Source organism: Paraburkholderia sp. BGA-UO-ETr-F21 (assembly GCF_059567925.1).
In genome coordinates this window covers 744,637-801,538 of the sequence record NZ_JCAQOY010000037.1, presented here as the reverse complement: position 1 = coordinate 801,538, position 56,902 = coordinate 744,637, and the positions used below count along the sequence as shown (strand labels likewise).

The window sequence follows — 56,902 nt, the reverse complement described above, 5'->3', positions numbered from 1 at the left end:
ATTCGATGCATTCGCGTGGCCCGCTTCGGCCAGCAGCTGCTGGATCACCTTTTCCGATTCCGCGTAATCGCCTTCGCCGAAGTGGTGATAGCGAATCTGCCCTTTCGCGTCGACGAAATAGTGCGCGGGCCAGTACTGATTATTCAGCGCGCGCCAGATCGCATAGTTGTTGTCGATCGCAACGGGGTAGTCGACCCCCAGGTCATGCGTGGCCTTCTTCACGTTGTCGATATTACGCTCGAAGGCGAATTCCGGCGCATGCACACCGATCACGACGAGCCCCTGATCCTTGTACTTCTGCGCCCACGCTTTGACATACGGCAGCGAACGCAGGCAGTTGATACAGGAGTATGTCCAGAAATCGATCAGCACGACCTTGCCGCGCAAGTCCTGCAGTGTAAGCGGCGGCGAATTGAGCCATTGGACCGCGCCGTTCAGCGGAGGCAGCACACCCTCGACCGGCAGTGGCGCCGCAGCGGCGGCGGTGCGCATCATCGCGCCGCCCGACATCGCGGCGGAGACCGGTTCGACCACCGCGCCGCCTTGCGTCGCCGGGTTGGCGCTCCTCATCGCGCCGCCGGCGGAGACGTGCGCCGGATTCTCGCCGACCGGCGACTTGCCCGGCGCCGCGTTCGGTGAAAGCGTGTCGACGAGCTTCTGTTCGAGACCGCCGGTGGCGACCGTCGAGACACGAGCGAGTACGCCGGTGTCGAATCCAAGCGAGATCGCGGCAACACCGAACAACATCGCGGCACCAATTCCACGGCGGACCCATTCGCCCGCGCCCAATGACCGTTTCATCGCCGTGAACACCTTGCCGCCGATCAGGAGCGCCACCGCCAGCGACGTCGCCGCGCCCGCCGCATAAGCCGCCAGCAGCAACGTAGTACCCACGCTCGCGCCGCGCAGTGCCGCGCCAGTCAGCACGAGGCCGAGAATCGGCCCGGCGCACGGCGCCCATAGCAGACCGGTGGCAATGCCGAGCAGAAACGACGACCCCGCGTGGACCTGGTGGCCATCCGCCTGCGCGAAATCGGACAGACGATTGCCGGCGCTGACGAGCGGCCGCATCAAATGATCGGCGAAGCGCGGGAACAGCAACGTCAGCCCGAAGATCGCCAGCAGCGCGATAGCCAGCCAGCGGCCATACTGGTTGGCCTGCGTGACCCAGCCACCGCCCACCGCCGCAAGCGTCGCGACGAGCGCGAACGTGAGCGCCATGCCGGCGAGCAAGGGCAAGCCGCTGCGCACGAACGGCTGATCGGCGCGCGCGAAAACAAACGGCAGCACAGGCAGAATGCATGGGCTGAGAATGGTGAGGGCGCCGCCAAGATAGGCGAGAACGATGAGTAGCATGTCAGTTCCGAACGTTCGTGTAGACGGTTACAGTGGGCACGCGGGCTCGGGCGTCAGCCGGCGTACAGTTCATTCAGGGCCTGGTATTGCGGAAAGTGCCCACATGCTAGAGCGCCACCGATGTCGAAGTCCTCACGAAAAGTTAAATTAAATGTGATAACTCGCAGGCCGGAAATTTTGCACAATGGCGCAATGGCCGCCTTTCCCGGCGGCCGTGCCCGGCCCCGCTTCTCAACCGCGCACTGAACCGCCGCTGAAACCCACCATGGACAATCCGAAGCGCATCCTGATCGTCGAAGACGACGTCGACATCGCCAACGTGCTGAGTCTTCATTTGCGTGACGAGCGCTATGAAGTGGTGCACAGCGCCGACGGCAACGAAGGGCTACGCCTGCTCGAACAAGGCGGCTGGGACGCGCTGATTCTCGATCTGATGCTGCCCGGCGTCGACGGCCTCGAAATCTGCCGGCGCGCCCGCGCGATGACGCGCTACACGCCGATCATCATCACCAGCGCACGTTCGAGCGAAGTGCACCGGATTCTCGGCCTCGAACTGGGCGCTGACGACTATCTCGCCAAACCGTTCTCGGTGCTCGAACTGGTCGCACGCGTCAAGGCCTTGCTGCGCCGCGTCGACGCCCTGGCGAAAGATGCGCGGATCGAAGGCGGCAGCCTGCGGATTGCCGGGCTCGCAATCGATCCGCTAACGCGCGAAGCGGCCGTCGACGGCAAGCCGATCGAACTCACGCCGCGCGAATTCGACCTGCTGTATTACTTCGCGCAGCATCCCGGCAAAGTGTTTTCGCGCATGGACCTGCTCAATGCAGTGTGGGGTTATCAGCACGAAGGCTACGAGCATACTGTCAATACCCATATCAACCGGCTGCGCGCGAAGATCGAGGCGGATCCGGCCCAACCCGAGCGCATCCTGACCGTCTGGGGTCGCGGCTACAAGCTCGCCGTGCCAGGCGACACACCCGCGCCCGCCGGCGCGCAGAAGGACGCATCGTGAATCTGACGCTGACCCAGCGGCTCTCGCTCGTTTTCTCCGTGCTGTTGCTGGCATGCTGCGGCGCGTCGGCCTTCCTGCAAATCCGTTCAAGCGATCTGCACGAAAAGGAGGTCATACAGAGCCTGTCGCGCAATCTCGCCGACCATATCGCGCACCGCACCACGCTGATGGACGCGAACGGCTTGCGGCCCGACGCGGTCCGGCAACTGTTCGGGCAACTGATGATGGTGAATCCGAGTGTCGAGGTGTATCTGCTCGACAATCAAGGGCGCATTAAAGGCGACGACGCGCCTGTCGGACACGTCAAGCGTGAACAGGTAAACCTGACGCCGATACGGCAATTCATCGCGGGCGAGGCGCTGCCGATTCTCGGCGACGACCCGCGCAGCACCGACGGCAGGAAAGTGTTCAGCGCCGCGCCGCTGCAACTGAGCGGCCAGGCGCCGTCCGGGTATATCTACGTGGTCCTGCTCGGCGAAGAACACGACGCACTGGCCGCACGCGTGGCGGCCAGTTCCGTGTTGCGGACTACGCTGTGGTCGATGGCGCTAGTTGCCTTGTTGGGACTGCTCGCCGGTTTGACGGCATTCGGCCTCATCACGCGGCCGCTGCGCCGGCTCACCGACGCCATGCGCCGCTTCGACGCGGAGGGCGAGCCCGACACCCAGCCGAACGTGCCGCGCTCCTCGGCTGCCGGACCGCGCGACGAAATCGCGGTGCTCGAAACCACCTTCGCGCAGATGGCGAACCGCATCGGCGAACAATGGCGCGCGCTGACGCGGCAGGACCAGCAGCGCCGCGAGTTGATCGCCAATATTTCGCACGACCTGCGCACACCGTTGACTTCCCTGCACGGCTACCTCGAGACACTGTCGTTGAAGTCCGACACGCTCGGCGAAACGGAGCGCAAACGCTATCTGGCAATCGCGCTCGCGCAAAGCGTCAAGGTGGGGCGGCTCGCGCAGGCACTGTTCGAGCTGGCCAGGCTCGAACACGGCAACGTGCAACCGGCCCTCGAGCCATTCTCGCTAACGGATCTGGTGCAGGACGTCTTTCAGAAGTTCGAGTTGCCGGCCGAGGCGAGGCACATTCAGTTACGAGCGGTTATTCCGCCGCGTCTGCCAAGTGTTTGCGCTGATCTCGGCATGATCGAACGCGTGCTGACCAACCTGCTCGATAACGCGATTCGCCACACACCCGCCCAAGGATCGATTGAAATCGATCTCGCCCACAAGGACGGCAAGGTGTCGGTCACGGTCAGTGACACGGGGCCCGGCATTCCAGCCGAGCAGCGCGAGGGGTTGTTCGAACGGCCATTCAGCGCCGGCGGCGCGCATCGTGGCGGCGGGCTCGGGTTGCTGATCGTCCAGCGCATGCTGCAACTGCACCATAGCCAGATACGTCTGGTCGACACCGCGGGAGCGGGCACGACTTTCTGCTTCGAGTTGCCTACGGCTGCCGTCAGGGCGAGCACCGCGGGCCTGCCTCTGTGACGGATCGCAGCAGAACTCGCTGCCGCCAACGCGCGCGCACCTAAGACCGTCGGCATGGTCGTAGCGGCAGCGGCCTTTCACGATGCCCGGCAATCAGACGTTAATCGCTGTCTTTCCAAGTCGCCGACGCTCCTGCCAGTTGCGTAGCTGACCGGCGATGAACGCGCCTATCAGCAGCGACAGATACAGCAGCAGAATGTAGTGGCGCCATGCATCGAGCGCGCCCTGATGTGCGATCAGTTTCGAATCGGGATGCAACGGCCCGGCACTGATCGCCATGACCGCCTGCTTCATTCGTATAAAGCCCGCGGCGGACAACAGCGGCAACAGAACGAGCAGCGCAACCAGAACGGGCTTCGCGCGGCGCGCCATAGCATGATGACGCATGCGCAGCCACAGTCCGAGACAACCGTGCAACCAGCCCGGCGCGAGCAATGCGAGCTGCAAGCCTTGCGTGCCGCTGGTGATGAGCGATATCAGAATGCGTTCATAGTTCGGTTCAAAACCGTAGAGCGATGACGCAAGACGGGTCGACACGGCATGCCGGATGAGTAGCAGAGGCAGACTCAGTCCCGCCCAGAGTCGAACCCATTCAGTGAGCGGAAGCGTCCAGTAGCGGCGCCCATAGATGGTTCGCAGCGCCAGCGAAAAATGCAGCAACGCCGCGCCATACAGGAGCACGGTGCCAGGCACGCTGCGCCACAACCGCAGCGCCAGCACGAGACCGCGCCCGGCAAGATCCAGCGACCAGATACCCAGCGCGTGATTGACCAGATGCAGAAAGAGGTAGATCAGCAAAACCACGCCGGACACGAGCTGAAAACGGCGCAGTAACGTATGCACGGTCGACTCCCTGACATTGAGCGCGGACAAAACCGGCGGCCGACGCAGCACCGATATCGTCTCGCGTCGGGCGGCTCGCGGAAAGTCAGCCGGGCACGGTGTCGTCCCAGCGGGGTTACGTGTTCGAAACATGTCAGGCCCCACGCGCAGACCGTTCCTGCCGGTTGTCGTCCGTTCTACGGTTCACCGCCGTATAGCGAATAGCGTCGGCAAATTTCTGCAGTGCCGACAGTGAACCGCAAACGCTGTGGTATTCCTCCCGGCCTATCCGGCCGTCGAGAATAACCGCCATTCCTGACTGACGGGCCATGTCGATGATGTCCATTTGAGCACCCCCAATTCGTGTCTTCACGACTGTAAGACGCCGCATTTCACGTGGTTATTCCCGCTCTCCTTTTAAACACGTCACCCGGAATAAGAAATCCATTCCGACGGTTTACCGGTTCAGAGCGTGCTGATGCCGGCTCACGTCGAGTTCGAACATTGCGCTCGCACATTGAGGAGTATTGACATGAAACTGATCTCGCTGAACCGGCGCGCCGGGCGGGCCCTGTCTGGCGCATTCGTCATGAGCGCGGCCTTTCTGGTGAGTTCGACCGGTGTTTATGCGCAAACGTCTGCCATGCCCGGCACGCATCAAGTCACGCGCGCCGAAGTGCGCCATGAACTCGAGGAACTGGAAGCCGCTGGATATGACCCGTCCCGAGGCGACGACAACGACTATCCCGCCGACATTCAGGAAGCGGAAAGAAAAGTCGCCGCCATGCACGCAGCCCAAAAGAATGCGCTCAACGACAACCCGCCGGCAATGCAGACCATGCCGATGCATTAACGGCAAGTCTGGGTGGGCGAACCGGCGGAAAGCGGGCTCGCCCTTCGATTGACGCCGCTCCGGCAAAACGGGGATCGGGGTAGAGGCAGTCAGCGCAGCGGTGAGCGATCTGCTTCGAAGCGTGGATTCGATCATTCGCGCCCCGTTCGACGCGGAGCCTCCTCCGCGTAAAGCCTGTTGTCGCTCAACCGACACCCAAGCCTTCGACTGTTGGATCAGCCGCACCACCCGGCACCTTCGCCGTATGCGGTTAATCGCCGGCATCTCCTTTGTTATCAGCGGCTTGGCGGTGCAAAAGCGAAACTGGCATGTCCTGTGCGCTATGACTAGCCGAGCACTCATCAACGTGCTCAACCAAATAATCTTTCTCAAGGAGCACGTCATGAAAGAACTGAAGATCGATGAGTTGCATCGCAACGAAGAAATGACCTCTTCCGACATGGCTCGTATTGTCGGAGGAACAACGAAAGAGCCCGTCGGCAAACCGACGCATATCGACGCGATGAACGGCGTCCTCACATTCGGCGATGGCTCGAAGTGGTCGATGGACCTCAACGGCAAGCTACATCCGCTTTAAATCGACAACGGCCGCATGGTTCCCCGGTGAGAAGGCAGGAACTTCAACTTCTCATCGGTGACCTGTCGAGCGCATCCGGCACGATTGGCTAACCGGAAAGCTTCGTCTTTTCCGAACCATTTGTTCGTAATTGGCAGGTTTATTCGATCCACCGCATGCCGCAGACTGGGTTCATCTTCACTACGGACATATCCGCGAAAGGACCCTATCATGCGCACCTATCCCCGTAACAGCCCGCAAGCCGCAGCACGCATCGTCGCGCTCGCTCTCACCGCCGACGGCCACGTCAGCAGTTCGGAAGAGCGTGTGCTGGACAGACTGGATATTGCCGGCGAACTCGGTCTCGCACCGGCACAATTCGAGCAGATCGTGCAGACGCTATGCGAGGATCACTCGGTCGCACAGCCTTCGTTTGCGCCGCCGGTGGGTCATCTCGATCCGGCCATGCTGACGACCTTGATCGACGAGATCGACGATCCCGCGCTGCGTCGCAAGGTGATTCGCCTATGCGTGGCCGTGACGGTCGCCGACGACTTTCTGGCGGACGGTGAAATCGCCGTGCTTGCCGCCGTATTGAATGCGTGGGGCCCCAATCTGACGCCTGCCGCGCGACGTCAGGGCCTCCCCTCGCACGTGTTGCGTAGTTATAACCGCGCGCCGGCCACCACCTGAGACGCCAGGCCGTGATGTTGGCCGCGACGCGACCGGATGGCGTGGATCTCTTCGATCACGCCGTCCGCGCGGCCGAGCCAGCGCAGGCCTCGCAGGAGCGACAGGTCTTCCGCGCCCAGTTCCGCGAGCGGGAATACGCCTAGGCCGCGCGCGGCAAACACCGCCATCAACGCGCTGTCCTCGAACTCGCCGACGATGCGCGGCCGGATGCCTTGCGCCTCGAACCACCGGTCAAGGCGTGCGCGCAACGCGGCGTGCCGGGTGGGCAGAAGCAGAGGCACCTCCGCGAGGCACTGCGGAAAGCCCGCACGCGCGGACTTGCGGACCATCTCCGCCGGGCCGTACCAATCGACCGGCGAACCCGCAAGGCGCTGGCTCAAGACGCGCAGGTCGGCATTGTGCGGCGCCGGCTGGCACGCGAGCACCAGATCGAGCCTGTGCAGCGCAAGCTCAGACATCAGCTCTGCATGCTCACCCTCGTGGCACAAGAGCCTGAGCGACGGCGTGCCGAGCACCGGCGCCAGCAGCGCGTGCGCCGCGAGCTTTGAAATGCCGTCGGAAAGACCCACCGCGAGCCGCGCCACGCCTTCCCCACCCGCCTCGCGCATCTCGTCGAGCAACGCCTCGCCAATCTGAAAAATCTGCTCCGCGCGATTGAATGCCGTCTCGCCGGCCTCCGTCATCGTGACACCGCGCCCGGCCGGTTTCAACAACTGGCGGCCGATCGATTTTTCCAGCTCGCGCACCTGCGCGCTAATGGTCTGAACCGCCATATCGAGCCGCTCGGCCGCGCGCGCAAAGCCGCCTTCCTTCACGACGATCCAGAAATAGTACAGATGACGGTAGTTGAGCATGGCGTAACACTTCGAAAAAATCGATATAACGATCAGATTATCACTGATTTATTCGAAATTCGGTGGCGGCGATCATGACGCTATTCCGACGTTACCTGCATTCATTCGCTTACGGACACCATGGACTTTCTGCTCACACTCGCTTCCGACCCTGCTGCATGGGCAGCGCTCCTCACGCTGGTCGTGATGGAGATCGTGCTCGGCATCGACAACCTGATTTTCATCTCGATCCTCAGCAACAAGCTGCCGGAAGCGCAACGCGCCCGCACGCAGCGTCTGGGCATCATGCTCGCGCTCGTGCTGCGACTGGGCCTGCTCGGTACGGTTGCCTGGATCGCGCAGTTGACCGCGCCCGCCGTCACGCTGTTCGGCCATGCGTTTTCGTGGCGCGATCTCATCCTGCTCGGCGGTGGTCTATTCCTCGTCTGGAAGGCGACGCGTGAGATTCACCATCACGTGGTGCATGCGGAAGAAGAACGCGGCAACGCGAGCAGCACCGTGCAGTTGACCGTGGCAGGCGCGATCGGCCAGATCCTGCTGCTCGATATCGTGTTCTCGGTCGACAGCATCATCACGGCGGTCGGCATGACGGACCATATGCCGATCATGTTCATCGCGGTGATCAGCGCGGTGCTGGTCATGCTCTTCGCAGCGCGTCCGCTGTCACGCTTCATCGATCGTAATCCGACCATCGTCACGCTCGCGCTGAGTTTCCTGCTCGTGATCGGCATGACGCTCATTGCTGAAGGTTTTGGCTCGCACGTGCCGAAAACGTACATCTACGTGGCGATGGCGTTCTCCGCGTTCGTCGAGGCGATGAACATGCTGGTGCGCCGCGCGAAGTCGAAGCGCGTGCCCAGCACCGGGGAATGACCGATAGCGCGGGAAGTTGTTGACGGATCGGACTGCTCGCACGATCGAGCGTTCGATGCCTTTCTACTCTTGAGGAGCGACACCATGAAATGCCCTGTATGCAAGACCACCGACCTGCTGATGACCGAGCGCCGCTCGATCGAAATCGACTACTGCCCGGACTGCCGCGGCGTGTGGCTCGATCGCGGTGAACTCGACAAGCTGATCGCGCAGGACGCCGCGAGCCTCGACACGGCGCCCGCGACACGCGCAAGTCGTGAGGGCCACCGTGATCGGGAACACGCGTACGACAGCCACCGTGGGTACGACGATCGTCGAACGGACTATCGGACGCAAAAGAAAAAGCGCTCGATTTTCGACGTATTCGATTTCGACTGAGCAGCGCCAGTCAGGGTGAAAAAGGCGCCGGCAGCATGCCGTTGCCGCTACCGTTAGCGTGCTTTGCCGCGAGCGCTCTTGCCGGCGGTACCGGCGCGCGGGGCCTCTTTACCCACCGGCGCCGTGGCGCCGTTGATCTGCTCCATCCACGACAAGGCGTCGACATAGGAGAGGAACTGCTTGAGATAACCGGGCGATACTTCGCGCATGAGCGAGAGCGCACGATGCACGAGGCTGCTCGAGTTCAGCGGACCGGCGTTGCCAGGCACCTGCTCGAGCGACTGTCGCATCTGCTTCTCGGTACGGACTTTGGACCAGACTTCCCTGAAGTAATCGAGTTCCGCCAGTTCCGGATACGAGGCGGATCGCGGCCAGCCGTTCGTCGCGAGCGCATGTTGACTCGCGATGGAGTCGACGAGGCTCTTCAGCGTTGCCTGCGCGGGCTCGTCTGGCAACGACGCCGTGCGGTCCGCGCGCCTTAAGGCGTCGGCATCGTCCGTCGAGCCTCCTGAACGTTCGATCTGCCCACCATAGGCTTCCAGCAGACCGGCTAACCGGTCATCCAGAATCCGTCGCGCCTCGCCGCTGTGGCCGGCCGCGCGCCGGGCCAGCGCCTCGATGAAATGAAAGCGGACCGGATCCAGACGATCGGCGCCGCACGCGCGCCACGCGTCGAGCGTCGCCCGGGCTCCGTTTGCCGGGTCGCTGTCGGGCTTACTCACGAGGCTTCACCGTGGAAGACGACGGTCGCGGGACCGGCGCGATTTCCACGCGCCGGTTTTTGGCGCGTCCCTGCTCGTCGGTATTCGAACTCACGGGTTGGCCGGAGCCGAACGCGGCCGCAAAGAGCGACGAGGCAGGCACGCCGTCGTCGATCAACGCGCGCGTCACCGTCAACGCCCGTTGCGCCGACAATTCCCAGTTATCGGCGAAACGACGATTGCCTTCGCGCAAACGCTGGTCGTCGGTAAAGCCGCTCACCATCAGGATCTCGTCATTGGCGCCGAGATACGCGGAGAGCGGCCCGGCCAGACTCTTGAGCAGATCCCGCCCTTGCGGCTGCAACTGATCGGAGTTCAGCGCGAACAGCACATTGCCGCTAATGCCGATGCGGCCATTCACGAGTGTCACGCGCCCAGCCGCGAGCGGGCCCGCGAGCGCCTGCTCCAGCGTCTTGCGGCGCTGCGTTTCGAGCTGACGCTGCTTGACCTCCTGCTCCAGCTTGTTCGACAGCTCCAGTTGCACGCCAATGACGCCCACCAGGATGAGTACGAAGGCGCCGAGCAGCACCGACATCAGGTCGCCAAAAACCGGCCAGATCGGCGCGACCTGCTCCACGCCGCCGTCGATGTCCTCGCTCATGCCGCTTCAGCCCCGGCTGCCGCGCGCCGCCCGGCGAGCTGCTGCAGGTCTTCGACGATCTGCTTCTGCGACATCACGCTCAGGTCGATGACTTCCCGCGCCTGCGCCACGTAATACGCAAGCTGTTCGTCGCTGCGCGCGAGCGATTTGTCGAGCGCGGTTTCGATACGCTGCAGGTGCGCGACCAGCTTGTCGTTCGACTCGCCGAACACTTGCACGGCGGCGCCGAAGGCTTCGCCGAGGCTCGCCACTTCGACAGCGCTGCCGGTGACTTGCGCGGCCACCGAGCCCAGCTTGCCGGTTTCGAGTTCGATCCTGTCGGTGAAGCGTGTCCCCACGCGCTCCAGCAAATCCGCCGAAGTGGCGACGAGCGCGTCGACGGCCGTGCGCTGCTCGGTGGATGCGTGATTGACCGCGTCGAGCAGCGTTTCCAGCGTTTCGAGCAAGCGGCTGCGCTCCTGCAGCATCGCGGTGTCGCGCACCATGCTGTCGGAGAGTTTCTGGCGCAATTCGGCGACGACTTCGGCGGCGGCTTTGGGTGCTTCCGAAGCCGCTTGCACGAGTTGACCGATCTCGGCGATCGTGCTGCTCGCGTGTGCCTGTGTCTGGGCCGAAATGTCGCGCGCGGTTTGCGCCAACGTCTCGCAGATTTCCTGCTGACGGCTCGCGGTGCGCGCGCCCGCCTGTTCCCATTCGTGGCTCAACGTCGTCGCCATCGCTCCGAGCGCCTCGGTCCAGGCGGCCAGCCTCTGCTGATCCCGCGCGGCCAACTCCGCTTGCAGGTTCGCCGCGGCCTTCGGCGCTTCCGCCGCGGCCTGGACCAGCCGGTCGATTTCGGCAATCGTGTTGCTCGCGTGAGCCTGCGTCTGGACCGATATGTCGCGCGCGGTTTGCGCCAGCGTCTCGCAGATTTCCTGCTGACGGCTCGCGGTGCGCGCGCCCGACTGCTCCCACTCCTTGCTCAACGTCGCCGCCATCGCGCCAAGCGTGTCGGTCCACGCTGCCAACCGTTGCTGATCCCGCGCGGCCAACTCCGCTTGCAGGTTCGCCGCGGCCTTCGGCGCTTCCGCCGCGGCCTGGACCAGCCGGTCGATTTCGGCAATCGTGTTGCTCGCGTGAGCCTGCGTCTGGACCGATATGTCGCGCGCGGTTTGCGCCAGCGTCTCGCAGATTTCCTGCTGACGGCTCGCGGTGCGCGCGCCCGACTGCTCCCACTCCTTGCTCAGCGTCGCCGCCATCGCACCGAGCGCCTCGGTCCAGGCGGCGAGCCGCTGTTCGTCCTTCGAGCCCAACTCGGTCTGCAACTCCGCGTGCGACCGCCCCACGCCGCGCAACAGGGACGCCGCGTGCTGCTCGAACGTCGCGGCAGCCGCCGCCAGGGCTTGCTGGTTGCTCGCGGCAAGCTTCTCGCCGACGCTTTCCTGGCGCGACAGCGCCTCGTTCCAGGCCTGCGACACGCCACCCACCGCGCTTTCCAGGCGTGCGGCGACGCCGTCCAGCAAACCGGCCGAGCGCTGTTCGAACGTGCCGGTGAAGCGATCCAGCGTGTCACGCAGGTGCTGCGCCAGTTCCTCACTGGAACGCTGATGCCCTTCCAGAGCCTTGTTCCAGATGTCCGCGACGGTCGTGGTGCTCGCCTCGAAGCCGCTCGACAGTCCGTCCAGTTGCCGCTGCACCGCGTGCGTGACGGTCTCGTGCAACGCGGCCGTTTCACGCGCGAGACCGGCCATCGTGGCCTCCATGACCGGCTGCAGCGCCGCGCCGGCGGCACGCGTGCTGTCCGCGACGCTCGCCTTCAACGACTGCTCGACCGAACTGGCGAGGCGCGTATAAGTGGCCTCGGTCCGGCCATGGAAAGCCTCCTGGCTCGCGATCTGCCGCTCATTCAAGGCGAGGCTCTGCTGCTCGATGGCCCCCATCATCGTCTGCAAGTGGTCGACCAGCGTGGGCATCACCTCGGCCTGACGTTGCAGGAGCCGGAAGGCTTCTTCCCGCTGATGACTCTGCGAGTAGATGCGCAAGGTCGTCGCGATCTTCACGTCGAGCATCTGCGCGGCCTGCAGGCGCTCGCGCCGGCACAGCGCGGACAGCAGCCCCAGCATGGCGGAACTCGCCACGCCCGCAATCGAGGTGCCGAACGCAAAGCCCAAACCCTTGACCGGCGCGGCCAGCGAGGCGCGGATCGCCTGCAGGTCGGTTGCGCTTTCCAGCGCCATGCCGGTGCCGCGCAAAGTGGCCACCATGCCGAGCAGCGTACCCAGCATGCCGAGCAGCACCAGCAAGCCGACCAGATAAGGCGTCAGCGCCGGACCTGGCAAGGCCACGCGCTCGCCCTCGACACGCAGTCGCACCGCGTTGCGCAGGCTGGGATGCAAGGGCTCGAGCCATGCGCCGAGGCTCGGCGGCGGCGCGGGCAGCCCCGCGACGGCGCGCGTCAGCGTGCCAGTGGCCTCGCGGTAGCGGTGTAATTCGAGCGCGCCCGCCACGTAGCAAGCGCCGATCAATAAAGTGACGGCCAACGCCAACGGGTTCGAAACGGCGTAGCCGGCGGCGATCCAGCACACAGCGGCCAGACCAGCCAGAAACACAACGAGATCAATACGATATCTGGACATAGTGTCCCAGTTAGCTGGCGCGAAGGGCGGCGAGCAACCCTTCGACCGGTTGTAAACGAATATCCAGTTCGGCAAGCAACACGCTTTGCATATCCTTGCGGAACAGGTTCAGCCATGCGCCGGGCGTGACCGGCGTTGCGTCGCCGGTGGCGTCGCCTGCAGAGTCACCCGAGGCCGCAGCCTCGGCCTCGGCCTCGGCGGCGGTAAGTACCGCCTGCTCGGCCGCGCGCAAGCGCTCGAAGTGCCCCGCGAGCAGCCCGGGCACGGCAGCCAGCAGATTGCGCTCACGTTCGCTCAGGGCGCGCTCCATGACCGCGTCCACCACCGCGAGCCGCGCCATGGCGGGCGTTCTGGCCGCCAGCATGGCTCGCAGACGGCCGCGCAGATTGCCGATGCCCGTTTCCATCGACTGCTGGAGGGCGAGATAGCGCTGACGAAAAACCGCGTAGTCGGCCGCCGGCTCCGTGGGCGCAATCCGCGACGGCGCGTGAGCAGCTCCGTGTCCATGTCCGTGCGCGTGTCCATGGCGCCGCGCGGCAGCGAATACGCTGTCGCCCGTGATCGCCTTCGCCAGCGAACTGCGCGCGCGCACATAGTCCGCCTCTTCGGCGCTGCCGAAAACTCGACCGCCGGCCGCGACAGCAGGCGGATTGCCGTTCAGCGCCGAGGACAGCGCGATGGCGTCGGTCCAGCCGAGCCATTGGCTGAGCCGGTCCGAGAGCGACTGCCTGGATTCGGGAATGTCGGCATCCGCGAGGCGAGCCAGTAAGCGAATGAGCGCCGGGCCGCTGAGCGCGGTGCGCGGGGGGGCTTGCAACATACCACCGGAGTCAAAAAAGTCAGCAGTTTACACGCTGACGGGACCGGGGCGGCTGCCGTGCGATCCGTCGGCCGTGCGCAAAAGGCATTGGATCGTGCCGAACGCCCTGCCGACGGGCCTTCCAGCCTGCTGCTCCAGCCGCTTGCGCGGCGCGCTGAAGCGCGACGCCCCCGGTCGCCGCAAGGTTCTTGCGCATGCATTGCGTGATGCCGGGTTCGGATTGAGATCCGGACGACTCCATGTAAGATAAACGTTCGCTTCATTGCGCCTGCGCTCGGCGCCGCGCGACCCGAATGTCGGACGTTTGGATCGCGGAAATCTTCGAACAAAGTGACTTCAGGCGAGGCACGTCAATAGAATGAAATTCGATACGGTTGTGCTCGGGGCGGGCATTGTCGGCGTGTGCATTGCCGTGCATCTGCAGAAACGCGGCCGCCAGGTCGCGCTGGTGGATCGCAAGCTGCCAGGCAATGAGACGTCGTTCGGCAATGCAGGCCTGATTCAGCGCGAAGGCGTCTATCCCTATGCGTTTCCTCGTGGGCTCGGCACGTTGCTTCGCTACGCGCGCAATCAGTCGCCGGACGTTCGCTACCATGCCGACGCCATCCTCAAGACCACGCCCTTCCTGTGGCGATACTGGCGCAACTCTCATCCGTCGAGGCACGCCGCCATTGCGAAGTCGTATGCGACACTGATCGAGCATTGCGTGAGCGAGCACCGTGCGCTAGCCGCCGACGCCGGCGCAAGCGCGCTACTGCGCCCGATCGGCTGGATGAAGGTGTTTCGCACCGAAGCGGTTCTCGAGAAGGAAGCGCTTGTCGCCGAACGCTGGCGCAGGGAATACGAGGTCCAGTTCGAAACGCTCGACGCCGCCCGCCTGCAGCAGATCGAGCCCGATCTCGACAAGACGCTCGTGGGTGGCGTGCGCTATCCGCAATCCGATTCCGTGAGCGACCCGAACGCACTGGTCACCGCGTACGCGAAGTATTTCGAAGCGCTGGGCGGACGGTTTTTTATCGGCGATGCGGATACGCTTCGCGAAGGCTGGCAAGTCGATACGGAGGAAGGCACGATCTCGGCAGCGTCCGCTGTCGTGGCGTTGGGGCCGTGGTCGGATCGCGCGAGCGCGCGCCTGGGTTATCGCTTGCCGCTCGCCGTCAAACGCGGATATCACATGCACTACGCGCCGCAGGGAGCGGCCCGCCTGCATCAGCCGGTGCTCGACGCGGAAAAAGGCTACGTGCTGGCGCCCATGGCACGCGGCATCCGCTTAACGACGGGCGCGGAAATCGCCCACCTCGACGCGCCGAAAACGCCGACGCAGCTCGCCGCCGTCGAGCCGGCCGCCCGCGCGCTTTTTCCGTTGGGCAAACGTCTGGATGCCGAACCGTGGATGGGCCGGCGCCCCTGCACGCCGGACATGATGCCGATCATCGGGCCCGCGAAAAAGCACGACGGCTTATGGTTCGCGTTCGGTCACGCACATCATGGACTCACGCTAGGTCCGATCACAGGACGCCTCGTCGCCGAAATGATGACCGGCGAAGCCACCGTCGTGGACCCGCTGCCGTTCAGCGTGGAGCGCTTCTAACGGCAAGCCACGCCAGTGGCAACAGACCGGCAGCTCTATTTGTACGTTATGGATTGCTACCGCACGGCGCACCATTTATTGCCGAGATCGGCGGCGGACAACGCGCCGCCGAATTCCGCCGCGCTTACAGGACGACTGAAGAAGTAACCCTGCTGCATGTCGCAACCCATCTCGAACAGAGCCGTAGCCTGCTCGTGTGTTTCCACGCCCTCGGCTGTTGTCGTCATGCCGCATGCGTGCGCCATCGTCACGAGCGCAAGCACGATCGCGACCGAATCGCGATCGTGCGGCAGGCCCGCGACGAACGAGCGATCGATCTTCAGATTGTGCAAGGCAAAGCGCTTCAGATAGGAGAGCGACGCATAGCCCGTACCGAAGTCGTCGATGGCGAGCTTGACGCCGAGATTCGCTAGCGCCGCCGTGGCCGCCGACACCACCGGGTCATTCGGCAACAACATGCCTTCCGTTATCTCCAGTTGCAGCGCCGATGGATCGAGCCCATTGCGCTCGAGACACGCGGCAACGTGCCGCACGAAGCGTTCGTTGACCTGGAGCGGCGAAATGTTGACGGAGACAGCGAGTTGCGGCGCAAGGCTCCAGCGCCATTGCCCGGCCTGCGCGCAAGCCTGTTCCAGCACCCAGTCTCCGATGCTCTCCATCAGACCGGCTTCTTCGGCAACCGGAATGAACTCGGCGGGAGCGACCTCGCCCAACTCGCTATGGGTCCAGCGCAGCAAAGCTTCCGCGCCGACCGTCTCGCCCGAGGCACTGTCGACGATCGGTTGATAAACGAGCTTGAGTTCACCGGCCGCCCGTGCGCCGCGTAACAACGCTTCGATCCTGAAGCGGCGTTGCAGCTCGCATTGCATGTCAGCCGTGAAGTATTGCGCACGGTTCCGGCCGTGCTGCTTCGCGTGGCTCATCGCGAGACCGGCGTCGCGAATCAGTGCGGCTGCGTCGCGTGCTTCACCGCAGGAGCGGGAAATGCCGATCGACACGCCCACGTAATATTCACTGTCGCCCACCTCGATCGGTGCGGTGAACAGCTCGAAGATCCGGCGCGCGTAGGCGCAGATCGTCAGCGGGTTGCCGCGGTCGTCGACGACGATGAGAAACCCGTCGCCACCGATGCGCCCCAACAGACCACGTTCACCGATCACTCCCTTGAGCCGGCCCGCGATGTCACGCAACACGTAGTCGCCGACATCGTAACCGCCATGATCGTTGATCTTGCTGAAGCCATCGAGATTGACGAACAGCACGGCAATGCGTGCCGCGCGCGGCGATTTTAGTAAATGCTGAAGGCACTCAGCAACGTAGACGCGATTGTGCAAACGGGTGAGCGAGTCCAGGACCAACGCATAGCCGGCGTGGTGAACAGGCTCCGGCTGAACGGTACTCGCACCGCAGCGCATGGGTCGTGCGGCCTCGTCGCGAGGCAAACAGGAGATTGAATCGCTTGCACGCGCTTGCATGCGGCTGTTGGTCGCTGGGTGAGTCATCTTTGCACTCCTGCACTTTACACTTCGTCCGGGGAGAACGGCCGGAAAGGGGTGGACCAATCGCGCCAGCATCGACCCTTCGGGCCGCTGTGCACGAGTGACGCATTGCCAACGCGCATAACGAATTGACAGACAGGGCCGGAGCAGGGAGACTTGAACAAGCTGCGCGGCGTGAACACCTCGGGGGGGCATTCATAACAGTGCCGCCACGATATCCCGGCATCGCCCGCACGAAAACGGGTCGTCCGAGTGAACGCGTAAAGCAAAGCTGAACACTTTGCTGCACGCCGCACGAACCACACAATCAAAAATGAAAATTCACCAGCTACGTGCGCTTGTCGCCATTGCGGACGCGGGCAGCGTCCGCGGGGCCGCGCGACTGCTCAATTCGTCACCCGCTGCAGTCACTCAAAGCCTTCAGTATCTGGAAGAAGCCGTACGAATGCAGCTCGTAGCCCGCACTTCGTCGGGCGTCACACTGACCGAATGCGGGCAGACGCTGCTCGCCCATGCGCGGCTTATCGTCGCGCAGATGGCGCGCGCGCATCAGGCCGTGGATTCAATGCGCGGCGATCCAAACGGGCGACTCTCGATTGCCGTAACGGCATGGGTTGCAATGACGTTTTTGCCGGAGGCGGTCGCGCGTTTTCGCGAAAGAATGCCGGACATCCAGCTCAACGTCTTCGAAGGCTTGATCGCCATCGCCAACCCGCGTTTGCGCGACGGCAGCCTCGACATCTTCGTCGGCAGGCAAACGCCAGGGATGACTAACTGCGAGTTCAACTACCGGCCGCTGTTTTCTTCGAGCCTCGCCATCGTCGCGCGGCAGGATCATCCGCGCGCGAACAGCCGCTCACTAACCGATCTGCTCGATCTCGACTGGCTCGTCGCGCTCGACCCCGAAACCGAAGGGCAGGCGCCGTACCGGATGTTCCTGCAGCACGGCTTGCCCGCGCCGCGCAGTATTCACTTCCTTCACTCGTTGACCGTCGCCTTGCCGCTGCTCAAGCGCATGGACATGGTCAGCATCTTTCCGTGGCCGCTCATCGAATTGTGCGCGGCCCGCGAGGGCCTATGCGCGATCCCCGTGCGGGAGCAGCTCGACGAGTCGATGGTCGGGATCATCACGCGCGCCGGTCAACCTTCGGACGCTGCGGCGATGTGTTTTATCGACTGCCTGATCGATACGATCCGCGACGAATCGTGGGCGCGCACGCCGGACACGCTGCGCGCGACGCATTCGGTGGAAATACTGGTTTAGCGGCCCACGCGCGCCCGTTCAATACGAACCGGGCGCAGCGCTGGGCCTGCTCGCGACATACCTGGTCAGCTCGCGTGTCCAGATCGAACCCGCAATAAAAAACGCCGCGAACAGTAAAGTCCGCGGCGTTCATTGACCAGACCGTGAGTCGGTCAGGCTTCGGCTGCAGCCACTACTCTGCGCGGCGACAGAACCGATACGACAAAACTCACGACGATATTGGCCACCAGCGCGATCAGGCCGATATAGACCGGATAGACCGCGTCACCGAGATGCAGTGCATACACCGGCTTGAGCCCTTGAATGATCGCGAGGCTCGTGCCGATCACAATGCCGACCAGCCAGCCGAGGAACAGGCCCGTCGTATTCAAACGACGCGTGTACAGCGAGAACACGATAGCCGGGAAAATCTGCAGAATCCACACGCCGCCCAGCAGTTGCAGGTCGATCGCGTACTGCGTCGGCAGGAACACGATGAACAGCAGCGCACCGAACTTCACGACGAGCGAAACGATCTTCGCCGTGGAAGCCTCGCCTTCAGGCGAGATATTCGGCGAAACCAGCGGACGCCACAAATTGCGCGTGAACAGATTGGCCGCGCCGATCGACATGATGGCCGCGGGCACCAGCGCGCTGATTGCGATCGCCGCCGCCGCGAACCCGACGAACCACGACGGGAACAGCGTGTTGAAGAGCGCCGGCACCATGTCCGAAGCGGACTTCACATGCACGCCGGCCGCGATCGCCATATAGCCGAGCAACGCGATCAGGCCCAGCAGCAGCGTGTACGCCGGCAGGAAGATCGCATTCTTGCGCACCGTATTCGCGGACGAGGACGACAGCACCGCCGTCATGGTATGCGGATACATGAAGGCCGCCAGCGCCGAACCCAAAGCCAGCGACGCATACGCGGTGAATTGCGTCGGCTTCAGAATGATGCCGGTCGCGCCGCCCTTGGCCTTGAAATACGTATCGGCCGCGTCGAACACATGCGCGTAGCCACCGAGCTTGGCCGGAATCAGCCACACCGCCGCGATCACGACGATGTAGATCATGATGTCCTTCACGAACGCGATCATTGCCGGCGCCCGCAGGCCGCTCGCGTAGGTGTAGAGCGCGAGAATCACGAAGGCGACGATCAGCGGCATTTCGCCGGTCACGCCGAGCCCCTTGATCACGACCTGCATGCCCACCAGTTGCAACGCGATATACGGCATGGTCGCGACAATGCCGGTCAAGGCGACCGCTGCCGGGAACCACTTGCCGCCGTATTCGCCCTGCACGTAGTCCGCTGCCGTGATGTGGTTTTTCGCATGCGCGATCTTCCACAGTTTCGGCATTACCGCGAACACGAACGGATAGACGATGATCGTGTAAGGCAGCGCAAAGAAGCCATACGCGCCCACCGAATAGACCAGCGCGGGCACGGCGATCACCGTATAAGCGGTATAGAAGTCACCACCCACGAGAAACCACGAAATGACCGTGCCGAACTGGCGGCCACCGAGGCCCCATTCGTGCAACTGGGTCAGATCGCCCCGTTTCCAGCGCGCGGCAAAGAAGCCGATCACGGTGACGAGAACAAAGAACGCGATAAAGACGGTCATCGCAACCGGATTCACAGGATTCACTTCGCTCATTTGACACCTCGGTACACGATGTAAATCAGTAGCGAGGTCAACGGCACCCACAAGAACTGATACCAGTAGAAGAACGGAAAGCCCGCGAACGAAGGACGCGTGTCGTTATAGAACGGCAGCCACAACAACGCGATATACGGGATCAGCAGGATCAGCCATAGCCATGAACGGCCGGCAGGTTGGGAGGTCTCCACAAACTTCTCCTAAGTCTATTATTGAAACCGCGCGCCACGACTCGTGGTGCAGCACGCGGAAACCGGTTACCTGACAGTAGACGGCAAAACCGGATGTGCCCTTTGCGCCACGCCATGCGCGCGGCGGCAGGCGTGAGCGCCCGCAAGGCGCATTACGCCGCGGGGATGTAGTATTCGCCTTCGTAAGCGTCCTCACAAGCGCGCAACTACGTAAGCCGGCTACGTAATAATACGTAGCCCGTCGGCTGTGTTTTCAACGATGAAACTCAAAGCAAAGATTGTCCTGCTGGCGATCGTGCCCTTTCTGGCCGCCATCGCCAGCATCGAACTCGGTGTGCGTCAGGAAGCCACAGCGCTTGCCGAGACGCAGCACGCGACCACGCAAGCTGCGTACATGGCGAGCAAGGAAGTCGAGCTCAAGCATTACGTCGAGCTCGCCACCACCGCGATCGCGCCGCTCTACAACGCCGGCCAGGACAATGCGCGCGACGACGCGATGCTGCGCACGCGCGCGCTGGAGATCCTGGAGAAAATGGACTTCGGCAAGGACGGCTACTTCTTCGTGTATGACATGCATGGCCGCTCGCTGATGCATCCGCGCGAGCCCGACCTCGTGGGGCGCGACCTGTGGGCGCTGCGCGACCCGCAAGGTACGCTGACGATCCAGCAACTGCTCGCCGCCGCTTCGCGCGGCGGCGGCTACGTGCGCTACCTGTGGCATCGTCCGTCGACCGGCAAGGTGGCGTCCAAACTCGGCTACGTGGTGCCGCTGGAGCGCTGGGGCTGGATGATCGGCACCGGTATCTATCTCGACGACGTGGATAGCACGCTCGCGCATATCGACGAAGGCGCGGCTGCCAACATCGATCGTACGATGAAATGGATCGACGCGATCGCCGTGGCGGGACTCGCCGTGATCGCGCTGTGCGCGCTCGTGCTCAACGTCACCGAGTATCGCAGCGCGGACGCCAAGCTGAAGCGGCTTGCGCAGCAGGTGGTGGAGTCGCAGGAAAACGAACGGGCGCGGCTCTCGCGTGAACTGCACGACGGCATCAGCCAGATGATGGTCTCCGTCAAGCTGCTGCTCGAATCCGCGCTGGCGCGCTTCGAGCGCAGCGAAGTGCGCGTGCCCGCGGCCGAGGCCGCGCTCACGACCAGCCTCACGCGCCTCGGCGACACGCTGCGCGAAGTGCGGCGCATTTCTCACGCGCTGCGTCCGTCGATGCTGGACGACCTCGGCGCGGCCGCCGCGCTCGAACAACTGACGCGCGAACTCAGCGAGCAATCCGGTATCGAGATCGGCTTCACGCAGATCGCGCATACCCATGCCGCGGTTTTGCCGGACACGGTCAACACCGTCCTGTTCCGGATCGCGCAGGAAGCGCTGACCAACATCGTGCGGCACGCGCAGGCGTCGAGCGCGGCGTTAGCTTTGGAAGTGTCGAACGACGCCGTTACGCTCACCATTGCCGACAACGGACGCGGCTTCGACGTGGCACACGCCTTCGTCGGCCGGCGCTCGGGCGTGGGCTTGCGCAATATGCGCGAACGGCTCGAAGCGCTGGGCGGCACGTTGTCGCTCAGCTCACAAGCCGGCCACACTCTCGTCACCGCGCGCGTGCCGCTGGGCTCGACCGAGCCGACTTTGCCGGCCTTGCAGGAAACCTGACCATGAACGACACCTCACCCGCTATCGCCCGTCTGATTCTCGTCGACGACCATCCGCTCGTGCGCGACGGTCTGCGCGCGCGGCTCGAAGCGGTGCGCAATCTCGAAGTCGTCGGCGAAGCCGGCAATGCGCAGGAAGCGCTCGCGCTCGCCGCGAGTGCGGAGCCGCATCTCGTGCTGATGGATGTCGGCATGAACGGGATGAACGGCATCGTGCTGGCCGGCATGTTTCACGAGCGCTTCCCGGCGATTCGCGTTCTCATGCTGTCGATGCACGACAATCTCGAATACGTGACCCAGGCGGTGCGCGCGGGCGCAAGTGGCTACGTACTCAAGGACTCGCCCGCCACCGAAATCATTCAGGCAATCGGCGCGGTGCTCGAAGGTAAGCAGTTCTTTAGTGCAGGACTGGGCGCGCGCCTGATTCAGGCTTCGGCAATGCAGGCGCCCGTAGAACGGCTCACGCCGCGCGAGCGCGATATTCTCGATGCGCTTGCGGAAGGTTTGTCGAGTAAGCAGATCGCTCAACGCACCGATCTCTCCGTGCGTACGGTGGAAACGCATCGGCTCAACCTGAAACGCAAACTCGATATCGAAGGCCAGGCGGAGTTGATCAAGTTCGCGGTCGAGAACCGGCGTACGACCCGGTAAAGTCCTGACTGGCGCATGCCGGCCAAGCACCCGCACAATCAGCACCGCCTCCACTCGAAGCACGGCCGTCGTTCCGTCTGATCCACTCAACGCCCGACACCTGGAGCTGATGAGGATGAAACGCTCGATCCCATTGCGGCTGGCGAGCCTGCTGATCTGCTTCGCCACCAGTCATGCGTACGCCGAAGCGGCCCGCCTCAATCGCGGTCACGACCCATTCTTTCAGATCTCCAAAGCGATCGGCGACTGTCCGGTGCCGTTGGGTCCGCTCGAAACCGCGCAGGAATGGCTCGACGACAGCCATTACCGGATCGAGCGCGGCAACAGCTGCTGGGTGGAAGGCCGCTGCCGTTTGTCGAATGCATACCTGTACGACGCGGAAATCGCCGACGCCGTGCAGCGGCGCCTCGCTAACATCAACTTCGCCACGCACTGGCGCGAACAATCGACGCTATGGCTAACGCTGCAACGTCGATTCATCTACGTGCAAGGGTGCGTCGCGCCGGGTTTCGACAAACAGGCCTTCCTCTCCGAACTCGCGAAAACCGCGGACGTCGAGCGCGTGATCGACGACACGACGAACGATCCGCACGCTGCACAGCTCCCCTACAAAACGCTTGCAGATCCGGACCGACCCGTGCTCGATCCCGGCAACTAACCACACACTGCGGCTGCCGATAGCCAAGCGCGCGTGATACCCGGTATCACGCTGCAACGCCTATATCGACAATCGAACATAGCAACGCAGAAATCAAACTTTGTCCGTTTCGACGTCATTGCTACCATCGGCGACCCGACATACCCGGTCAGCAGAACAATGACAACACAACGATCGCAGCGCCCCTCTCTTCGTCTTGGCATGATCGGCGCCGCCGTGGCCAGCCTCGTCGTCCTCGCATCCTGCGGCGACGACAATCTGCCCGGCCCGACGCCCGCACCCGTTGTCGCGCAGAAACGACCGAACATTCTGTACATCATGGCCGACGACCTCGGCTATTCCGACATCCACGCGTTCGGCGGTGAAATCAACACGCCCAACCTCGACGCGTTGGTGCAATCGGGCCGCATCCTGACGAATCACCATACGGGCGCCGTCTGCGCGATCACGCGTTCCATGCTGATCTCGGGTACCGATCACCATCTGGTCGGCGAAGGCACCATGGGTGTGCCGACCGATGAGCGCAAAGGGCTGCCGGGTTACGAGGGCTATCTCAACGACCGCGCGCTCTCCGTTGCGCAATTGCTGAAGGACGGCGGTTATCACACGTACATGGCCGGCAAATGGCATATCGGTTCGGGCATTGTCGGCAGCACCACGGGCGGCGGACAGACGCCCGACCAATGGGGCTTCGAACACAGCTACGCGCTGCTCGGCGGCGCCGCGACCAATCACTTCGCGCATGAACCGGCGAACTCGCAGAACTACACCGAAGACGGCAAATATGTGCAGCCTGGCCAACCGGGACAACCGGGCGGCACGGGCGGCAGCCCCGCGGTGTTCTATTCGACCGACTTCTACACGCAGCGCCTGATCTCGTACATCGACTCGAACAAGGGCGACGGCAAACCGTTCTTCGCCTACGCGGCCTACACGTCGCCGCACTGGCCGCTGCAGGTCCCCGAACCTTACCTGCACAATTACGCCGGCAAATACGACGCCGGTTACGACGCGATCCGCAATGCACGCATTGCCCGACAAAAAGCGCTCGGCATCATTCCGAACGACTTCGTGCCGTATGGCGGCGCATCGGAAACGCTCGTCGCCACCGCGGCCACCGTGAACAACGGCACGGTCAACGCGAAATACGTGAGCGCCGTGCATAGCGCCGCGCAAGGTTATACCGACTACGGCCCGGGCACGGTGAATAAGACGTGGGCAAGCCTCTCGCCCGCCGAGAAGAAGGCTCAGGCCCGTTATATGGAAATTTACGCGGGCATGGTTGAAAACCTCGACCACAACATCGGTCTGCTGATCCAGCATCTGAAGGATATCGGCGAGTACGACAACACGTTCATCATGTTCCAGTCGGATAACGGCGCGGAAGGCTGGCCGATCGACTCCGGCGCCGACCCGACCGCGACCGACACCGCCAACGCCGCCGACCCGATCTATTCGGCACTCGGCACCGACAACGGCAAGCAGAACGCGCAACGTCTGCAATACGGTTTGCGCTGGGCCGAAGTGAGCGCCACGCCGTTCCGGCTGACCAAGGGTTATTCGGGCGAAGGCGGCGTATCCACGCCGTTGATCGTGCATCTGCCAGGTCAGACCGCCCAGAAGCCGACACTGCGCGACTTCACGCACGTGACTGACAACACCGCGACCTTCCTCGCCGTTGCGCAGGTTTCGCCGCCCACGCAGGCCGCGCCGCCGCTCATCAATACGCTGACCGGCGTCGACCAGAACAAGGGCAAGGTGGTCTACAACAATCGCTACGTGTATCCGGTGACCGGGCAATCGCTGCTGCCGCTGCTGAACGATCAGGCCACGAGCGCGGTGCACACCGCTTCGTTCGGCGACGAAGCGTATGGTCGCGGTTATCTGCGCAGCGCCGACGGCCGTTGGAAAGCGTTGTGGACCGAACCGCCCCTCGGCCCCGTGGACGGCCACTGGCAACTGTTCGATATGAGCGCCGACCGTGGCGAAACGCAGGACGTGTCGACGCAGAATCCTTCGGTCATCGACGGTCTCGTGCAGCAGTGGAACAACTATATGAGCAGCGTCGGCGGCGTCGAGCCCTTGCGTCCGCGCGGTTACTACTGAGCGCGCAATGACCGTTCGATTCAAGCTGAAAAGACGCGCGGCGCTTTATGGCGCCTACGCGGCGATCGCCGCGCTTGCGTTCGCCGCCGCTTTCACCGCCGCGACGGCCGCTTCCGCGGTTTTTAGCGGCGGCAAACAAAGCGCGTTCGACAACCTCAACGCGGCGCGCCCGTTGGCCGCGCTCGGCTCCGAGCAGCAATGCAAGCGCTACGCAGGCCTGCCGTCACGGTGGCGCGACGATCCGAAAGCCGGCATGGTGCATCTGCATGGCGGCGACTTCGTATTCGGCAGCAAGCTCGGTTACGAAGACGAGCGTCCCGCCGGCGACGGCAGGACGCGTGTCGCCGGGTTCTGGATCGACCAGACCGACGTGACGAATGCGCAGTTCGCGGCCTTCGTCAAAGCCACGGGCTATGTCAGCGACTCCGAGCGTCAAGGCGGCGCCGTGGTCTTTCACATCCCGACTCGCGACGAAATGAACGCACGCGATCTCGCCTGGTGGACGTGGGTGAAAGGCGCCGCGTGGAATCATCCGACAGGACCGGGCAGCACGCTCGCAGGCCGCATGAACCAGCCGGTGACGATGGTCACGCAAGCCGACGCGTTGGCCTACGCACGCTGGCTCGGCCGCGATCTGCCGACCGAGGCCGAGTGGGAATACGCAGGCAAAGCGGGCCGCGAAGGTGCGGACCTCGACACGGCGCCACGCGACGAACACGGCAAACCGAGCGCGAATTACTGGCAAGGCGTATTTCCCGTACTCAATACGAACGAGGACGGTCATGTCGGTCTTGCGCCTGTCGGCTGCTATGCCGCCAACGATTTCAAGCTCTATGACATGATCGGCAATGCATGGGAATGGACCAGGGACGTTTATAGCGGTCCGCACCAATCCCATACCAACGGCGATACTGCGGCGGTCGCGCCGCTCAGCCGCAAGCACGATACGCCGATGGTCATCAAAGGCGGCTCGTTCCTGTGCTCGCGCGACTATTGCGTGCGCTATCGGGCGGCGTCGCGCGAACAGCAGGAAGCAGACTTGCCGGCGTCGCATATCGGCTTTCGTACGGTGTTGAGGGACGCGTCATGAAGCCGCGGCTATTTGCAACGGTCATGCTGCTGATGGCTGCTTCGTTGGGTCAGCACGTACAGGCTGCCGCGTCGCAAGTCATCAAAGTGGGCGTCAGCCGAGGTGCGCACGCTGAGATCATGGACGAAGTGCGCCGTGTCGCGGCCGGCCGCGGACTCACGCTCGACGTGGTCGTATTCGACCAGCCCGAGCGCATCGACGCCGCGCTCGCCGCGAAGCAGATCGATGTGGCGAGTTTCGAAGACGAGCCGCGCTTCGACGCAGAGCGCAAACAGCACGGCTATGCGCTGACCAGTGTCGGCACCACCGTGACGTTTCCCGTCGCCCTGTATTCGCGCAAACTGACGAACCTCGGCCAATTGCAACGAGGTGCGACGATCGCCATTCCCGACGACCGGGACGGCACCGCGCGTGCGTTGATCCTGCTGCAGAACTTCACGCTGCTGACGTTCAGGGACAACGCCGGTCTGCACGCGACGCTCGCCGACATCACGAGCAACCGGCTCAATCTGCGGATCCGCCAGGTGCCGCGCGCGCGTCTGTTCGACACATTGAACAACGTAGCCTTTGCCGTAATCGATAGCGATGACGCGGCTCGCGCGGGCCTTTATCCGGCGCGCGACAGTCTCGGCCTCGAAGATGCCCGCTCGCCCTACGCCAACGTGTTGACAGTTCGCGAAGCCGATCGCACGAAGCCTTGGGTCGCGCAACTGGTGGCTGCTTACCATTCGGACGACGTCGCGCATTTCATTCTGACGCGCTATCAGGATTCGGTGCGCCGGCCGTGGTGAACGCTTTCTCGTTCGCGTGCACGGCGTGCGGCAAATGTTGCAACAGTCCGCCTGCCATGTCGTTGCCCGAATTGTTCCGGCATCGCGACCGGTTCATCGGCTGCATTGCGATTGGCCGTGTGCCGCGCAGGCGCTTGGGTGAACGCATACGTGTCGGCAGGCACGAAGCCGTACTCGACGAGGCTGATAGCGCCGCCTTCGAGTCGATTGCGGGTACGCTGCTTCATCGCGCCGGCGACACGTTCAGCATCATGACGCAGGGCTACGATTACCCGTCTCTGGCGCGTTGCCCCGCGCTCGCAGAAGATGGACGCTGCGCCATTCATCTGAACGGCAAGCCGCTCATGTGCGAAGTGGTGCCGCTCGATCCGCTCGTGCCGGACAGGCTCCAACATCTGGTGCTCGCCGGGCGCAATCAGAGCGCCTCGTATATTGGCGCCGATTGTATTCAGGAAGGTGAGCGCGCGGACGCGACATTGATGGTCGCCCAAGGCGAGATAAAAGACGCAAAGGCGAGAGACGCTCTGGCACGCCGCCGCCGTGATCTCGAAAGAGAACATGAAATATGGGGTCGTGCCGTATTCGAATCGCTGCGCAAAGACCTGTTCGAGTCGCCTGTCGCGTTGGCGCGTATTCCGCCGGGCGGCTTTCTGACGATCTCCATTGTGCCGGCGCTGTTGGCCGTGGCAGGCATTTCCGCGCGTTGCCGACAGCTATGCCTCGACTATATCGACAGCCAGCTCGCGCTGACCGACCGCAGTATTGAGCAAGCGCTCTCGCGCCGCCGCCTGGAGGATCGTCCGGTGACGCAGGAATTGCGTGGATTCGCTCAGGCCTATCAACGCGCGAAAGCGCTTCTTGGCGCACCGCTTCGCACACCGCTTCCCATACCACTTCCCGCTATCGAGTCGGAGATCGGCACGCCCTCTTCCCTATCGAACACCGAAGCCTATCTCTCTGGTGCGGATCATTGACCAGAAGATTCGTCAGAGCTGCGTATCCAGCAGCGGCACGAACTTCTCGATCAGCTTTTCAGTGAACGGGCGATGCATCCATGATTCGAGCGTGACCTGCTGCGACTTCTTGATGTCGTCGGCAAAAACGGCCGTCTGCTGCTTTGCGAAGTCGCGGTCATAGATGTTCAGATTCGCTTCGTCGTTGAGCTTGAATGAACGGTTATCGAAATTGGTCGAGCCGACCGACACCAAAAATTCGTCCACCACCAGCAATTTGCAGTGAAACATGGTCGGCTGATACTCGAACATTTCCACACCCGCTTTGAGCAGATCGCCCCAGCATGCACGCGACGCTTCACGCACCGTGTGCGTATCGATCCGGTTTCCGGGCATGATGATCTGCACTTTCACGCCGCGTTTCGCCGCCTCGACGATCGCGTTGATGGTCAGCTTGTCGGGCACGAAATAGGCGCTCGCCAGATGAATGGAGTGCGTGGCCGCCGTGATCGCCATCAGATACATCAATTGCATATCGTCGCTGCCACCCGAGGGCGAACTGCTGAACATATGCGCGAAGCCGTCGCCCATTGGCTCGATGTCGGGAAAATATGCGGGACCGTGGAGCACATTGCCGGTTGCCTTGACCCAGTTGTCCATGAACACGGCTTGCATGTGGCCGACCACCGGACCCGCTACGCGAAAATGCGTATCGCGCCAATGCTTCTCATCTTGCGCATGGCCGGTCCATTCCGACGCAATACCCACCCCACCCGTGAATCCGATACGCCCGTCAATGATCAGCAGTTTGCGGTGCGTGCGATCGTTCATGCGGCCAAGTCCGGTCCAATGGGGCTTGTGATACTGAATCACCTCCGCGCCGGCATCGCGAAGCAGATTCAGATAGCGCTTGTCCATCTTCGAAGACCCAACCCAGTCGAGCAATACATGCACCGCGACGCCGTCGCGTGCCTTATCCGCGAGCGCCTGCGCAATCTGCTCGCCGATCTCGCCGGACCAGTAAATGAAGGTTTCAAACGTGATGGTTCGACGCGCGGAACGGATGGCTTCCAGCATCGAAGGAAAGATGTGGTCGCCGTTGAGCAGCATCTCGAAGCGATTGCCCGAGAGCACCGGCGGCCCGAGCAATAAACCCATTGAACGCAGAAACTGTGGATCGTCGCTCGCATAGAGACGTTCGATCTTATGCTCGATCTTCTTCTCGCCACTCGATAAATTGGCAATCACCAATATGATCAGAAGCGTGACGAAGGCGGTAATGGGAATTGCCAGCATGCGTGGCCTCGATGCTTATCAGCGGAACGCGTTAGATGCGCGTCCTGCGGTTTGACGGAACCCCGGACCTCGGCCCGGCCTTTACGCCACACGCAGGACGCATTGCGCATGCCCGTTGCAGGCCCGCGCCTTGCTACTCGACCTGACTACCTGACGAGCGAGAACGCTTCCCGGCTGGCGATTTCGCCTGCGCCATAAACGCCGACCACGGTATAGTCCGACGCCACGCATTCGAACGTGGACTCATTGAAGGTAATGACGAAATGGCGCTTTGCGGCTCCCGTCGATGCAACCGCAGCAAGCTCGACGACAAGTTCGGCGACAAGCGACGAATTGGTGATTTCGTGAACCGAGTAACCGATCAGACCGTGCGGGGCGAGCGGATGAATCTCGAGATCGACGTCGCCGGGCGGGCCGAGACGGTGAAATATCGTGTCAGGAAATAGCACCGTGCAGAAAGGATCGTCGTCGGCATCGAATGGTCCGAACCGCTCAAAGTCGGATTCCGCAATCGGATAAGAGAGAATAACCCGGCGGGCACTGGCGACAATGAACGGTTCGGCGGCATCTTCCGCCGGATGAGGAACGCCGTCCAGCAGGACGACCTGGTCTTCCTGCTGGGGTGATTCGAGCGTACTGGTCATCTACTTCACAACTCCGTTGCGCTTATGCGCTGGCTGGTGCGGGTGAGGCTTGCGGTGCCGCAGCGGCACTCGTCGCGACGGCTTTGCTTTTAGCCGCGACCTTGCGGACCGGTGCTTTCCTTGCGGCCTTGGTCGCGGCGCTCTTCTTTGCGGCCGGCTTTGCCGCGCCTTTCTTGGCCGCTACTTTCTTGGCCGCTACTTTCCCGGCTGCCGAAGTAGCTTTCTTCGCAACCGTCTTTTTGGCCGTTGCCGCTTTCTTTGCCACCACCTTTCGGGCTGCGGCTTTCTTGCTCACTACGCCGCCAGCCGCCGCCGACTTCACTTTGCCCGCTTTCTTTGCAGCCTGGTGGCCAACATCAGCCGCTGCCGCCGAGGCGCTCTCGATCAGGAACTTCGTACGGTCCTTGACTGTGGCGAGCCATGCCGGCGCCGGGCCACGGCCGCTCCAGGTAGCACCCGTTTTCGGATTGATGTACTTGGGCGGTTGCGCGCCTTTCGGCTGACCTTTGCCGCCTTTCGCATGGGTGACAGCCGCCTTTGCCGCCGACTTCAGTTCGCTCGCGCCTTCGATCAGGAACTGAGTGCGGTCTTTCACGCTGGCAATCCAGCCCGGCGCGCGGCCATGGCCCGTCCACGTCGCACCGGTTTTATGATCCCGATACTTGGCGATTGCCTTACCGGCGCTGGCGCCTTTCGCTTTGCCACTACCAGCATGACCGTTCAAACCTCCGGCAGCACGTCTTGCCTTCGCGCGGGCTTCGATATCCTCGGTAGTCAGGCCATGCTTGAGCATCAGGTCGCGAATCTGGTCGACCGCAACTTGCGCTTTTCTGGCAATAAGGGCGTCAGCTTGTGCCTGAAGCTTTTTAAGCTTTGCCTGGATTTGCTCTAACGTGGGCATTTGATTGCTCCTTATGTGGTAATCGATCGAACTATGCCACGAATGACGTGAGAAAGGCAGATCGGCGTGGCTATATATACACGAGCCTGAGTCGATCAGGCATGCGGTGGAGTACGAACTTTTTCGGTTCATTACGCCATCGCCATACTTTTCCTGACTTTTCGAATACCGCCCCCCTTCTCTTCTATTGCGATTGCATCGCGGCCGGGCCGGCAAAAGCGTCCTGTCTGGTTGATTTCCCGCCGTGCATCTCGCCACTGGGCGCTTCTACTATAGGCAAGCATTTGAAGATTCAAAGAGCGGCAGTACTTTTTTTGTCATTCAAGCCCGTTTGCTCACCTGCCGTCCGTAATCCCGCGTTACCAATCTCGCAGCGCTGTTTCACCTGTGTCCGGACCGCCCTTCTACACTCCAAACCGTACTCAGCAGCAAAGCTCTCGGTAATTCGTAAGGGCAAGACCTGAGGCAATCGGATGCATCGCACTTCGATACGCAAGGAGAAAGCAGATGAACAAGAAGATCATGGGCGCGGTATTGGGTCTGGCAGTGCTGGCGGCATCGTCGGCGGCCTCGGCACATGTGGATGTGGCTGTCGGGGTCGGCATTCCAGTCGGCGTGGTTGCAGCGCAGCCCGTCTATGTCGCGCGAGATCCGGCTCCGGTTCCGGTTGTCTATGGCGGTTATGGCGACTGGCGCGCACGCGAGTGGCGCGAGCGCCGTGAATGGCGGGAACACGAATGGCGGCGTGAGCATTGGCGCGAACACGAGTGGCGTGAACGCCACTGGGACGGCTATTGAAATGACGCCGAATAGCGCCAGGTTATATCCACTCTAATAGGACGGTACTTTTCAGATGAAAGCGGGTTACATCAAATTCGCCCTCGTGGCGGTGGCACTCACTTCGGCAGCGGTCGGCACGGCAAACGCGGCCGGCTGCATGAAGGGAGCGCTCGTAGGCGGGGTTGCGGGACATTATGCCGGCCACCATGCGGTGGCCGGCGCGGTCGGCGGCTGTCTGGTCGGTCGGCACATGGCCAAAAAACATGCGGAAGAACAGGCCGCGCAGCGTCAGCAAGCCAGAGCGGAATAACCCGGGTCCGACGCACGGCTCTCTTTCAGGTCAGGCGATCCGCAGTCCGTGCGTCGGCAGAACTTCCTGGGTAGTCACGAAGCGGTGCTGCTTGACCGCGTCGTGAAATAAGCGGTAATCACTTCTCTCAAAGGCATCCGACCATACGGGTTTGTCTCCGGTGTCATCGTCGAACATTAAACCGGTGGCCAGGTACTTCCAGGAGCCCGGTCCTTTGGCCACATATTCCGGGATCGACTCTTTCAAACCCGGAATACCGCCGGCCTTCACGACCCGGCAAATGTGCCGCAAGCGCTCATCGTCGTCCTCGTGGCGATTGGTATCGAGTAGATTCGTGAGCACTTCCCTGATATTGTCCGGCAACCCGGCCTCGTTCTCGAAATCTTGCCGGCCCTTCAAATAGGCGCGCACCGCGCGGCACGCCATCTCGGCCGCCTGGACGAACTCCGGCAAGTTGTGCCGCTGGACAAACTCGTTTCTACCGTCGATGTAATGCCATTTCGCCCACGGCTGGTCAGGATAGTGCAACGCGGCGCCATGACCGACCGGTAGCGCGACAGTCAGAATATCCTCCTCCAGGTGCTCGAGCAGATGCTCGCTGGCGAGTCTGAGCTGGGCGAACCAGCCTTTGCGCGTGCAGTCTTGCGCCTCCAGCAGATGAACGCGATTCCACGGACTTTCGATACCGGCGAACCCTTGATGCGCCCATGTATCGACGTAAGTGTGAAGTGTCACGCCCAGCCGATGCAATCCGGTCTCGGTGTCCCGCCGCAGAATCGCCCGCCGCACCACCTCGCGCGCCACGGGGCTATCCGGCCGGCACACGGCCTTTTCGTGAAGGGTCGAGCCTTCGGCCGCAGGCAGAAAATGAAAAGGCGTCCACACCAGGCGGTTCTTGTCGTCCTCCGTGGTCGCATAGTCGAATAACTTGTGCGCGGTGGCAAAGCGTTCGAATGTCTCTCCGCCTTTGAAACGCAGTATGCCCGCTGTGGTCGCATCGTCGACGTATTGGCAGGCATGCGCTACGGTGAGCGCGTCGCCGGGCGGCATTCCGGCCACGCGGGCGGCGATATAGACCACACCGTAGTGGAAGTCGATATTCATGGCTGGCGCTCCTGACGCGCGGCGAATGACGACGGGATCTTTCCTGACTGCGCGCGAGGTGGGCGTTGCGGCGGCGCATGAGTAGATAGTAGACGACCGGGCGCAATGAAACTTTAAAAAAACTCGCGCAATCCTGTTTCATGGCCGGACAGTGCCGTGCCACTAAATAGACTTGTGACAATCAGGCGCTGCATTTTCTCGTATTTGTTATTTGCAGGGTCTGACGGCTCGGTTATGCTCTGTGCCATTGGGAACATTCGTAATGCGAAAGGCACGCCGGGCCGTATCACGCTCGGGTCCAAAGCTTCGGGCCACTACACGTTAACTCAAAGGACAAGTCCTGTGAAACTCGAGAATTGGAAAGAAGGCGCAAGTCCGGAGCGCCGCAAGCTGATACGCAGCAAGATTCACGTCTTACTGGCCACTATCGGCACATTGGCATCCGTGGTTGGGATCTGCGTGGCCATTAACGGCGGATTGGAATTCAATCGCACCAAAGTTTTCATCGGAGTCGGCATTACCGTCGTGTCCACGATCGTATATATCTCGATGCTTTTCGCGCCGTCCGAGTGAAAGCCGGGCGTCTCCTGCCGCGCACAGGTGCGGCCGTCGGCTCGACGCTTATGACAGGTGGGTGACTTTCAGGCGGCTATTCCACCGCGAATTCAAGTACTCGAGCGCCAGTCGCCTGTGACAGTGGTGGGGTAAATGTTCACTGCAAAGCAGGCAAGCCGAGCGGAATAGATCGACATCCAGATTGTTTTCCACCCGGCGCTTTGCAATCAGGTCCACGTAAGCGGCGGCGAAATCGTCCCACGTCAGCTCTTTGGCCTTGTAGCGCTTGAACAAGTCGGGCTCGGGAGCCAGTTCTGGCATTTCCCGGTAAGCGGCGCCGCACAATCTGTCGAGAAAGAAAGGCAGGTCCTGTTTCTTTGCGAAGCCGGCCAGTTGCGACGTATTGCTCAGGCGGATGTCGAGCACCGTGCGCACGTCTGCGTTTTTCAGCAAATCGAAAAATTCCTGCGCGGTTTTGCCGGTGAAACCGATCGTGGACACGGGCACCGCATTGTTTTCGCGTTTCATCACAGGGCACCTGGCAGTGGGCATACGCAGTGGGCAAACGCAGTGCCCCGGGCAAGAAAAAACCCCGCTACGGTATCCGGAGCGGGGCTCAGTCTCGGTTCACGTCATGTGCTTATTTGACGATACCGACCAGTTCGACCTCGAACGTCAGGTCGCTGTTCGGCGGAATCACCCCAACGCCACGATCGCCGTATGCGGTCGCTGCCGGGCAGGTCAGTTTGGCCTTTTCGCCCACTTTCATTTTCTGCACGCCCTGCGTCCAGCACGGAATTACACGGTTCAGCGGGAACGTGGCAGGACCGCCGTGTTTCGCCGAGCTATCGAACTCGGTACCGTTGGCCAGCGTGCCGCGGTAGTTGACCTTGACGACATCTTCGGCGGCAGGCTGGGCGCCGGTGCCCTGGGTCAGATGTTCAACCACGACGCCAGAAGGCAATTTCTCGGTGGTGGGCGCGGCGGCCATCGCCGTTGAAGTCAGAAGAGCTGCTGCGACCAATGCAACGATAGATTTCAAAGCGAGTCTCCAGATGGGTAGTGCGCCTCATTGTAACGGATCGCATCTGCCGCACCAGCACGACCACCGCGCGGCTGATCGGCGAAAGGCGTCTTCGTCGATTAGTCGCGTAGCGCCGCAGCGGCGATCAGCCAAAGCCTCGCCATTTGCACAAGGGCAGAACGGCGCGTAACTGAGAAGATTCTGTTGTGAACCACCAGCCCGGTTCGGCGGTCCACACACTAAATCCCATTCGAGCCGTTTGCCAACACGCGATTCAATGCTAAAGAGCGCTTCCGATGACCGAGCCGGCTGATTCCGACGAAAGCGCGATCCCGCCCCCTTCCGCTCCACCTGAGCGGCGCCGCGCTCCCCGGCCGCGCCGGATTCCGCGCAGCCGCGAACAGCAGGCGCGGCTCGACGCGCGCGAGCCGGTGTTCGAGCCGTTACCTTTTGCCATCGACGAAACCGCCGCGCGCCGTCCCTTCGCCGACAAACTCACCGCCTGGTTCGAGGCGCGCCGCTGGCAGCCATTCGAGTTTCAACGCGAGGTCTGGCAGGAAATCGGCCGCGGTGCGAGCGGTTTGCTGCACGCCACCACCGGTGCAGGTAAGACCTGGGCTGTCTGGTTCGGCGCGCTGGCCGCCTTCGCCGCGTCCCCAGGCACTCGCAGCCGCGCGCCCCGCACGCAGCCAGAACCGCTCACCGTGTTATGGATTACGCCAATGCGCGCGCTCGCCGCGGACACCGCACGCGCCTTGCAAAGTTCGGCGGCGGAACTGGCCGTGCCGTGGAGCGTCGGGCTGCGCACCGGCGATACGTCGTCTGCCGAACGCGCGCGACAGAATCGGCGCATGCCGTCCGCACTGGTCACAACGCCGGAAAGCCTTTCGCTCATCCTCACGCGCCCCGATGCACGCGACGTGCTGGCGCACGTGCGGCTGGTAATCGTCGACGAATGGCATGAGTTGCTCGGCAACAAGCGCGGCACGCAGACGCAACTAGCGCTTGCGCGTCTCGCCCATTGGCGGCCTGAATTGCAGGTATGGGGCTTGTCGGCGACGCTCGGCAATCTGCCCTTCGCCGCCGATGTCTTGCTCGCGCCCGTGAAGACACCCCGCGCGAGTGTGCATGGCGCACTGCCTAAAGCGCTGATCGTCGATACGGTCATTCCCGAGACCATCGAGCGCTTTCCGTGGGGCGGCCACGTGGGCATGCGCCAGGTCGGCGCCGTCGCCGAGGCGATCGGCGAAGCCCGGACCTCGCTCGTGTTCACCAACACACGCTCGCAATGCGAGGTGTGGTATCAGGCGCTGCTCGAAGCACGGCCGGAGTGGGCGGGCCTGATCGCGCTGCATCACGGCTCGCTCGATCAGGAAGTGCGTGAATGGGTCGAACATGGCCTCAAAAGCGGTCAGTTAAAAGTGGTTGTATGTACATCGAGCCTCGATCTGGGCGTCGATTTTCTGCCGGTGGAGCGCGTGTTCCAGATTGGCTCGCCCAAGGGTGTCGCGCGTTTGATGCAGCGTGCGGGCCGGTCGGGTCACGCGCCGGGCCGTCCTTCCCGGGTGACGATCGTGCCGACGCATGCGCTCGAACTGGTCGAAGCCGCCGCCGCGCGCGAGGCGGTCGAGAAGCGTCAGATAGAAGGTCGCGAGACGCCGGAGAAACCGTTCGACGTACTCGTGCAGCACCTCGTCACCGTAGCGATCGGCGGTGGATTCGACGCATGCGAACTGTACGGCGAAATTCGCAGCACCTACGCCTACCGGCAATTGACGCAAGCTGAGTTCGACTGGGCTCTCGGCTTCGTGGAAGGCGGTGGCACGGCGTTGCGCGCCTATCCCGACTACCATCGCGTGGTGCGCGAACACGATGGCCTGTACCGCGTGCCGCGCGAGGATCTGGTGCGAAGGCATCGCAACAACATCGGCACGATCGTCGCGAATGGCACCTTGAATGTCGCCTATCTCTCGGGCGGTCGGATCGGCGCGATCGAGGAATCGTTTATTTCACGGCTTAAGCCCGGCGATATTTTTACCTTTGGCGGACGCGCACTCGAATTGATTCGCGTACAGGATATGACCGCGTGGGTGCGGCGCGCCACGTCATCGCGCGGAGCCATGCCGCAATGGGCGGGCAGCCGCATGCCGCTTTCCTCCGAACTCGCCGACGCCACGCTCACGATGCTCGCGCGCGCCGCCGACGGCATCTACGACGAACCCGAAATGCGCGCCGTGCGGCCGCTGCTCGAATTGCAGCAAAAGTGGTCGGCGTTACCCGAGCCGGGTGTACTGGTGGTGGAGTTGGTGAAATCGCGCGAAGGACATCATTTCTTTTGCTATCCGTTTGCGGGGCGAACGGCGCACATCGGATTGGGCGCATTGCTCGCATGGCGCATTGCCCGTGAAAATCCGGGTACGTTTTCTATTTCGATGAACGACTATGGCTTCGAGCTGTTGTCCGCGCAACCATTCGATTGGGCGGAGAAACTCGAAAGCGGTCTGCTCTCGCCTGATGATCTGGATCACGACATTCTTGCGAGTCTCAATTCGTCGGAACTCTCCATGCGCCGCTTTCGCGAGATTGCGCGCGTGTCGGGACTCGTGTTTCAGGGCCACCCCGGGCAGCAGAAAAGCGCGCGGCAGTTGCAGGCATCGAGTGGACTCTTCTATGAAATATTTCGCAGTCACGATCGCGGCAATCTGCTGCTCAACCAGGCCGACGACGAAGTGCTCCTGCAGGAACTCGACGCCCGGCGCATTCGCACTGCGCTCGAACGCATGAACGCGAGCCGCGTGGTCATCACGCGCCCGAAAAAGCCGACGCCGTTTGCGTTTCCGTTGATTGTCGGACGCTTGCGGGAAAAGGTCAGCACGGAGAAGCTCGCGGACCGCGTAGAGCGGATGCTGGCCGAACTCGAGAAGGCGGCCCGCACATGAAGCCGGCTTCAATGGCGGTGGAAATCGCCGGGCATTCTCTCGTGCTGTCGAGCTTGCGCGCGGCTTTTGATCCGGCGCTGCGGTGTCTCTTCGTCGCCGATGCGCATTTCGGCAAGGACGCCGTGTTTCGCGCTCGCGGCATTCCTGTGCCGATCGGTTCGACCGCCGACAATCTGATGCGCCTGGATATTCTGATTGCCGAGTTCGAGCCGGTCACGCTGGTGTTTCTCGGCGATCTGCTGCATGCGCGCGAGGCGCATGCCAGCGAAACGCTCGAAGCATTGCACGGCTGGCGCGCGCGGCATGCCGGGCTGAGGGTGGTGCTGGTCGAGGGGAATCACGACCGGCACGCCGGTGCGCTGCCGGCGACGCTCGGCGTCGAGTATGTTCAGGAGCCTTGGCGAATCGGGCCGTGGGCGTTGTGTCATCACCCGCAGACAGTCGAAGGTGCGTATGCGCTCGCAGGGCATGTGCATCCGGTGTACAGGATTGCGACTCGCCGCGATTCAGTGCGGGTTCCGTGTTTCCGGTTCGGGGTGGAGTGTGGTGTGTTGCCTGCGTTCGGGAGCTTTACGGGCGGAACGCGTGAAGATGGGCGCGTGGCCGGGGAGAAGGTTTTTCTGGTGGTGCAGGAGAGGCTGATCGAAGTGGTGCGATGAGGTTTTGGGTTCGGGTTTCTTGAGCGGGTGGCTCGTGGAAGGTGCGGGTTGGAGCGAGCGGACGGGTGTTGTCCGTTCGCTCGCTCCGCGTGGTGTCGGATGGAGGCCGCACTCTCGGCCCCCATCCGATGAGCGAATGCAGCGCCGTTAGTGGCTGCCGCCGTTGCCGCCGCCGTGGCCTCCTCCTCCGCCGTAGCCACCGCCATGGCCTGAGCCGAAGCCGCCGCCGTGGCCTTGGCCTCCGTTGCCGGAGCCCGGGCCGTTTCCGCCTTTGCCACCGTCGCCGTGGCCGCCGTCTCCGTGACCGCCGTTGCCGGAGCCGCCTGCGCCAGGGCCGCTTCCGCCTTTGCCACCATCGCCATGGCCGCCGTCTCCGTGACTGCCGTTGCCGGAGCCGCCTGCGCCAGGGCCGCTTCCGCCTTTGCCACCGTCGCCGTGGCCGCCGTCTCCGTGACCACCGTTGCCTGAACCACCCGCGCCCGGGCCGCTGCCGCCTTTGCCACCGTCGCCGTGGCCGCCGTCTCCGTGACCACCGTTGCCGGAGCCGCCTGCGCCAGGGCCGCTGCCGCCTTTGCCCCCGTCTCCGTGGCCGCCGTCTCCGTGACCACCGTTGCCGGAGCCGCCTGCGCCGGGGCCGCTTCCGCCGTGGCCGCCGTCGCCGTGACCACCGTTGCCGGAGCCGCCTGCGCCAGGGCCGCTTCCGCCGTGGCCGCCGTCTCCATGGCCGCCATCTCCGTGGCCACCGTTGCCGGAGCCGCCTGCGCCAGGGCCGCTTCCGCCGTGGCCGCCGTCTCCATGGCCGCCATCTCCGTGGCCACCGTTGCCGGAGCCGCCTGCGCCAGGACCGTTTCCGCCTTTGCCACCATCACCGTGGCCGCCGTCTCCGTGACCACCGTTGCCGGAACCGCCTGCGCCGGGGCCGTTTCCGCCTTTGCCACCATCGCCGTGGCCGCCGTCTCCATGGCCACCGTTGCCGGAACCGCCCGCGCCGGCGCCGTTTCCGCCGTTGCCACCATCGCCGTGGCCGCCGACTCCATGGCCGCCATCGCCATGGCCACCGTCACCATGGCCACCATCACCATGGCCACCATCACCATGGCCGCCATCGCCATGACCGCCATCGCCGTGACCACCGTCACCATGGCCACCATCGCCATGACCACCGTCACCATGGCCGCCATCGCCATGACCACCGTCACCATGGCCACCGGTGCCGCCACCATTCCCGCCGTCACCGCCTGTGCCGGTTCCGCCGCTTCCCGTTCCACCGCTACCGGCTCCGCCGCCACCAGTTCCACCACTGCCAGTTCCGCCACTACCGGTCCCACCACTGCCAGTTCCGCCGCTTCCCGTCCCACCACTGCCAGTTCCGCCGCTTCCCGTCCCACCACTGCCAGTTCCGCCGCTTCCCGTCCCACCACTGCCAGTTCCGCCGCCACCGGTCCCACCACTGCCAGTTCCGCCGCTACCGGTCCCACCACCGCCAGTTCCACCGCTACCAGTCCCACCACTCCCGGTTCCGCCGCTACCCGTCCCACCACTATTAGTCCCGCCTCCCGATCCCGCGCCGCCCTTCCCACCGCTGTCGCTACCCGTACTCCCAGCACCAAGCCCCGCCGCGCCGGAGTTAGTCCCGCCATTCCCGCCGCTCGCCGCATTGCCACCATTTCCGCCGCCATTGCCCGCAGCCGCAGCCCCTCCCGACGAGTTCCCATTTCCGCCGCCTTGCAAGCCCGCAGCCGATAGCGATCCGAACCCTTCCGCAGCTGCGGCGATTCCAATTCCGCCAGAGGTTACGAGGTCAGCGCTTTCCTCCTTGCAGCCAAGTGTGTCGAACGACGAACAATCAATCGGCAACGCTTGCGCAATCATGATCTTCCCCGGACCGGCCGACGGTGCCGCAGTCACCGCCTGATTCGTCTGCGCACCCGCCATCGCCGCATACAAACTCACAGCAACTGCAAATACAGCCCGGCGCGTCCCCAACGCCAGCACGTCCCCGTTTCGCTTTTTCATTTCATTCTCCTAACTATATCCCTTGAAAGACCGGCCTGGATAACGAGTGAATCTCTGTTCACTGTTAAAAATGAAACTTCAAAACCCACTCGCCATTACCTCGCGTCACGCTGAAACCGCATGACGTCAGGCATTTCTCTCGCGGAAAACCCCGGTCCGATTCAACGTGTTTCGAGAAAAACGATTGGCTGTGCACGCACTGATTTTTCAAATGACACAGCTGGGTCTGATGGACGTTGAAGTTATGCGGAGCACTGCTCAGTCACCGTGCGCTAGACCACGCAATGCGACATCCACGGCGCATTTGCGATTAATTGCGCGGCCGGATTGTCAAAGATCGTCAATTACCGCTTTTTATTAAGGCCCGGGAAATCATGTCATCCGATACGCACTCCCAACTATTATTCTCACCAGCGCTGGCATACTCACAGGACGCATTAAACCGACACGATCGTTGCCTCAGAACGCCAAGAAGAAATGCTATGTGAGCCCCCGAACTTCCCCGAACATAAAAGAGCGACTGTCGAGGTGGGTGTGAGGGCAATCACACAGACAACACACCTCGTGTTTTTTAATCGGCGGCACGGCTCCCTGGCGATTCAGCGAGGCACTAAAAACATCAGATTAAAAACCGTGCCCCTCGTCGCAAACCACCAAGAGAACGAAATGCCAGCTCATCGCGATGAGTGCCAATCCAGAAAGTGTCGCTGCGCAACCACCACGCCACCACATAACCAACACTTCCCGGCAGCATCTTTTTCCGAAGCATTTCCACCATCCACAGCACTGAACCGAGCATCATCGCCGGCGGCTCCCGCGGATGCCTGTCGCGCGAGCCCTCGCGGACAATCGGTAAGAAACGCGGGTTTACCTTTGTTTGACTTCAGGGGGCAGGCTCGTTTACTGGACGCAAAACAACCTTTCAGGACACTTCCGATTTGCTATCGGCAGCTGAATAGTGTTCTGCGAGCGTCTTCCACTATCTCAGGAGATGAGCCATGGTTAATGTGTCCAGCAGCGCCGTCGACGAATTGAAAACCGCCATCCGGGGCCAGGTGCTGCTGCCCGGCGACCCGAACTTCGATCAGGCGCGCAGCATCTGGAATGCGATGATCGACCGGCATCCGGCGATCATCTTGCGTTGCGCAGGCGTAGCCGACGTTCGCCAGGGCGTGGCCTTCGCGCGCGACAACGGTCTGCCGCTCGCGATTCGCGGCGGCGGCCACAACATTGGCGGCAGCGCATTGTGCGACGACGGTGTAGTGCTCGACCTGACGCAGATGAAATCGGTGCGCATCGATCCCGCGGCACGGCGCGCGTATGTCGAACCGGGCGCGACGCTGCACGATTTCGACCATGAAGCGCAGGCGTTCGGGCTCGCCACTCCGCTCGGAATCAACTCGACCACCGGCGTCGCGGGCCTGACGCTCGGCGGCGGTTTCGGCTGGCTGAGCCGCAGATATGGCATGACGGTGGACAATCTGGTTTCGGCCGACGTCGTGACCGCGGAGGGCGAATTCCTCACTGCGAGCGCCGCTTCGCATGAAGATCTGTTCTGGGCCATTCGCGGCGGCGGCGGCAATTTCGGCGTCATCACGCGGTTCGAGTTCGCGCTGCATCCGGTTGGACCGCTGGTCTATGGCGGCCTTGTCGTCCTGCCGCTCGCTCAGGCGCGGGACGCCCTGCTCAAGTACCGCGCGGCGAACGCCGCCATGCCGGAGGAACTGAGCGTGTGGGCCGTGCTGCGACTCGCGCCGCCGCTGCCGTTTCTACCGCCCGAAGTACACGGCAAGCCGGTGATCGTGTTCGCGATGTGCTACAACGGCCCCGTCGAAAACGGGCCATCCGCGGTGGAATCGGTCCGCGCATTCGGAACGCCGCTCGGCGAACATCTCGGCCCGATGCCGTATGTCGCGTGGCAACAGGCGTTCGACCCGCTGCTCACGCCGGGCGCGCGCAACTACTGGAAATCGCACAACCTCGGCGAGATTCAGGACGGGCTCATCGACGCGCTGCTCGGCGCGATCGACAACCTGCCGTCGCCGCAGTGCGAGATTTTCTTCGGACAGATCGGCGCGCAGACCCAGCGCGTGCCTGTCGAAGGCACCGCCTATTCGAGCCGCGACACGCTGTACGCGATGAACGTGCACGGCCGCTGGGACGATGCGAGCGACGACGACCGCTGCATCGCCTGGGCTCGCGCATTCTTCGACGCGGCAGCGCCATTTGCGCTGGGCAGCGTCTACGTCAATTTCATGACGCAGGAAGAAGGCGGCCGCGTCGCCGAAGCCTACGGAGCGAACTACGAACGGCTGGTGACTGTAAAAAACCGCTACGATCCGCGCAACCTGTTCCGCTGCAATCAGAACATCCGGCCATCGGCGTAGTCATAGCAGCACGGGGAAACGGCGCGCGAATCGCGTGCCGTTTCCCCGTGCGTGCGGGTCCGGCACGCCGCGCCTGCTAAAACACGGGGGCAGGCACGCTAAATGCTGGTTAGCAACCGACGCACGGCACGCCCTGCGTCACGATACGACCACTCGACTGGAAACGAGAACGCAGCCTTCATAACGTAAATAACGCATAAGGAAAACAATCATGCGCAGACGACAATTCATCATGACGACCAGCGCCGCTCTTGCCTCGGCGGGCCTTGGCCTCGCCGGCTGCACGACGACGTCGCCGTCCTCGAGCGCATCGCCTGCCGCCAACGCCGGCAAGCGCGACACCATCAACGCGGGGATCGATTCGACGCTTTCGCGTCTGTACGCGAACGTTACCGGTTCGCGCGAACTGGTGGCGAAAGCGCGCGGTGTGCTGGTGTTCCCGTCCGTGATCTCGGCAGGCTTCTGGGTTGGCGGCCAATACGGCGAAGGCGCGCTGCGCGTGGCAGGCCGCACGGCCGGCTATTACAGCACCGCTGCGGGCTCGTTCGGTTTGCAGATCGGCGCGCAGTCCAAGGCGCTCGTGTTCCTGTTCATGACGCAAGAGGCGCTCGACAAATTCCTCGGCAGCCAGGGCTGGGCCGCCGGCGCGGACGCAACGGTTGCCGTGCTGAAGGTTGGCGCGAACGGCGCGGTCGACACGTCGACCGCCACCAGCCCGGTCGAAGCCTTTGTCCTGACGAACGGCGGCCTGATGGCCGGCGTATCGCTCGAAGGCACCAAAGTCTCGCGCCTGATGATTTAAGCGCGCGGCCCAATCGCCACGCAGCCGTCTCGCCGGCTGCGTGGCGTTTTTCTTCGGGCTCGATGCGCGACCACCCCTGCGCGCCACCGCCACCTCACCGCGCCCCTCACCGGTGAGTTTGACTGCCCTGCTGTAAAATCCAGCCTTTTCGCCATCTTGCCCGGCCATTGCTGCGCTTCAGGCCGAGACATTCACCTGTCCGAATTCGCGCGTTTCGCGTCTACGCACGCCGTTTGCCCGGACTCCCTCCCCGCTGAAGATGAACACCGCTCGTCCCACTCACGGCCGGCTGGCCGCGCTGCCCGATATCAAAAGCAATGTCCTCGCAGGACTGACCTCGTCTTTCGCGCTGGTGCCGGAATGCATCGCCTTCGCGCTGGTCGCCCACCTCAATCCCTTGATGGGTCTGTACGGCGCGTTCTTCATCTGCACCATCACGGCCCTGTTCGGCGGACGGCCCGGCATGATTTCCGGTGCCGCCGGTTCGATGGCGGTAGTGATCGTGGCGCTCGTCGTGCAACACGGTGCGCAATATCTGCTCGCCACCGTGATCCTCAGCGGCATCCTGATGGTGCTGTTCGGCGCGCTGCGGCTCGGCAAACTGATCCGTATGGTGCCGCATCCGGTCATGCTCGGTTTCGTCAACGGGCTCGCGATCGTCATCGCGACCGCGCAGCTCGCGCATTTCAGGCAAAGCACGCCAGAAGGCGAACAATGGCTGCACGGCAGCGCGTTGCTGATGATGAGCGGACTCGTCGCGCTGACCATGGCGATCGTCTATTTCCTGCCACGGCTCACGCGTGCGGCGCCGCCTGCTTTGGTGGCGATCGTCGGCGTCGGCCTGTTCACGCAGCTGCTGCACCTGCCCACGCGCACGCTCGGCGACATGGCGCATATTGCGGGCGGCCTGCCGCTTTTGCGCATGCCGGAGGTCCCGCTGAATCTGGAGACACTGCATGTGGTGCTGCCCTACGCGGTGCTGATGGCGATCGTCGGTCTGCTGGAAACGCTGCTCACGTTCAATCTGACCGACGAGATCACCGAAACGCGCGGCCAGCCGAACCGTGAATGCCTCGCGCTCGGTGCCGCGAATATCGCCTCGGGTCTGTTCGGCGGCATGGGCGGCTGCGCGATGATCGGCCAGACGATGATCAATCTCAATTCGGGCGGCCGTTCGCGTCTGTCGGGGATCGTCAGCGGCGTGATGATCCTGATGTACATCCTGTTCCTGTCGCCGTTGATCGAGCGCATTCCGCTGGCGGCGCTGGTCGGCGTGATGTTCGTGGTGGCGCAGCAGACTTTCGCATGGGGCTCGCTGCGGGTGCTGGGCAAGGTGCCGCGCAACGACGCGCTAGTGATCGTGGCGGTCACCATCATCACCGTGTTTTCCGATCTGGCGATCGCCGTGCTGTGCGGCATCGTGATCGCCGCGCTCAATTTCGCGTGGCAGCACGCCCGCGAAATTCATGCGCATGTCGAAGATCGCGCCGGCGACAAGATCTACACGCCGCGCGGCACGCTGTTTTTCGCGTCGACCGCCCGTTTTCATGAGCTGTTCGACCCGCTGCAAGATCCCGAGCGCGTCACAGTGGACTGCCGCGATCTGCTGCTGGCCGACCATTCCGCGCTGGCGGCGCTGCAAGGCCTCGTCGAGCGCTATCGAAAAGCCGGCAAACAATTGCGTATGAAGAATCTGTCCGAGCGCAACCAGCGTCTGCTGAGCCGCGCCGGTATTGCGTTGGCTTGACGACGTGCCCGACTCGCCCAACGGCGAGCTTCCGGTCAGCGGCCTTCCGGTAGCGTGAATACGGCGATTGCCGCGCTAAGCTGGCCGGTCTGCGCTTTGAGCACATCCGCGGACGCGCTCGCCTCCTCCACCAGCGCCGCGTTTTGCTGGGTCGTCTGGTCCATGCTCGCCACCGCGATGTTGACCTGCTCGATGCCCGAGCTTTGCTCCACCGAAGCCGCGCTGATCTCGCCCATGATGTCCGTCACGCGACGCACCGCCTGCACCACTTCCTGCATGGTCTCGCCGGCGCGGCTCACGTACTGCGAGCCGCCTTCGATCTGCGCGGCCGATTCTTCGATCAGCGCCTTGATCTCCTTGGCCGCCGCCGCGCTGCGTTGCGCGAGGCTGCGCACTTCGCCCGCCACCACCGCGAAGCCGCGGCCTTCCTCACCGGCGCGCGCCGCCTCGACGGCCGCGTTCAAGGCGAGAATGTTGGTCTGAAACGCAATGCCTTCGATCACGCCGATGATGTCGCCAATCCGATGCGACGACTGCGAAATGCCGCGCATCGTCTCGACCACCTGACCGACCACTTCGCCGCCGCGCGCTGCTGTCTCCGATGCGTTATGCGCGAGCTGGCTCGCTTGCTTCGCGTTGTCGGCGTTCTGCTTCACGGTCGCGGTGATCTGCTCCATGCTCGACGCGGTTTCGCCGAGCGCCGTGGCCTGCTGTTCGGTCCGGCGCGACAGATCCGCGTTGCCGGCGGCAATTTCGTTGGACACCGTCGAGATCAGCGTCGCGCCGCCGCGAATCTGCGCGATCGCTTGCGCGAGGCGCTGCTGCATGCGCCGCATGGCGGCGAGCAGGCTGGCTTCGTCGCCCGCCTTCGTTTCGACGACCAGGTCGAGCTCGCCGTCGGCGATGCGCGCGGCGATCTGCGCCGCATACGCCGGTTCGCCGCCGAGTTGCCGCAAGATGCTGCGCAGAATCACGCCAATCACGAGCGACACCACCAGACACAGCATCAGCGCGGCGCCCACGTACTGGATCAGCGTCGTGTAGAACGCAGCGTCGATATCGTCGGTGAATACGCCGGTGACGATCGTCCAGGCCCATGGTTTGTAGAGGCGCACGTAGTTGACCTTCGGCGCCATCTGGTTGGAGCCGGGCTTCAGGAACTGCAGGTGGATGAAGCCTTCGCCTTCGCGCTGGGCGAGATCGGAGCCGTCCTTGAATACGTGGCGCCCTTGCGGGTCGGTGAAACCGCTCATGTCCTTGCCTTCGAGGTCGGCACGCACGCCGTGCATGAGCACACGGGCCTGCGCGTCCTCGATCACGAGATAGCCACCGGCGCCGTCGTAGCGCATCGCGCGCAGATCGGCCATCGCCGAGCGTTGCGCGTCGGCGAGCGGCATGGCGCCCGAGGCGACCAGACCGTTATAGCGGTCCAGCACGCTGTACGCGACGCTGACCACGTTCTTCAGTTCGGCCTGGCGGTCGGCGATCATCGTGTCGCGTGTCTTGAACGCGCCCCACAGGCCGATTGCCAGAATACCCATGCACATTACCGCTAGTGCGAGCCATAGCCGCACCTTCAGGCGAAACCGTTCCATCTCCGTATCCCTTGTACTTGTTTGTCGACGCGCCGCCAGGGCGGACGCCCCGGCGATTCATGTCCATCTTCAGGATTAACGGCGGAGCGAGGGAAAACTTCAGGCTTGGCCAATCGGCGGCAGCCGCCGGGCCAATGCATGCACTTTGCCGGCGCTGCTCACGATATGCTCGACGCGGCGGCGCCGTCTGCCGATCCGATTTCGTGCACGCGGGCCGGGTGAGGCGTTACTCCGCCGGCAGCGTCAGCGCGGCGACTTCGCAGCGCGGCCACTGACGCAATACATCGGGCGCCAGCAACAGCTTGGCGGCCCGTACGCCAGCGCCCATGACGACTTGGGTTCGCTCCATGACGGCGGCGTCGACGAGAACGCGCCAGTCGGCCGGCAAGCCGAAGGCCGTGATTCCGCCAAACTCCATGCCGCTATGCTCGACGGCCGCTTCCCGCTTGGCGAACGAAAGCCGCTGCGCGCCCAACGCCGCCTTCACCGCGCCGTTGATGTCCAGACGCAGCGAACCCAGCGAGACCAGCGCGGCGTAATGTTCGGCGCCCTCTTTCTTGTAGCGGATCACGATCGTGTTGGCGCAGTCTTCCAGGCCGAAGCCGTAACGCGCGCTGAATTCGGCGGTATCCGAAGCGTCGTCGGTGACGGAGAAAACCGTCACGCCCTGGGCCGGCAATTGCTCGACGACATGCGCAGGTAGATGCGCGCCCAATTGTTCGGCGGGAATGATGTCCAACTGCTGTACGAGTTCGTGCGAGTGCATAGCGAGCAAAAGTGTATGGGGATCCCTCGGCATTCTAACGGCACGCCCTGCCCGAGGTGCGCGGGGTCCGCGCATGCCTCGGCCGCTTGTTATAGTGACAGGCACAAGGTTTGCGGAAGGCTTTCACGCGAAGACTGCGTCAAGGCTGCCTCAACGGTTCGCCCCCGCCCAACCGCCTGACGCGCGCGGCGCCTGTACCTTTTGAGAAACACGACCATGGACATAGACACGCTTTCCGCCGAAAACCTGCAGTTGGTGGCCCGCAAGCAGGCCAACTGGGCCATCGGCGCCTTCAAACAGTTTGCCGAAGACCGCTGCGCGGCCATGGCGGCAAGCATCGCCTTCTATGCCGCATTTTCGCTCGCGCCCACGCTGGTCATGGTGATCGCCGTGGCCGGCTGGTTCTTCGGCGCGGAAGCCGCGCGCGGCGAATTGTTCGACCACATTCACGGATTGCTCGGCGACCAGGCCGCGGCCGGCGTGCAAACCATCGTCGAAAATGCCCATCACAGCGGCAGCGCCGGCGGCATTGCGGCCATCATTTCGTTCACGATGCTGGCGATCGGCGCTTCGGCCACCTTTTCGTCGCTCAATAGCGCGCTCAATATAGTGTGGCCGTATACGGGGCCACGGTCATCGAGCGTGATCGCGCTGGTGCGTGTGCGCCTGATCTCGTTCGGCCTGGTGCTCGGCGTCGCGTTCCTGCTGATCGTTTCGCTGGTGCTCGACACGGTCATTACCTTCATCGGCAAGTGGCTGTGGGGCGACTCGCCGTATGTGGTGATCGGCAACCTGCTGCAACTCGGCGTCGGCCTGCTGGTGCTGGCCTTTGCGTTCGCCGGCCTGCTCAAGTTCCTGCCGGACGCTCGCGTGCGCTGGCGCGATGCGTTCGTGGGCGGGATCGTTGCCGCGATACTGTTCTCGGCGGGCAAAAAGCTGTTCGCGCTCTATATCGCGCACGCCGGGATGGCCAGTTCGTTCGGCGCGGCCGGCTCCCTCGCCGTGTTGTTGATGTGGCTGTATTTCTCCGCCGCTGTGTTGCTGCTCGGCGCGGAGTTTTCCGCGGCGCGCGGGCGTATCCACGATCCGCGCGGAGGCTGGGGCATGCAGGACGACACGCCGCCCGGCAGCCGCGCCAAGCTGGCGTCGGTGCTGGCGGCATCGACGGTTGGAGCGGAAGCCGCGCCACAAGTCGCGCGCGAACGCACCGCTTCGAGCGACGCCGCGCTCGCGCACGTGCGGTCCGACGCAACAGCAGGCACACTTAGCGGCGCGACGCCGGCAGCGGCGCTTCAAGTTCGATCGAGCAACAAGCCATCAGCACGAGCGACGGCGGTCAAACTCGGCAGAACTGTCGTATCAGCCGAGGCGCAAGCCACTCGCATCGCCGCCGTCGCGCTGATCGAGGCCGGCCGGAAAGCCGTTGCGGCGGATCGCTATGTGAGGCGGCACCCGTGGACTTCGGTGCTGTTCGCCGCCGCTGCCGGGCTGACTGCGGCAACGGTCGCGCGGCGCAACAGCGACGAGCGGGAATCGAATCCCTAGACCACGCGGCTGCAACCCGCCCTGCGCCAACTGCTCCGCCTATGCGCCAGCGTGGTGCGTCTGACCACAGCGGGAGAAACCTGTCCAGCGTGTGCGTCAGGCGAAATGCATCGAAATTTTTATGTGTTTCCTACAAAACATTCCAAAAAAGTAGACGAGTTTCTTACGAAAAACCTTCAAATAAGTGTCGAAAGTGAAGGTGCCAGAGTCGTCACTGTCAACAAAACAACAATAATGCTTGGTCAACGATTAAATGTTGCTGAAACGGAAATAATCGTTAACGCGCTTTAAATACAAGGCTTTGCGCGAGTTGTCAGTTTTTGGAGACAGTCTTTTTTTTCCAGTTCTAGCCGGTAGACCTCCTGCGCTATTCTCCTTCCCGCAACAACAAACTAATCATCTGCGTGGAGAAATGGATGAAACGAATCGCGCTGTCTACCCTCTCGCTGGCGCTCCTGAGCGTCACTGGCGTCGCTCATGCTCAAAGCAGCGTGACCCTGTACGGTTTGATCGATGAATCGATCCAGTACGCACACAACACGGTTGACGCTTCGGGCAAGAACTCGAACCAGGTCGGCCTGGTTGGCGGCAACCTGCAAGGCAATCGCTTCGGCTTGAAAGGCACTGAAGATCTCGGCGGCGGTCTGAAGCCGTTTTCCAATTGGAAAACGGCTTTGACATCAACACCGGCAAGCTGGGTCAAGGTGGCAAGATGTTCGGTCGTCAAGCCTACGTCGGCCTGACGGGCGACCAATGGGGTACGTTCACGCTGGGTCGTCAATACGACCCGCTGGTCGACCTGGTCCAGCCGCTGACGGCTGACAACTACTTCGGTTCGACCTTCACCACGCCGGGCGACGTCGACAACAACGACAACTCCTCGCGCACGAACAGCGCCATCAAGTACACCTCGCCGGTGTGGAGCGGCTTCCAGTTCGAAGGCATGTACGCTCTGGGCGGCGTGGCGGGTGCAACGGGTTCGGGTCAATCGTGGTCGGGCGCTGCAACGTACTCGACGGGTCCGTTCAGCGTTGCTGCTGGCTACTTCCGCATGGACAACGGCAACACGCTGGCTAGCCGCACGTCGGCAGGCTCGGTGGGCTGGAACGGCAGCACGTCGGACGGCACGTTCGACAACCAGGTCAACGGCGCGTACGCGGCAGCCAAGTCGATCGGCATCGCTTCGGTCGCTGTGCAATACGTCGCAGGCCCGTTCACGGCTAACCTGCGTTACAGCAACGCACAGTACAAGCCGGACGCAAACTCGGGCTTCGGTTCGACCGAGAAGTACAACGTCGGCGGCGCATACCTGGGTTACCAGGCAACGCCGGCAATGCTGGTTGGCGTAGGCTACACCTACACGAAGGCTAGCGGCGATTCGAGCGCAACGTATCACCAGGTTTCCCTGGGCGGCGACTACAACCTGTCGAAGCGCACGGACATCTACCTGGTCGGCGCATATCAGCACGCAAGCGGCCAGCAACGCACTTCGGCCGGCACGCTGGTCGACGCAGGCGCTGCAATCGGTTCGTACGGCTACAACTCGGCTTCCAGCTCGCAAGAACTGGTCAGCCTGGGCATCCGCCACAAGTTCTAATCGAACTTGACGGACTGCTGAAGCAACACGCAGTTGAAGACCAGCCACGGGCGAAAGCCTGTGGCTGGTTTTTTTTCGCCCTGGCTCCGGTGGCGCCGGCACGCGTGCCATGCCAGAGCGATCGATCACGTGCTCGTGGACACCTCGCTCGTCAGATGCGCGGCCATTACGCCGGTTGAAGCAAAAAAGGCCGCCAGCAGCCGGTTGGGGCTGCTGGCGGCCTCGCCATGTTGCGTCTCCCGCCCAAGCCAGCGGAAGCGGGTCATACGCCAGCAGCCTATTTGCGCTGCGACTTGCCCTTCTCGGCCTGCGCCAACGTCTGCGCGGGCCTCGCGTCGAGTTCATGCTCGATGCCATCCGCGCCGACCGGCGCGCGATACAGCACCAGTGCCCGCTCGCGTTGCAGCAGCGGCACGTTCGGCGAATCCTGCCAGTCCGGGTCGGGAATCTCGCCGAACACCTGGCGCAATCGCTCGCCCCAGGTGCGGTGAATCATCTCGAAGTACGCGTTGTCCTGATCGATCGAGACGAAGCGCGTGACCCGCAGCGCGTCCTTCTGGTAGACCAGCAGATCGAGCGGCAATCCCACCGACAGGTTCGAGCGCAGCGTCGAGTCCATTGAGACGAGCGCGCACTTGGCGGCTTCGTCGAGCGGCGTGGAGGGCGTGAGCACGCGGTCGATGATCGGCTTGCCGTACTTGGCCTCGCCAATCTGGAAATACGGGTTCACCGCCGACGCCTCGATGAAATTGCCCGCGGCGTAGATCATGAACAGGCGCGGCCGGTTGCCCGCGATCTGCCCGCCGAGAATGAAGCTGCAATTGAAGTCGACGCCGAATTCCTGCAGCGCCTCGGCCTCGCGCTGATGCACGCACCGCACCGCGCGGCCGATCACGCGGGCCGCGTCGGCCATGGTTGGCGCGTTCCAGAGCGTGGGCAGCGACGGATCCGCGGGCTCCGACAGCTCGTGCAACACGGCCTGGGTGAGCGACAGATTGCCGGCGCCCAGCAGCACGAGCATGCGCTCGCCGGGCTGCTCGAACACCGACATCTTGCGCGCGGTGCTGATGTGATCGACGCCCGCATTGGTGCGCGTGTCCGAGAGGAACACGAGACCTTCGTCGACGGACATCGCGACACAATAGGTCATAAGAAAAGGTACCCGCAAAAAAACGACTGAACGGCGCTATTGTAATGCGGCTCGCATGCGCCTCCATTCCGTATAACGGCCTTGGCGGGCCCAATCTGAATGGTTATGAGGCCTGGCGCTCACCAGAGCCTCTAGCGGCCTCTCTGGTCGTCGCCCTGTTCTTCCCGCTATTGCGGCTGTTGCTGCGGCTGTTGCGCACTGACTATGACGGACACTTTGAGCTGTTCCTCCAGCCCGCCGATACGCCGGCCGCGCACTGGCGCAGCCGACTCATAGTCTCGCGCCACGGCGAGGCGGCAGTAGATTTCGCTGGCAAACGCGGCATGCGTGACGTCGATGGAAATCCAGCCCTTGCCTTCGAGCCAGACGTCTACCCACGCGTGGCTCGCGGCATGCTCCACATCACCCGGCTCGATATAGCCGCTCACGTAGCGCGCGGGGATGCCACGCGCGCGGCAGCACGCCAGCATCAGATGCGCGTGGTCCTGGCAGACGCCGTTGCCGAGCGCGAGCGCCTGGGCCGCCGTGCTCGTGACTTCGGTGACACCCGGGTTGTACTTCACGCGCTGCACGATCTGCTCGGACAGCGCGATCAGGTTCGCCGAGTTCGCCAGGTTCGGCACCGACTCGGCCAGTTCGCGCACCGCGGCATCGACCTCGGTCAGCCGCGTCGAACAGGTGAAATGTTCGAGCGGAATCGGGCCGACAGCGTCGGGCAAATAGCCGTCGACCAGCGGGATCGTGTCCACTTCGCCGGCCACGTGCAGACGGATCTCGCTATGCGGCTTGTTGATGACCAGCGTATGCAGCACGTTGCCGTAAGCGTCGAAGGTCGCGTCGAGCTTGCCCGGCGCGTCGATGCTCCAGCGCCGCACGACCTGCGAGGCGCCGCTCGACGGCGTCAGCCGCAGTTGCTGGATCGAATAATGGACAGTCGCTTCGTAGCGATAGGACGTGTCGTGGCGGATCGTCAGGTACATAAAAAACTCCGTCAGGCGACTGGCAGCATCAGGTAGGTACGCGCAACCAGATTGCCAAGCTCGAACACTCGAGCGAGGAACTGCGTCAGATAGGCGTGCAGGCCGGCTTCGAAAATCTGCCGGATGTCGGAGTACACGAGTTCGGCGCGCAGCTTGCCGGCAAACCGTTCGCACTGGTTCGAACCCGAGGTGCGCAGCATCGCGAGGTTCGCACAGACGCCTTCGAGCGACGCCAGCAGCGAACGCGGCATCTGCTGATTCAGGATCATCAGTTCGACCACGCGTGCCGGTGTAACGACGTCGCGATACACCTTGCGATAGATCTCCAGCGCCGACACCGAACTCAGAATCGACGTCCAGTAGTAGAAATCTTCGAGCTGGCGCGCGGCGTCGCGTGAATTCGGTTCGACGTCGGCAAAGCGCACGTCGAGAATCCGCGCGGTATTGTCGGCGCGCTCCAGATAAGTGCCGAGTTGCGTGAAGAAGAACGCGTCGTCCTGTAGCGCGGTGCCGATCGTCACGCCACGCGAGAGGTGCGAGCGGAACTTCACCCATTCGAACAAAGCGCCGGGATTGTTCGCCGCCTGGCCGGACGAAATGCGCTCGTTGAATTCGAGCCACGTGTCGTTGATGGTTTCCCACCACTCGGTCGTCAACGTGCCGCGCACCGCGCGGGCGTTTTCGCGCGCGGCCTGCAAACACGAGTGAATGCTCGACGGATTAGTCGAATCCGCCACCATGAAATCGAGCACGTGTTCTCGGGTCGGTTCGTCGTAGCGCTGCGCGAACGCGGTTTCGAGTTCGGAAATGCGCAGCACCGAGCGTTGCGCGCGCGCCTCCTGTTCGGGCGTCTGCGGCAACAGCAGCGCCTTCAGGTTGATGTCGAGCATGCGGGCGGTGTTCTCCGCGCGCTCCATGTAGCGGGCCATCCAGAAAAGGTGATCGGCGGTTCGGCTTAGCATGACGGCGTTCCGTATCTGATGACGCGAGACCTTGTCGAAGTAAAAGGCTCGCGCTGGTTATCCGTATGCGCCGGCGGCGTGCGTATTGCGTATTGCGTGCCGCCCCGGCGCGCTGGGTTGCAGGCGCGGTTGCGTGAAAACATCTGCAACCGCGAGCGGCAACCGCGTCAGTCGACCATCCATGTATCTTTGGTCCCGCCTCCCTGCGACGAATTGACGACGAGCGAACCCTCCTGCAACGCCACGCGCGTGAGTCCGCCGGCCACCATCGTGACGGTCTTGCCGGACAGCACGAACGGGCGCAAGTCGATATGGCGCGGCGCGATACCGCTTTCGACGAACGTCGGACACGCGGAAAGCGCCAACGTGGGCTGCGCGATATAGCCGGCCGGACGCGCAATCAGACGCTCACGGAACGCCTCGATTTCGGCTTTCGTCGAAGCCGGTCCGACGAGCATGCCGTATCCGCCCGCGCCATGCACTTCCTTGACCACCAGTTCCGGCAGATGCGCGAGCGTGTAGGCCAGATCGTCGGGCTTGCGGCACTGGAACGTGGGCACGTTGTTGAGGATCGGCTTCTCGCCGAGGTAAAACTCGATCATTTCCGGCACGTACGGGTAGATCGATTTGTCGTCGGCGATACCGGTGCCCATGGCGTTCGCGAGCGCCACGCGCCCGGCGCGATAGGCGGTCAGCAGACCCGGCACGCCGAGCGCCGAGTCGTTGCGGAAGGCGAGCGGATCGAGAAAATCGTCGTCGACGCGGCGGTAGATCACATCGACGCCCTTCGGCCCTTGCGTGGTGCGCATGAACACATAGTTGTCGTCGACGAAGAGATCTTTGCCTTCCACCAGTTCCACGCCCATCTGCTGCGCGAGGAAGGTGTGCTCGAAATACGCAGAGTTGTACATGCCCGGCGTGAGCACCACCACGACCGGATCGTCGACGCCTTCGGGCGCGACCGAGCGCAGCGTATCGAGCAGCAGATCGGGATAATGCGCGACCGGCGCAATGCGGTTCTGCACGAAGAGCTCAGGGAAAAGCCGCATCATCATCTTGCGGTTTTCGAGCATATAGGACACGCCCGACGGAACTCGCAGGTTGTCTTCGAGTACGTAGAACTCGCCTTCGTCGCCCGCGCGCACCACGTCGACACCGGCGATATGCGCGTAAACACCGAGCGGCACATTCACCCCCTGCATTTCAGGCCGGTATTGCGCGTTGGTATAGACCTGCTCGGCCGGCACGATACCGGCACGCACGATATTGCGATCGTGATAGACGTCATGGATGAACAGATTGAGCGCCTGCACCCGCTGGCGCAATCCGGCCTCCAGCGTCTGCCATTCGCCGCGCGGAATGATGCGCGGAATCAGGTCGAATGGGATCAGCCGCTCGGTGCCGGACAAGTCCCCGTTCACCGCAAAGGTGATGCCGACCCGGCGAAACAGCAGATCGGCTTCCGCACGCTTGCGTGCGATCGCCTCGTTGCCCTGCTCCACCAGCCATCGCTCAAAGCGCGCGTAGTGTGGTCGCACGGCATCGTCATGATGACGCATCTCGTCATAGCATCGCATGTCACGCCCCGCTCTTGTTGTCGGATAGAAGGCGAATGCGCTGCGCATTCGGTGTTCGACAATCGATCAAGCAAGCGCTATGCCATTGAGCTTTTCGCGTACTAAACACGGTGCATGCACGCGAACAGCGCATCCCGGCCGGCAAGGCTCCGCTGCCATCGTACTGCGGCGGCCCATGATGCGCTAGTACGGTGCATACGCAGCACCGCGGTGCGCGCCCTGGACAGTCCTCGGGCTCTCGCCCGGCTTCGCCCACGCGATGAACGCGCATAAAAAATCCCCGTGGATTCGCACCCACGGGGATTTCAGACAACATGCACTGCGGATCGTCCCGACGGAAATTTCCGCCGGGTGTCTCAAGCGTCAGCCATTGTTAAATACAACGCCAACGCGTGAAACGCGATCAGCCCGCAGCAGCGTCCTTCAGCTTCTTCAGCGGACGTGCCTTGATGCGCACGCTAGCCGGCTTGGCCGGGAACCAACGCTCTTCGCCCGAGAACGGGTCTTTGCCGAAGCGCTTCTTCTTCGCCGGCACAGCTTGCACGACGATCTTCAGAAGACCCGACAGCGTGAATTCGCCAGCACCCTTCTTATGCACGGCGCCGAGGATCGTGTCTTCGAGCGCGGCCAGAACAGCCTTGGCGGTCTTCGGTTCCACAGCAGCGCGTTCAGCGACGTGTGCAGCCAGCGAGGCCTTCGTGAAGGTGTCCTTGATCGGCGACGGAGCGCTGGACGCCTTCACGGCGACCTTCTTAGCTGCGACGGCCTTCTTCGCAGGAACTTTCTTTGCAGCAACCTTCTTGGTCGGTACCGGGGCAGCAGCCTTCTTGGCCACCTTTTTTGCGGAAGTCGGCATGTTTCTCCTACCTGTTGTGGTCAGTGAATTGCACGAAGCGCACACGACATGTGCACGCTTCAACGCCGGATTCTACAAGCGCTAATACGATTTGCGCGACTCTTTTATGTATAACAGCGAAGGTTTGTTGCGCGGCGCAGACTGCGCAACACATTTTGATGCTTGTTTTAGCGGGTAAACGTGCGTAGGCGGGCTCGGCAACACGAACACGTAACGTACGTTACAAGTCATTTCGATGCATGAATAACGGCACTTTCTGCATCGGAGAGTAGAGGGTGAATCGTTCGGTCATCGCAAAAAAGACGTCGCGGCTCGCACGCCATGCTCCTTCACACGGCGGAAAAAACGCGCCCCCTGCAGCGAAAAACATTGCAGGGGGCGACCAATCTCGCCCTGCGACAGAAAATCGCGGGCCGGTTTCAGCGCACGGTTACTGCCGGCTGACGTGTTTCAGATCGTGTTCGCTTTCCTTCACGTGAGCCCAGTACTCGTTTTCGTCGCGCGCGAGGCCAAGCTCGCCATTGCGATAGGCCATTGCCAGCGCGAGGTTGGCTTCGGGTAACTCCGCATTGGCCGCGCGCGTGAGCCATTGCAGCGCCAACGCGTCGTCGTGCGGCAAGCTCGTGCCAAAGCGATACTCGTTGGCAAGCTGGAACTGCGCGAGCGGCAGGCCCGCTTGCGCCGCCTGTTCGAGCCAGCGAATCGCCAGGCTTGCGTCACGCGCCATGCCGTAACCATTGCGATAAAGCGTTGCAAGATCGTAGGCCGCCTGGGCGTCGCGCGAATCATGCGATGCCGCCAGCGTCAGCCAATGGCGGCTTTCCACATAGTCCGGCGCGATGCCGGGCAGCCCGCGCAACAGCAGATGCCCGAGCGTCGCCTGTGCGCGCGGCGCGCCGTCGAGCGCAAGTTGCCGGT

Annotated in this window: 53 protein-coding genes and 1 pseudogene (2 of these 54 running past the window's edge); 28 read left to right on the top strand and 26 right to left on the bottom strand. The window is 63.0% G+C overall.

The annotated features are described in order from the left end of the window. A protein-coding gene (locus tag AC57B1_RS27275) for a cytochrome c biogenesis protein DipZ (RefSeq protein WP_496419217.1) crosses the window boundary here: on the bottom strand, positions 1–1,356 show its 5' portion. Its footprint begins 513 nt before the window's first position; only the first 1,356 of its 1,869 coding nucleotides appear in the window; its start codon is at positions 1,354–1,356; the stop codon falls past the left edge of the window. A gap of 265 nt (positions 1,357–1,621) precedes the next feature. Between AC57B1_RS27275 and AC57B1_RS27270 the strand changes: the two genes are divergently transcribed. Both AC57B1_RS27270 and AC57B1_RS27265 read left to right on the top strand, forming a co-directional pair. Next, positions 1,622–2,368: a response regulator transcription factor gene (locus AC57B1_RS27270; RefSeq protein WP_091809173.1), complete on the top strand. Its 747-nt coding sequence runs from the start codon at positions 1,622–1,624 to the stop codon at positions 2,366–2,368. Next, positions 2,365–3,861, top strand: a complete 1,497-nt coding sequence (locus AC57B1_RS27265; protein ID WP_496419216.1) for a HAMP domain-containing sensor histidine kinase — start codon at positions 2,365–2,367, stop codon at positions 3,859–3,861. The genes AC57B1_RS27270 and AC57B1_RS27265 overlap by 4 nt, the downstream gene beginning before the upstream one ends. A 93-nt stretch (positions 3,862–3,954) precedes the next feature. Here the strand turns inward: AC57B1_RS27265 and AC57B1_RS27260 are convergent, their stop codons facing one another. After that, entirely contained in the window at positions 3,955–4,704 is a 750-nt protein-coding gene (locus AC57B1_RS27260; protein WP_496419215.1) for a hypothetical protein, read from the bottom strand. 133 nt (positions 4,705–4,837) lie between these two features. Continuing rightward, entirely contained in the window at positions 4,838–5,029 is a 192-nt protein-coding gene (locus AC57B1_RS27255) for a hypothetical protein (protein ID WP_091809171.1), read from the bottom strand. Between the two features lie 186 nt (positions 5,030–5,215). On the opposite strand from AC57B1_RS27255, the gene AC57B1_RS27250 reads away from it, so the two are divergent. The 3 genes from AC57B1_RS27250 (at position 5,216) to AC57B1_RS27240 (ending at position 6,785) form a co-directional block, all read left to right on the top strand. Further along, complete coding sequence (locus AC57B1_RS27250) at positions 5,216–5,536, top strand: DUF4148 domain-containing protein (protein WP_408342459.1); 321 nt, start codon at positions 5,216–5,218, stop codon at positions 5,534–5,536. Between the two features lie 100 nt (positions 5,537–5,636). After that, the gene (locus AC57B1_RS27245; protein WP_496419214.1) at positions 5,637–6,113 is read left to right on the top strand and encodes a hypothetical protein; all 477 of its coding nucleotides are present in this window, start codon (positions 5,637–5,639) and stop codon (positions 6,111–6,113) included. A gap of 210 nt (positions 6,114–6,323) precedes the next feature. Further along, the gene (locus AC57B1_RS27240) at positions 6,324–6,785 is read left to right on the top strand and encodes a TerB family tellurite resistance protein (protein ID WP_408185160.1); all 462 of its coding nucleotides are present in this window, start codon (positions 6,324–6,326) and stop codon (positions 6,783–6,785) included. On the opposite strand, the gene AC57B1_RS27235 is transcribed toward AC57B1_RS27240, so the two are convergent. Continuing rightward, entirely contained in the window at positions 6,758–7,639 is an 882-nt protein-coding gene (locus AC57B1_RS27235; RefSeq protein ID WP_091807166.1) for a LysR family transcriptional regulator, read from the bottom strand. The two genes, AC57B1_RS27240 and AC57B1_RS27235, sit on opposite strands and share 28 nt — an antisense overlap. A 120-nt stretch (positions 7,640–7,759) precedes the next feature. Between AC57B1_RS27235 and AC57B1_RS27230 the strand changes: the two genes are divergently transcribed. Then, entirely contained in the window at positions 7,760–8,512 is a 753-nt protein-coding gene (locus tag AC57B1_RS27230; RefSeq protein ID WP_408185159.1) for a TerC family protein, read from the top strand. Positions 8,513–8,596: 84 nt separating this feature from the next. Further along, positions 8,597–8,890 carry a TFIIB-type zinc ribbon-containing protein gene (locus AC57B1_RS27225; protein ID WP_496419213.1) on the top strand — a complete coding sequence of 98 codons (294 nt, stop codon included), beginning with the start codon at positions 8,597–8,599 and terminating at the stop codon, positions 8,888–8,890. 53 nt (positions 8,891–8,943) lie between these two features. Here the strand turns inward: AC57B1_RS27225 and AC57B1_RS27220 are convergent, their stop codons facing one another. From AC57B1_RS27220 to AC57B1_RS27205, 4 genes are read right to left on the bottom strand one after another with little or no spacing between them, the layout of a single operon-like run. Then, positions 8,944–9,612, bottom strand: coding sequence for a DUF2894 domain-containing protein (locus AC57B1_RS27220; RefSeq protein WP_496419212.1), 669 nt, complete (start codon positions 9,610–9,612; stop codon positions 8,944–8,946). Continuing rightward, positions 9,605–10,252, bottom strand: a complete 648-nt coding sequence (locus AC57B1_RS27215; protein WP_091807158.1) for an OmpA family protein — start codon at positions 10,250–10,252, stop codon at positions 9,605–9,607. Before AC57B1_RS27215 ends, AC57B1_RS27220 begins: the two co-directional genes overlap by 8 nt. Continuing rightward, positions 10,249–12,867 (bottom strand): DUF802 domain-containing protein, encoded by a 2,619-nt coding sequence (locus AC57B1_RS27210; protein WP_496419211.1) that lies wholly within the window; start codon positions 12,865–12,867, stop codon positions 10,249–10,251. Before AC57B1_RS27210 ends, AC57B1_RS27215 begins: the two co-directional genes overlap by 4 nt. 10 nt (positions 12,868–12,877) lie before the next feature. Then, positions 12,878–13,687 carry a DUF3348 domain-containing protein gene (locus AC57B1_RS27205; RefSeq protein ID WP_496419210.1) on the bottom strand — a complete coding sequence of 270 codons (810 nt, stop codon included), beginning with the start codon at positions 13,685–13,687 and terminating at the stop codon, positions 12,878–12,880. A 358-nt stretch (positions 13,688–14,045) separates the two neighbouring features. On the opposite strand from AC57B1_RS27205, the gene AC57B1_RS27200 reads away from it, so the two are divergent. Continuing rightward, positions 14,046–15,278 carry an NAD(P)/FAD-dependent oxidoreductase gene (locus AC57B1_RS27200; RefSeq protein ID WP_496419209.1) on the top strand — a complete coding sequence of 411 codons (1,233 nt, stop codon included), beginning with the start codon at positions 14,046–14,048 and terminating at the stop codon, positions 15,276–15,278. 56 nt (positions 15,279–15,334) lie between these two features. Here the strand turns inward: AC57B1_RS27200 and AC57B1_RS27195 are convergent, their stop codons facing one another. Next, entirely contained in the window at positions 15,335–16,780 is a 1,446-nt protein-coding gene (locus AC57B1_RS27195) for a putative bifunctional diguanylate cyclase/phosphodiesterase (RefSeq protein ID WP_496419208.1), read from the bottom strand. Between the two features lie 310 nt (positions 16,781–17,090). Here AC57B1_RS27195 and AC57B1_RS27190 point away from each other — a divergent pair, with 310 nt between their 5' ends. Further along, positions 17,091–18,041: a LysR family transcriptional regulator gene (locus AC57B1_RS27190; RefSeq protein WP_408185151.1), complete on the top strand. Its 951-nt coding sequence runs from the start codon at positions 17,091–17,093 to the stop codon at positions 18,039–18,041. A gap of 152 nt (positions 18,042–18,193) precedes the next feature. Here the strand turns inward: AC57B1_RS27190 and mctP are convergent, their stop codons facing one another. Together mctP and AC57B1_RS27180 are read right to left on the bottom strand one after the other, a co-directional pair. After that, positions 18,194–19,681 (bottom strand): monocarboxylate uptake permease MctP, encoded by a 1,488-nt coding sequence (gene mctP / locus AC57B1_RS27185; protein ID WP_496419207.1) that lies wholly within the window; start codon positions 19,679–19,681, stop codon positions 18,194–18,196. Next, positions 19,678–19,875, bottom strand: a complete 198-nt coding sequence (locus AC57B1_RS27180) for a DUF3311 domain-containing protein (protein ID WP_091807142.1) — start codon at positions 19,873–19,875, stop codon at positions 19,678–19,680. The genes mctP and AC57B1_RS27180 overlap by 4 nt, the downstream gene beginning before the upstream one ends. A gap of 259 nt (positions 19,876–20,134) precedes the next feature. Between AC57B1_RS27180 and AC57B1_RS27175 the strand changes: the two genes are divergently transcribed. The 7 genes from AC57B1_RS27175 (at position 20,135) to AC57B1_RS27145 (ending at position 27,813) form a co-directional block, all read left to right on the top strand. Further along, a complete protein-coding gene (locus tag AC57B1_RS27175; protein WP_408342440.1) occupies positions 20,135–21,544 on the top strand; it encodes a cache domain-containing protein in 1,410 nt (469 codons plus the stop codon). 2 nt (positions 21,545–21,546) lie between these two features. Next, positions 21,547–22,194 carry a response regulator gene (locus AC57B1_RS27170; protein ID WP_408299984.1) on the top strand — a complete coding sequence of 216 codons (648 nt, stop codon included), beginning with the start codon at positions 21,547–21,549 and terminating at the stop codon, positions 22,192–22,194. Positions 22,195–22,309: 115 nt separating this feature from the next. After that, the gene (locus tag AC57B1_RS27165; RefSeq protein WP_496419206.1) at positions 22,310–22,852 is read left to right on the top strand and encodes a hypothetical protein; all 543 of its coding nucleotides are present in this window, start codon (positions 22,310–22,312) and stop codon (positions 22,850–22,852) included. Between the two features lie 159 nt (positions 22,853–23,011). After that, a complete protein-coding gene (locus AC57B1_RS27160; protein ID WP_496419205.1) occupies positions 23,012–24,958 on the top strand; it encodes an arylsulfatase in 1,947 nt (648 codons plus the stop codon). A gap of 7 nt (positions 24,959–24,965) precedes the next feature. Continuing rightward, complete coding sequence (locus tag AC57B1_RS27155; RefSeq protein WP_496419204.1) at positions 24,966–26,048, top strand: formylglycine-generating enzyme family protein; 1,083 nt, start codon at positions 24,966–24,968, stop codon at positions 26,046–26,048. Positions 26,049–26,071: 23 nt separating this feature from the next. Further along, positions 26,072–26,839 carry a MetQ/NlpA family lipoprotein gene (locus tag AC57B1_RS27150; RefSeq protein WP_496419331.1) on the top strand — a complete coding sequence of 256 codons (768 nt, stop codon included), beginning with the start codon at positions 26,072–26,074 and terminating at the stop codon, positions 26,837–26,839. A 56-nt stretch (positions 26,840–26,895) separates the two neighbouring features. Next, complete coding sequence (locus AC57B1_RS27145; RefSeq protein ID WP_408342432.1) at positions 26,896–27,813, top strand: hypothetical protein; 918 nt, start codon at positions 26,896–26,898, stop codon at positions 27,811–27,813. A gap of 12 nt (positions 27,814–27,825) precedes the next feature. Here AC57B1_RS27145 and cls read toward each other — a convergent pair whose 3' ends face one another. From cls to AC57B1_RS27130, 3 genes are all read right to left on the bottom strand, one after another. After that, positions 27,826–29,088: a cardiolipin synthase gene (gene cls / locus AC57B1_RS27140; protein ID WP_408342430.1), complete on the bottom strand. Its 1,263-nt coding sequence runs from the start codon at positions 29,086–29,088 to the stop codon at positions 27,826–27,828. A 146-nt stretch (positions 29,089–29,234) separates the two neighbouring features. Next, a complete protein-coding gene (locus AC57B1_RS27135; RefSeq protein WP_408342428.1) occupies positions 29,235–29,732 on the bottom strand; it encodes a hypothetical protein in 498 nt (165 codons plus the stop codon). 22 nt (positions 29,733–29,754) lie between these two features. Beyond that, positions 29,755–30,633: an H-NS family nucleoid-associated regulatory protein gene (locus tag AC57B1_RS27130; RefSeq protein ID WP_496419203.1), complete on the bottom strand. Its 879-nt coding sequence runs from the start codon at positions 30,631–30,633 to the stop codon at positions 29,755–29,757. A 507-nt stretch (positions 30,634–31,140) separates the two neighbouring features. On the opposite strand from AC57B1_RS27130, the gene AC57B1_RS27125 reads away from it, so the two are divergent. Both AC57B1_RS27125 and AC57B1_RS27120 read left to right on the top strand, forming a co-directional pair. Beyond that, the gene (locus tag AC57B1_RS27125) at positions 31,141–31,431 is read left to right on the top strand and encodes a hypothetical protein (protein ID WP_091807115.1); all 291 of its coding nucleotides are present in this window, start codon (positions 31,141–31,143) and stop codon (positions 31,429–31,431) included. Positions 31,432–31,486: 55 nt separating this feature from the next. Continuing rightward, the gene (locus AC57B1_RS27120; RefSeq protein WP_408342426.1) at positions 31,487–31,723 is read left to right on the top strand and encodes a hypothetical protein; all 237 of its coding nucleotides are present in this window, start codon (positions 31,487–31,489) and stop codon (positions 31,721–31,723) included. A gap of 30 nt (positions 31,724–31,753) precedes the next feature. Here AC57B1_RS27120 and AC57B1_RS27115 read toward each other — a convergent pair whose 3' ends face one another. Beyond that, entirely contained in the window at positions 31,754–32,827 is a 1,074-nt protein-coding gene (locus AC57B1_RS27115) for a DUF6765 family protein (RefSeq protein ID WP_408342424.1), read from the bottom strand. Between the two features lie 342 nt (positions 32,828–33,169). Here AC57B1_RS27115 and AC57B1_RS27110 point away from each other — a divergent pair, with 342 nt between their 5' ends. Further along, on the top strand, positions 33,170–33,400 hold the full coding sequence (locus AC57B1_RS27110) for a hypothetical protein (protein ID WP_091807109.1): 231 nt from the start codon (positions 33,170–33,172) through the stop codon (positions 33,398–33,400). 48 nt (positions 33,401–33,448) lie between these two features. Here the strand turns inward: AC57B1_RS27110 and AC57B1_RS27105 are convergent, their stop codons facing one another. Beyond that, positions 33,449–33,910 (bottom strand): DUF488 domain-containing protein, encoded by a 462-nt coding sequence (locus AC57B1_RS27105; protein WP_496419202.1) that lies wholly within the window; start codon positions 33,908–33,910, stop codon positions 33,449–33,451. A 112-nt stretch (positions 33,911–34,022) separates the two neighbouring features. Beyond that, a complete protein-coding gene (locus AC57B1_RS27100) occupies positions 34,023–34,424 on the bottom strand; it encodes an FKBP-type peptidyl-prolyl cis-trans isomerase (RefSeq protein WP_496419201.1) in 402 nt (133 codons plus the stop codon). Positions 34,425–34,702: 278 nt separating this feature from the next. Between AC57B1_RS27100 and AC57B1_RS27095 the strand changes: the two genes are divergently transcribed. From AC57B1_RS27095 to AC57B1_RS27080, 4 genes are all read left to right on the top strand, one after another. Then, positions 34,703–37,345: a ligase-associated DNA damage response DEXH box helicase gene (locus AC57B1_RS27095; protein ID WP_496419200.1), complete on the top strand. Its 2,643-nt coding sequence runs from the start codon at positions 34,703–34,705 to the stop codon at positions 37,343–37,345. Then, positions 37,342–38,004 (top strand): ligase-associated DNA damage response endonuclease PdeM, encoded by a 663-nt coding sequence (gene pdeM, locus AC57B1_RS27090; protein WP_496419199.1) that lies wholly within the window; start codon positions 37,342–37,344, stop codon positions 38,002–38,004. The genes AC57B1_RS27095 and pdeM overlap by 4 nt, the downstream gene beginning before the upstream one ends. A gap of 228 nt (positions 38,005–38,232) precedes the next feature. Continuing rightward, positions 38,233–38,472, top strand: a complete 240-nt coding sequence (locus tag AC57B1_RS27085; RefSeq protein ID WP_496419198.1) for a hypothetical protein — start codon at positions 38,233–38,235, stop codon at positions 38,470–38,472. A 57-nt stretch (positions 38,473–38,529) separates the two neighbouring features. After that, on the top strand, positions 38,530–39,750 hold the full coding sequence (locus AC57B1_RS27080) for a hypothetical protein (protein WP_496419197.1): 1,221 nt from the start codon (positions 38,530–38,532) through the stop codon (positions 39,748–39,750). Positions 39,751–40,639: 889 nt separating this feature from the next. Here AC57B1_RS27080 and AC57B1_RS27075 read toward each other — a convergent pair. After that, positions 40,640–40,822: a hypothetical protein gene (locus AC57B1_RS27075; protein ID WP_408342412.1), complete on the bottom strand. Its 183-nt coding sequence runs from the start codon at positions 40,820–40,822 to the stop codon at positions 40,640–40,642. A 196-nt stretch (positions 40,823–41,018) separates the two neighbouring features. On the opposite strand from AC57B1_RS27075, the gene AC57B1_RS27070 reads away from it, so the two are divergent. The 3 genes from AC57B1_RS27070 to AC57B1_RS27060 all read left to right on the top strand — a co-directional run bounded on the left by AC57B1_RS27070 (position 41,019) and on the right by AC57B1_RS27060 (position 44,956). Continuing rightward, the gene (locus AC57B1_RS27070; protein WP_496419196.1) at positions 41,019–42,407 is read left to right on the top strand and encodes an FAD-binding oxidoreductase; all 1,389 of its coding nucleotides are present in this window, start codon (positions 41,019–41,021) and stop codon (positions 42,405–42,407) included. 211 nt (positions 42,408–42,618) lie between these two features. Further along, positions 42,619–43,209, top strand: a complete 591-nt coding sequence (locus tag AC57B1_RS27065; protein WP_091807092.1) for a BPSL1445 family SYLF domain-containing lipoprotein — start codon at positions 42,619–42,621, stop codon at positions 43,207–43,209. A gap of 259 nt (positions 43,210–43,468) precedes the next feature. Continuing rightward, complete coding sequence (locus AC57B1_RS27060; protein WP_496419195.1) at positions 43,469–44,956, top strand: SulP family inorganic anion transporter; 1,488 nt, start codon at positions 43,469–43,471, stop codon at positions 44,954–44,956. Between the two features lie 35 nt (positions 44,957–44,991). On the opposite strand, the gene AC57B1_RS27055 is transcribed toward AC57B1_RS27060, so the two are convergent. Then, entirely contained in the window at positions 44,992–46,551 is a 1,560-nt protein-coding gene (locus tag AC57B1_RS27055; RefSeq protein WP_496419194.1) for a methyl-accepting chemotaxis protein, read from the bottom strand. Between the two features lie 226 nt (positions 46,552–46,777). Beyond that, positions 46,778–47,317, bottom strand: a complete 540-nt coding sequence (locus AC57B1_RS27050; protein ID WP_408185169.1) for a YbaK/EbsC family protein — start codon at positions 47,315–47,317, stop codon at positions 46,778–46,780. 216 nt (positions 47,318–47,533) lie between these two features. Between AC57B1_RS27050 and AC57B1_RS27045 the strand changes: the two genes are divergently transcribed. Next, positions 47,534–48,862: a YihY/virulence factor BrkB family protein gene (locus tag AC57B1_RS27045; RefSeq protein ID WP_496419193.1), complete on the top strand. Its 1,329-nt coding sequence runs from the start codon at positions 47,534–47,536 to the stop codon at positions 48,860–48,862. Positions 48,863–49,278: 416 nt separating this feature from the next. After that, a pseudogene (locus AC57B1_RS27040) lies at positions 49,279–50,459 on the top strand (porin). A 277-nt stretch (positions 50,460–50,736) separates the two neighbouring features. Here AC57B1_RS27040 and AC57B1_RS27035 read toward each other — a convergent pair. The 6 genes from AC57B1_RS27035 to AC57B1_RS27010 all read right to left on the bottom strand — a co-directional run. Beyond that, on the bottom strand, positions 50,737–51,609 hold the full coding sequence (locus AC57B1_RS27035; protein WP_091807085.1) for a proteasome-type protease: 873 nt from the start codon (positions 51,607–51,609) through the stop codon (positions 50,737–50,739). 167 nt (positions 51,610–51,776) lie between these two features. Then, a complete protein-coding gene (locus tag AC57B1_RS27030; protein WP_408342400.1) occupies positions 51,777–52,589 on the bottom strand; it encodes a transglutaminase family protein in 813 nt (270 codons plus the stop codon). Between the two features lie 11 nt (positions 52,590–52,600). Continuing rightward, positions 52,601–53,551 (bottom strand): alpha-E domain-containing protein, encoded by a 951-nt coding sequence (locus AC57B1_RS27025; protein WP_091807083.1) that lies wholly within the window; start codon positions 53,549–53,551, stop codon positions 52,601–52,603. 167 nt (positions 53,552–53,718) lie between these two features. Beyond that, positions 53,719–55,128: a circularly permuted type 2 ATP-grasp protein gene (locus AC57B1_RS27020; protein ID WP_496419192.1), complete on the bottom strand. Its 1,410-nt coding sequence runs from the start codon at positions 55,126–55,128 to the stop codon at positions 53,719–53,721. Between the two features lie 403 nt (positions 55,129–55,531). Then, positions 55,532–55,984 carry an HU family DNA-binding protein gene (locus tag AC57B1_RS27015; protein WP_007177969.1) on the bottom strand — a complete coding sequence of 151 codons (453 nt, stop codon included), beginning with the start codon at positions 55,982–55,984 and terminating at the stop codon, positions 55,532–55,534. A gap of 430 nt (positions 55,985–56,414) precedes the next feature. Further along, positions 56,415–56,902, bottom strand: partial view of a tetratricopeptide repeat protein gene (locus tag AC57B1_RS27010; RefSeq protein WP_408342398.1) — the 3' portion only. The gene runs 268 nt beyond the window's last position; only the last 488 of its 756 coding nucleotides appear in the window; the start codon falls outside the window, past its right edge — the gene reads right to left on this strand; it ends in the stop codon at positions 56,415–56,417.

Bases quoted from the DNA above. Each gene is read 5' to 3' on its own strand.
- AC57B1_RS27130 (WP_496419203.1), bottom strand. From the start codon at position 30,633: ATGCCCACGTTAGAGCAAATCCAGGCAAAGCTTAAAAAGCTTCAGGCA.
- AC57B1_RS27030 (WP_408342400.1), bottom strand. From the start codon at position 52,589: ATGTACCTGACGATCCGCCACGACACGTCCTATCGCTACGAAGCGACT.
- AC57B1_RS27235 (WP_091807166.1), bottom strand. From the start codon at position 7,639: ATGCTCAACTACCGTCATCTGTACTATTTCTGGATCGTCGTGAAGGAA.
- AC57B1_RS27195 (WP_496419208.1), bottom strand. From the start codon at position 16,780: ATGACTCACCCAGCGACCAACAGCCGCATGCAAGCGCGTGCAAGCGAT.
- AC57B1_RS27240 (WP_408185160.1), top strand. From the start codon at position 6,324: ATGCGCACCTATCCCCGTAACAGCCCGCAAGCCGCAGCACGCATCGTC.
- AC57B1_RS27175 (WP_408342440.1), top strand. From the start codon at position 20,135: ATGAAACTCAAAGCAAAGATTGTCCTGCTGGCGATCGTGCCCTTTCTG.
- AC57B1_RS27115 (WP_408342424.1), bottom strand. From the start codon at position 32,827: ATGAATATCGACTTCCACTACGGTGTGGTCTATATCGCCGCCCGCGTG.
- AC57B1_RS27015 (WP_007177969.1), bottom strand. From the start codon at position 55,984: ATGCCGACTTCCGCAAAAAAGGTGGCCAAGAAGGCTGCTGCCCCGGTA.
- AC57B1_RS27125 (WP_091807115.1), top strand. From the start codon at position 31,141: ATGAACAAGAAGATCATGGGCGCGGTATTGGGTCTGGCAGTGCTGGCG.
- AC57B1_RS27135 (WP_408342428.1), bottom strand. From the start codon at position 29,732: ATGACCAGTACGCTCGAATCACCCCAGCAGGAAGACCAGGTCGTCCTG.
- AC57B1_RS27075 (WP_408342412.1), bottom strand. From the start codon at position 40,822: ATGATGCTCGGTTCAGTGCTGTGGATGGTGGAAATGCTTCGGAAAAAG.
- AC57B1_RS27020 (WP_496419192.1), bottom strand. From the start codon at position 55,128: ATGCGATGCTATGACGAGATGCGTCATCATGACGATGCCGTGCGACCA.
- AC57B1_RS27230 (WP_408185159.1), top strand. From the start codon at position 7,760: ATGGACTTTCTGCTCACACTCGCTTCCGACCCTGCTGCATGGGCAGCG.
- AC57B1_RS27050 (WP_408185169.1), bottom strand. From the start codon at position 47,317: ATGCACTCGCACGAACTCGTACAGCAGTTGGACATCATTCCCGCCGAA.
- AC57B1_RS27045 (WP_496419193.1), top strand. From the start codon at position 47,534: ATGGACATAGACACGCTTTCCGCCGAAAACCTGCAGTTGGTGGCCCGC.
- AC57B1_RS27025 (WP_091807083.1), bottom strand. From the start codon at position 53,551: ATGCTAAGCCGAACCGCCGATCACCTTTTCTGGATGGCCCGCTACATG.
- AC57B1_RS27145 (WP_408342432.1), top strand. From the start codon at position 26,896: ATGTCGTTGCCCGAATTGTTCCGGCATCGCGACCGGTTCATCGGCTGC.
- AC57B1_RS27070 (WP_496419196.1), top strand. From the start codon at position 41,019: ATGGTTAATGTGTCCAGCAGCGCCGTCGACGAATTGAAAACCGCCATC.
- AC57B1_RS27225 (WP_496419213.1), top strand. From the start codon at position 8,597: ATGAAATGCCCTGTATGCAAGACCACCGACCTGCTGATGACCGAGCGC.
- AC57B1_RS27095 (WP_496419200.1), top strand. From the start codon at position 34,703: ATGACCGAGCCGGCTGATTCCGACGAAAGCGCGATCCCGCCCCCTTCC.
- AC57B1_RS27105 (WP_496419202.1), bottom strand. From the start codon at position 33,910: ATGAAACGCGAAAACAATGCGGTGCCCGTGTCCACGATCGGTTTCACC.
- AC57B1_RS27250 (WP_408342459.1), top strand. From the start codon at position 5,216: ATGAAACTGATCTCGCTGAACCGGCGCGCCGGGCGGGCCCTGTCTGGC.
- AC57B1_RS27035 (WP_091807085.1), bottom strand. From the start codon at position 51,609: ATGACCTATTGTGTCGCGATGTCCGTCGACGAAGGTCTCGTGTTCCTC.
- mctP (WP_496419207.1), bottom strand. From the start codon at position 19,681: ATGAGCGAAGTGAATCCTGTGAATCCGGTTGCGATGACCGTCTTTATC.
- AC57B1_RS27270 (WP_091809173.1), top strand. From the start codon at position 1,622: ATGGACAATCCGAAGCGCATCCTGATCGTCGAAGACGACGTCGACATC.
- AC57B1_RS27215 (WP_091807158.1), bottom strand. From the start codon at position 10,252: ATGAGCGAGGACATCGACGGCGGCGTGGAGCAGGTCGCGCCGATCTGG.
- cls (WP_408342430.1), bottom strand. From the start codon at position 29,088: ATGCTGGCAATTCCCATTACCGCCTTCGTCACGCTTCTGATCATATTG.
- AC57B1_RS27160 (WP_496419205.1), top strand. From the start codon at position 23,012: ATGACAACACAACGATCGCAGCGCCCCTCTCTTCGTCTTGGCATGATC.
- pdeM (WP_496419199.1), top strand. From the start codon at position 37,342: ATGAAGCCGGCTTCAATGGCGGTGGAAATCGCCGGGCATTCTCTCGTG.
- AC57B1_RS27205 (WP_496419210.1), bottom strand. From the start codon at position 13,687: ATGTTGCAAGCCCCCCCGCGCACCGCGCTCAGCGGCCCGGCGCTCATT.
- AC57B1_RS27120 (WP_408342426.1), top strand. From the start codon at position 31,487: ATGAAAGCGGGTTACATCAAATTCGCCCTCGTGGCGGTGGCACTCACT.
- AC57B1_RS27210 (WP_496419211.1), bottom strand. From the start codon at position 12,867: ATGTCCAGATATCGTATTGATCTCGTTGTGTTTCTGGCTGGTCTGGCC.
- AC57B1_RS27170 (WP_408299984.1), top strand. From the start codon at position 21,547: ATGAACGACACCTCACCCGCTATCGCCCGTCTGATTCTCGTCGACGAC.
- AC57B1_RS27165 (WP_496419206.1), top strand. From the start codon at position 22,310: ATGAAACGCTCGATCCCATTGCGGCTGGCGAGCCTGCTGATCTGCTTC.
- AC57B1_RS27155 (WP_496419204.1), top strand. From the start codon at position 24,966: ATGACCGTTCGATTCAAGCTGAAAAGACGCGCGGCGCTTTATGGCGCC.
- AC57B1_RS27190 (WP_408185151.1), top strand. From the start codon at position 17,091: ATGAAAATTCACCAGCTACGTGCGCTTGTCGCCATTGCGGACGCGGGC.
- AC57B1_RS27065 (WP_091807092.1), top strand. From the start codon at position 42,619: ATGCGCAGACGACAATTCATCATGACGACCAGCGCCGCTCTTGCCTCG.
- AC57B1_RS27055 (WP_496419194.1), bottom strand. From the start codon at position 46,551: ATGGAACGGTTTCGCCTGAAGGTGCGGCTATGGCTCGCACTAGCGGTA.
- AC57B1_RS27060 (WP_496419195.1), top strand. From the start codon at position 43,469: ATGAACACCGCTCGTCCCACTCACGGCCGGCTGGCCGCGCTGCCCGAT.
- AC57B1_RS27150 (WP_496419331.1), top strand. From the start codon at position 26,072: ATGCTGCTGATGGCTGCTTCGTTGGGTCAGCACGTACAGGCTGCCGCG.
- AC57B1_RS27200 (WP_496419209.1), top strand. From the start codon at position 14,046: ATGAAATTCGATACGGTTGTGCTCGGGGCGGGCATTGTCGGCGTGTGC.
- AC57B1_RS27255 (WP_091809171.1), bottom strand. From the start codon at position 5,029: ATGGACATCATCGACATGGCCCGTCAGTCAGGAATGGCGGTTATTCTC.